The organism is Arthrobacter sp. P1_D4, from assembly GCF_056406115.1.
Window position 1 is genome coordinate 621,465 of record NZ_JBFUAU010000002.1, and the last position, 57,671, is coordinate 679,135.

General features: G+C 67.9%; 51 protein-coding genes (2 of these 51 cut by a window edge). 15 read left to right on the plus strand and 36 right to left on the minus strand.

Going from position 1 to position 57,671, the window contains the following annotated elements; translation table 11 throughout:
* From glpK to AC1D0A_RS03895, 3 genes are all read right to left on the minus strand, one after another.
* Nucleotides 1–701 carry the start of a glycerol kinase GlpK gene (gene glpK / locus AC1D0A_RS03885; RefSeq protein WP_243177386.1) on the minus strand. Its footprint begins 814 nt before the window's first position, so the window shows 701 of its 1,515 coding nt (coding positions 1–701); the start codon lies at nt 699–701; its stop codon lies beyond the left edge, outside the window.
* Nucleotides 702–755: 54 nt separating this feature from the next.
* A complete protein-coding gene (locus AC1D0A_RS03890) occupies nt 756–1,508 on the minus strand; it encodes an MIP/aquaporin family protein (protein WP_028276452.1) in 753 nt (250 codons plus the stop codon).
* 156 nt (nt 1,509–1,664) lie between these two features.
* Nucleotides 1,665–3,488, minus strand: coding sequence for a glycerol-3-phosphate dehydrogenase/oxidase (locus AC1D0A_RS03895; RefSeq protein ID WP_476945222.1), 1,824 nt, complete (start codon nt 3,486–3,488; stop codon nt 1,665–1,667).
* 123 nt (nt 3,489–3,611) lie between these two features.
* On the opposite strand from AC1D0A_RS03895, the gene AC1D0A_RS03900 reads away from it, so the two are divergent.
* The 4 genes from AC1D0A_RS03900 (at nt 3,612) to AC1D0A_RS03915 (ending at nt 7,553) form a co-directional block, all read left to right on the plus strand.
* Nucleotides 3,612–4,574 (plus strand): sugar-binding transcriptional regulator, encoded by a 963-nt coding sequence (locus tag AC1D0A_RS03900; protein ID WP_028276454.1) that lies wholly within the window; start codon nt 3,612–3,614, stop codon nt 4,572–4,574.
* 83 nt (nt 4,575–4,657) lie between these two features.
* A complete protein-coding gene (locus AC1D0A_RS03905) occupies nt 4,658–5,527 on the plus strand; it encodes an aldo/keto reductase (protein WP_243177385.1) in 870 nt (289 codons plus the stop codon).
* Between the two features lie 11 nt (nt 5,528–5,538).
* Complete coding sequence (locus AC1D0A_RS03910) at nt 5,539–6,465, plus strand: alpha/beta fold hydrolase (RefSeq protein WP_243177384.1); 927 nt, start codon at nt 5,539–5,541, stop codon at nt 6,463–6,465.
* Nucleotides 6,462–7,553, plus strand: a complete 1,092-nt coding sequence (locus AC1D0A_RS03915) for a glycosyltransferase family 4 protein (protein ID WP_243177383.1) — start codon at nt 6,462–6,464, stop codon at nt 7,551–7,553. The genes AC1D0A_RS03910 and AC1D0A_RS03915 overlap by 4 nt, the downstream gene beginning before the upstream one ends.
* 232 nt (nt 7,554–7,785) lie before the next feature.
* Here the strand turns inward: AC1D0A_RS03915 and AC1D0A_RS03920 are convergent, their stop codons facing one another.
* From AC1D0A_RS03920 to pyrR, 13 genes are all read right to left on the minus strand, one after another.
* Nucleotides 7,786–9,975: a primosomal protein N' gene (locus tag AC1D0A_RS03920; protein WP_476945223.1), complete on the minus strand. Its 2,190-nt coding sequence runs from the start codon at nt 9,973–9,975 to the stop codon at nt 7,786–7,788.
* A 178-nt stretch (nt 9,976–10,153) separates the two neighbouring features.
* Nucleotides 10,154–11,389: a methionine adenosyltransferase gene (metK, locus tag AC1D0A_RS03925; protein ID WP_243177381.1), complete on the minus strand. Its 1,236-nt coding sequence runs from the start codon at nt 11,387–11,389 to the stop codon at nt 10,154–10,156.
* A 77-nt stretch (nt 11,390–11,466) separates the two neighbouring features.
* Nucleotides 11,467–12,780 (minus strand): bifunctional phosphopantothenoylcysteine decarboxylase/phosphopantothenate synthase, encoded by a 1,314-nt coding sequence (locus AC1D0A_RS03930; protein ID WP_476945224.1) that lies wholly within the window; start codon nt 12,778–12,780, stop codon nt 11,467–11,469.
* Nucleotides 12,781–12,834: 54 nt separating this feature from the next.
* Nucleotides 12,835–13,095 carry a DNA-directed RNA polymerase subunit omega gene (rpoZ, locus tag AC1D0A_RS03935; protein ID WP_018773134.1) on the minus strand — a complete coding sequence of 87 codons (261 nt, stop codon included), beginning with the start codon at nt 13,093–13,095 and terminating at the stop codon, nt 12,835–12,837.
* Between the two features lie 39 nt (nt 13,096–13,134).
* Nucleotides 13,135–13,707: a guanylate kinase gene (gene gmk, locus AC1D0A_RS03940; protein ID WP_028276459.1), complete on the minus strand. Its 573-nt coding sequence runs from the start codon at nt 13,705–13,707 to the stop codon at nt 13,135–13,137.
* A gap of 40 nt (nt 13,708–13,747) precedes the next feature.
* Nucleotides 13,748–14,065 (minus strand): integration host factor, actinobacterial type, encoded by a 318-nt coding sequence (mihF, locus tag AC1D0A_RS03945; RefSeq protein WP_028276460.1) that lies wholly within the window; start codon nt 14,063–14,065, stop codon nt 13,748–13,750.
* 189 nt (nt 14,066–14,254) lie between these two features.
* On the minus strand, nt 14,255–15,121 hold the full coding sequence (gene pyrF / locus AC1D0A_RS03950) for an orotidine-5'-phosphate decarboxylase (protein ID WP_243177379.1): 867 nt from the start codon (nt 15,119–15,121) through the stop codon (nt 14,255–14,257).
* The gene (gene carB, locus AC1D0A_RS03955; RefSeq protein ID WP_243177378.1) at nt 15,114–18,413 is read right to left on the minus strand and encodes a carbamoyl-phosphate synthase large subunit; all 3,300 of its coding nucleotides are present in this window, start codon (nt 18,411–18,413) and stop codon (nt 15,114–15,116) included. Before carB ends, pyrF begins: the two co-directional genes overlap by 8 nt.
* Nucleotides 18,413–19,651 carry a glutamine-hydrolyzing carbamoyl-phosphate synthase small subunit gene (gene carA / locus AC1D0A_RS03960; protein ID WP_243177377.1) on the minus strand — a complete coding sequence of 413 codons (1,239 nt, stop codon included), beginning with the start codon at nt 19,649–19,651 and terminating at the stop codon, nt 18,413–18,415. Before carA ends, carB begins: the two co-directional genes overlap by 1 nt.
* 52 nt (nt 19,652–19,703) lie before the next feature.
* Nucleotides 19,704–20,225: a PH-like domain-containing protein gene (locus AC1D0A_RS03965; RefSeq protein WP_243177376.1), complete on the minus strand. Its 522-nt coding sequence runs from the start codon at nt 20,223–20,225 to the stop codon at nt 19,704–19,706.
* The gene (locus AC1D0A_RS03970; protein WP_243177375.1) at nt 20,222–21,610 is read right to left on the minus strand and encodes a dihydroorotase; all 1,389 of its coding nucleotides are present in this window, start codon (nt 21,608–21,610) and stop codon (nt 20,222–20,224) included. Before AC1D0A_RS03970 ends, AC1D0A_RS03965 begins: the two co-directional genes overlap by 4 nt.
* Nucleotides 21,610–22,680, minus strand: coding sequence for an aspartate carbamoyltransferase catalytic subunit (locus tag AC1D0A_RS03975; protein ID WP_243177374.1), 1,071 nt, complete (start codon nt 22,678–22,680; stop codon nt 21,610–21,612). The genes AC1D0A_RS03970 and AC1D0A_RS03975 overlap by 1 nt, the downstream gene beginning before the upstream one ends.
* Complete coding sequence (gene pyrR / locus AC1D0A_RS03980; protein ID WP_243177373.1) at nt 22,677–23,303, minus strand: bifunctional pyr operon transcriptional regulator/uracil phosphoribosyltransferase PyrR; 627 nt, start codon at nt 23,301–23,303, stop codon at nt 22,677–22,679. The genes AC1D0A_RS03975 and pyrR overlap by 4 nt, the downstream gene beginning before the upstream one ends.
* A 136-nt stretch (nt 23,304–23,439) precedes the next feature.
* Between pyrR and AC1D0A_RS03985 the strand changes: the two genes are divergently transcribed.
* Nucleotides 23,440–24,714: a PrsW family intramembrane metalloprotease gene (locus tag AC1D0A_RS03985; RefSeq protein WP_243177372.1), complete on the plus strand. Its 1,275-nt coding sequence runs from the start codon at nt 23,440–23,442 to the stop codon at nt 24,712–24,714.
* A gap of 75 nt (nt 24,715–24,789) precedes the next feature.
* Here the strand turns inward: AC1D0A_RS03985 and nusB are convergent, their stop codons facing one another.
* From nusB to AC1D0A_RS04060, 15 genes are all read right to left on the minus strand, one after another.
* Complete coding sequence (gene nusB / locus AC1D0A_RS03990) at nt 24,790–25,200, minus strand: transcription antitermination factor NusB (RefSeq protein ID WP_018773145.1); 411 nt, start codon at nt 25,198–25,200, stop codon at nt 24,790–24,792.
* Nucleotides 25,200–25,763 carry an elongation factor P gene (efp, locus tag AC1D0A_RS03995; protein ID WP_018773146.1) on the minus strand — a complete coding sequence of 188 codons (564 nt, stop codon included), beginning with the start codon at nt 25,761–25,763 and terminating at the stop codon, nt 25,200–25,202. The genes nusB and efp overlap by 1 nt, the downstream gene beginning before the upstream one ends.
* 153 nt (nt 25,764–25,916) lie before the next feature.
* Complete coding sequence (locus AC1D0A_RS04000) at nt 25,917–26,435, minus strand: tetratricopeptide repeat protein (protein WP_243177371.1); 519 nt, start codon at nt 26,433–26,435, stop codon at nt 25,917–25,919.
* On the minus strand, nt 26,435–27,526 hold the full coding sequence (aroB, locus tag AC1D0A_RS04005) for a 3-dehydroquinate synthase (RefSeq protein ID WP_079554549.1): 1,092 nt from the start codon (nt 27,524–27,526) through the stop codon (nt 26,435–26,437). Before aroB ends, AC1D0A_RS04000 begins: the two co-directional genes overlap by 1 nt.
* A complete protein-coding gene (locus AC1D0A_RS04010) occupies nt 27,526–28,092 on the minus strand; it encodes a shikimate kinase (RefSeq protein ID WP_308197220.1) in 567 nt (188 codons plus the stop codon). The genes aroB and AC1D0A_RS04010 overlap by 1 nt, the downstream gene beginning before the upstream one ends.
* Before the next feature lie 53 nt (nt 28,093–28,145).
* Complete coding sequence (gene aroC / locus AC1D0A_RS04015) at nt 28,146–29,345, minus strand: chorismate synthase (RefSeq protein ID WP_028276469.1); 1,200 nt, start codon at nt 29,343–29,345, stop codon at nt 28,146–28,148.
* A 26-nt stretch (nt 29,346–29,371) separates the two neighbouring features.
* Nucleotides 29,372–30,283, minus strand: coding sequence for a shikimate dehydrogenase (locus tag AC1D0A_RS04020; protein ID WP_476945225.1), 912 nt, complete (start codon nt 30,281–30,283; stop codon nt 29,372–29,374).
* Nucleotides 30,280–32,034 (minus strand): endolytic transglycosylase MltG, encoded by a 1,755-nt coding sequence (gene mltG / locus AC1D0A_RS04025; RefSeq protein WP_476945226.1) that lies wholly within the window; start codon nt 32,032–32,034, stop codon nt 30,280–30,282. Before mltG ends, AC1D0A_RS04020 begins: the two co-directional genes overlap by 4 nt.
* Nucleotides 32,031–32,615, minus strand: a complete 585-nt coding sequence (gene ruvX / locus AC1D0A_RS04030) for a Holliday junction resolvase RuvX (RefSeq protein WP_243177367.1) — start codon at nt 32,613–32,615, stop codon at nt 32,031–32,033. Before ruvX ends, mltG begins: the two co-directional genes overlap by 4 nt.
* Nucleotides 32,616–32,625: 10 nt before the next feature.
* Complete coding sequence (alaS, locus tag AC1D0A_RS04035; RefSeq protein ID WP_476943658.1) at nt 32,626–35,304, minus strand: alanine--tRNA ligase; 2,679 nt, start codon at nt 35,302–35,304, stop codon at nt 32,626–32,628.
* Nucleotides 35,305–35,479: 175 nt separating this feature from the next.
* Nucleotides 35,480–35,746: a DUF6167 family protein gene (locus AC1D0A_RS04040; RefSeq protein ID WP_223916699.1), complete on the minus strand. Its 267-nt coding sequence runs from the start codon at nt 35,744–35,746 to the stop codon at nt 35,480–35,482.
* Between the two features lie 20 nt (nt 35,747–35,766).
* A complete protein-coding gene (locus tag AC1D0A_RS04045; protein WP_018773156.1) occupies nt 35,767–36,141 on the minus strand; it encodes a DUF948 domain-containing protein in 375 nt (124 codons plus the stop codon).
* 167 nt (nt 36,142–36,308) lie between these two features.
* Nucleotides 36,309–36,935, minus strand: coding sequence for a 30S ribosomal protein S4 (rpsD, locus tag AC1D0A_RS04050; protein ID WP_018773157.1), 627 nt, complete (start codon nt 36,933–36,935; stop codon nt 36,309–36,311).
* Nucleotides 36,936–37,121: 186 nt separating this feature from the next.
* On the minus strand, nt 37,122–37,520 hold the full coding sequence (locus AC1D0A_RS04055) for a cupin domain-containing protein (protein ID WP_028276474.1): 399 nt from the start codon (nt 37,518–37,520) through the stop codon (nt 37,122–37,124).
* 265 nt (nt 37,521–37,785) lie between these two features.
* Entirely contained in the window at nt 37,786–39,114 is a 1,329-nt protein-coding gene (locus AC1D0A_RS04060; protein ID WP_439954081.1) for a replication-associated recombination protein A, read from the minus strand.
* 177 nt (nt 39,115–39,291) lie between these two features.
* On the opposite strand from AC1D0A_RS04060, the gene AC1D0A_RS04065 reads away from it, so the two are divergent.
* Nucleotides 39,292–39,939, plus strand: coding sequence for an acVLRF1 family peptidyl-tRNA hydrolase (locus AC1D0A_RS04065; RefSeq protein ID WP_476945227.1), 648 nt, complete (start codon nt 39,292–39,294; stop codon nt 39,937–39,939).
* Nucleotides 39,940–40,095: 156 nt separating this feature from the next.
* Here the strand turns inward: AC1D0A_RS04065 and chcC2 are convergent, their stop codons facing one another.
* On the minus strand, nt 40,096–41,814 hold the full coding sequence (chcC2, locus tag AC1D0A_RS04070; protein WP_243177363.1) for a 4-oxocyclohex-2-ene-1-carboxylate 5-dehydrogenase: 1,719 nt from the start codon (nt 41,812–41,814) through the stop codon (nt 40,096–40,098).
* Between the two features lie 139 nt (nt 41,815–41,953).
* On the opposite strand from chcC2, the gene AC1D0A_RS04075 reads away from it, so the two are divergent.
* The 5 genes from AC1D0A_RS04075 (at nt 41,954) to AC1D0A_RS04095 (ending at nt 47,111) form a co-directional block, all read left to right on the plus strand.
* Complete coding sequence (locus AC1D0A_RS04075) at nt 41,954–42,739, plus strand: IclR family transcriptional regulator (protein ID WP_243177362.1); 786 nt, start codon at nt 41,954–41,956, stop codon at nt 42,737–42,739.
* Between the two features lie 106 nt (nt 42,740–42,845).
* Nucleotides 42,846–43,607 carry an SDR family NAD(P)-dependent oxidoreductase gene (locus tag AC1D0A_RS04080; protein ID WP_243177361.1) on the plus strand — a complete coding sequence of 254 codons (762 nt, stop codon included), beginning with the start codon at nt 42,846–42,848 and terminating at the stop codon, nt 43,605–43,607.
* Between the two features lie 94 nt (nt 43,608–43,701).
* Complete coding sequence (gene chcC1 / locus AC1D0A_RS04085; RefSeq protein WP_243177360.1) at nt 43,702–45,372, plus strand: 4-oxocyclohexanecarboxylate 2-dehydrogenase; 1,671 nt, start codon at nt 43,702–43,704, stop codon at nt 45,370–45,372.
* A gap of 1 nt (nt 45,373) precedes the next feature.
* The gene (locus AC1D0A_RS04090) at nt 45,374–45,703 is read left to right on the plus strand and encodes a Dabb family protein (protein ID WP_243177359.1); all 330 of its coding nucleotides are present in this window, start codon (nt 45,374–45,376) and stop codon (nt 45,701–45,703) included.
* 10 nt (nt 45,704–45,713) lie between these two features.
* Nucleotides 45,714–47,111 carry an MFS transporter gene (locus AC1D0A_RS04095; RefSeq protein ID WP_476945228.1) on the plus strand — a complete coding sequence of 466 codons (1,398 nt, stop codon included), beginning with the start codon at nt 45,714–45,716 and terminating at the stop codon, nt 47,109–47,111.
* Nucleotides 47,112–47,431: 320 nt separating this feature from the next.
* Here the strand turns inward: AC1D0A_RS04095 and AC1D0A_RS04100 are convergent, their stop codons facing one another.
* Nucleotides 47,432–48,274 (minus strand): GNAT family N-acetyltransferase, encoded by an 843-nt coding sequence (locus AC1D0A_RS04100; RefSeq protein ID WP_476945229.1) that lies wholly within the window; start codon nt 48,272–48,274, stop codon nt 47,432–47,434.
* Nucleotides 48,275–48,369: 95 nt separating this feature from the next.
* Complete coding sequence (gene aspS / locus AC1D0A_RS04105) at nt 48,370–50,154, minus strand: aspartate--tRNA ligase (protein WP_028277684.1); 1,785 nt, start codon at nt 50,152–50,154, stop codon at nt 48,370–48,372.
* Between the two features lie 123 nt (nt 50,155–50,277).
* On the opposite strand from aspS, the gene AC1D0A_RS04110 reads away from it, so the two are divergent.
* Nucleotides 50,278–51,657 carry an APC family permease gene (locus AC1D0A_RS04110; RefSeq protein ID WP_476945230.1) on the plus strand — a complete coding sequence of 460 codons (1,380 nt, stop codon included), beginning with the start codon at nt 50,278–50,280 and terminating at the stop codon, nt 51,655–51,657.
* On the opposite strand, the gene hisS is transcribed toward AC1D0A_RS04110, so the two are convergent.
* Entirely contained in the window at nt 51,654–52,994 is a 1,341-nt protein-coding gene (gene hisS, locus AC1D0A_RS04115) for a histidine--tRNA ligase (protein WP_476945231.1), read from the minus strand. The two genes, AC1D0A_RS04110 and hisS, sit on opposite strands and share 4 nt — an antisense overlap.
* Nucleotides 52,995–53,274: 280 nt before the next feature.
* Here hisS and AC1D0A_RS04120 point away from each other — a divergent pair, with 280 nt between their 5' ends.
* The 3 genes from AC1D0A_RS04120 to AC1D0A_RS04130 all read left to right on the plus strand — a co-directional run bounded on the left by AC1D0A_RS04120 (nt 53,275) and on the right by AC1D0A_RS04130 (nt 56,601).
* Nucleotides 53,275–54,081 carry a peptidylprolyl isomerase gene (locus AC1D0A_RS04120; RefSeq protein WP_243177354.1) on the plus strand — a complete coding sequence of 269 codons (807 nt, stop codon included), beginning with the start codon at nt 53,275–53,277 and terminating at the stop codon, nt 54,079–54,081.
* Between the two features lie 61 nt (nt 54,082–54,142).
* The gene (locus tag AC1D0A_RS04125; RefSeq protein ID WP_476943649.1) at nt 54,143–55,804 is read left to right on the plus strand and encodes a DUF349 domain-containing protein; all 1,662 of its coding nucleotides are present in this window, start codon (nt 54,143–54,145) and stop codon (nt 55,802–55,804) included.
* Between the two features lie 116 nt (nt 55,805–55,920).
* Entirely contained in the window at nt 55,921–56,601 is a 681-nt protein-coding gene (locus AC1D0A_RS04130) for a hypothetical protein (protein ID WP_476945232.1), read from the plus strand.
* Nucleotides 56,602–56,642: 41 nt separating this feature from the next.
* On the opposite strand, the gene AC1D0A_RS04135 is transcribed toward AC1D0A_RS04130, so the two are convergent.
* A protein-coding gene (locus tag AC1D0A_RS04135) for a RelA/SpoT family protein (protein WP_439954080.1) crosses the window boundary here: on the minus strand, nt 56,643–57,671 show its end. Its footprint extends 1,290 nt past the window's final position; 1,029 of the gene's 2,319 nt are visible here — the last part of the coding sequence; its start codon lies beyond the right edge, outside the window — the gene reads right to left on this strand; its stop codon occupies nt 56,643–56,645.

The window sequence follows — 57,671 nt, forward strand, 5'->3', positions numbered from 1 at the left end:
AGCTGCGAGGTGTGGACTGTGCCGTAGACCTCGGAGGAGGACTTGATGGTCGGCATCATGGAGGCCGGGACGCCGAACGCGTCCAGAATCTCCTGGTCCCACGACAGCGTCTCAAGGTCCATGAACATGGTCCGTGAGGCGTTGGTCACGTCGGTGACGTGCACTCCGCCGTCGGTCCCGCCGGTCAGGTTCCAGAGCACCCAGCAGTCGGTGTTGCCGAAGACGAGGTCGCCGGCCTCCGCCTTGGCCCGGGCGCCCTCGACGTTGTCCAGGATCCACTTGATCTTGGTGCCCGAGAAGTAGGTCGCCAGCGGCAGGCCCACCTTCTGCTTGAAGCGTTCTACGCCGCCGTCCTTGGCGAGTTCGTCCACGATCGGCTGAGTACGGGTGTCCTGCCACACGATGGCGTTGTAGATCGCCTCGCCGGTGGTCTTGTCCCACACCACCGCTGTTTCGCGCTGGTTGGTGATGCCGACGGCGGCGATGTCGTGCCGGGTCAGGTTCGCCTTGGACAGGGCCGAGCCGATCACTTCGCGGGTGTTGTTCCAGATTTCAGCGGGGTTGTGCTCCACCCAGCCGGGCTGGGGGAAGATCTGCTCATGCTCCATCTGGCCGGAGGAGACGATGCTGCCGCTGTGGTCAAACACGATGGCTCGGGTGCTCGTGGTGCCCTGGTCGATTGCAACTACGTACTGGTTCATATTGACGTCCTTGTCTGTTTGGCGTGGCAGTTGTACTGACGGTTGAACGGGCGGTTAGTGAGGGATGACGGGGATGATGATCGGCACGACAGCTGCCACGAGGCCGCCCAGGGCGCCCCCGATGAGGGGACCGACGACCGGGATCCAGGAGTAGCTCCAGTCGCTGGAGCCCTTGCCCTTGATGGGGAGCAATGCGTGCGCGATGCGGGGGCCCAGGTCACGGGCGGGGTTGATGGCGTAGCCGGTGGGGCCGCCGAGCGAAACACCGATGCCGACGACCAGCAGGGCCACAGACAGCGGGCCGAGTCCGGATGGCGTCCCGCCGAAGGTCAGGATGACGAACACGAGGACAAAGGTGCCGATGATCTCGGTGATCAGGTTCCACTGGTTGGAGCGGATCGCCGGGCCGGTGGAGAAGACGGCCAGCTGGCTGGCGGGCTCCTGCTCGAGATCAAAGTGCTGCTTGTGGGCCAGCCACATCACGACGGCGCCGAGGAAGGCACCGGTCAGTTCACCGCCGAAGTAGGTCAGGGTTGAGGCGAAGTCGACCGGAACGCCGGGAGCGTACAACTTCTTGCCGTTGACCAGCAGGCCAAAAGTCACGGCAGGGTTCAGGTGCGCACCTGAGATGGCGGCAACATAGACACCGGAGAAGACGGCAATGCCCCATCCCCAGGTCACCATCAGGAACCCGCCGTTGTTGCCCTTGGTGCCTTTGAGCGCAACGTTGGCCACCACGCCGCAACCCAGCAGGGTCAGCATGGCGGTACCGAATAATTCGGATAGGAAAACTATTCCAAGAGACATCTTTGACTCCTCTATTTTCTGTTGTCGGCGTCCGCGAGTTTGGAAGCCGTGGGGCCGGCAGCATGTTCGTGCTGCCGGCCAGCCACTGCGCCGGCCGCCAGGGCGGACCGCGCAGTGCTTGCACCCGGGCTTCCCTGCCCGGGCACGCAAGCAATATCAGGCGACCAGGCTGTGGACCCGGACACCGTGGAACCGCTGTAGCACCTCCTGTGCGTGGCTGATCTCTGAGGCCCGGCGCGCCGCGTCCCAGCCGAGCGGTCCGGAAAGGATGTCCGCGACTTCGTTGAGCAGTTCCCCGGTCACCAGGCCGCGAAAGGCCAGGGACGTGCGGCGGATGAGTACGTCCACGAGGTGGCCGATCTGCTCATGGGCGGCCATGAACTCCAGTTCCCGGGTGCTCAGCTCGCGGGTGGAATGCAGCAGCCTGTCCTGCTCGCCGGCCGCGGCCCCGTCCAGGAAGCGGATGACTTCTTCGGCGCGGGTCCCGTAGCGGGTCAGCAGCCCGGTGACGCGGGCGGCGTCGCGGCCGGCCGACATGTGGGCCTTGATCCAGCGCTGGACGCCGTCCTCGCTGTCCGGGAAGCCGGCGCCGCCGCCGATGGCGAGCTTCGCCGTCGAAACCTTCCGTTCCATACCGAGTTCGGCCAGGACGTCGTTGCTCAGGTGCTCGGCGAGGGCCCGGAACGTGGTCCACTTGCCGCCCACGAGGCTGAGGACGGCGCCGTCCGCCGCCGCACGGCGTTCGATCCGATAGTCCCTGCTGACGAAGCCGGGCTGGGTCGCGTCGTGCTTCGGAAGCGGGCGAACACCGGAGAACGAGTAGACAATCTGGTCGCGGCCCACCGGGATGTCCGGGAACACGTGGCCGATCAGGTCAAAGAAGTAATCGATTTCTGCCTCAGTGCACACGGCGTCCTGGGCCATGTCGGCGTCGACGTCGGTGGTGCCGACCAGGACGCGGTCCCCCATCGGGTAGATCAGCACGATCCGGCCGTCGGTGTGCTCGAAGAAGATTTCGCGGCCGTTGCACGCCGCGAGCAGCTCCGGATGGTCCAGCACGATGTGCGAACCCTTGGTTCCGCCCATGAACGACGACGCCGCCCCCATCGCCTCGTTGGTCAGGTCGACCCAGGCGCCGGTGGTGTTCACGACGACGTCGGCAGTGAAGTCGAACACCTCGCCGGTCAGTTCATCGCGCAGCTGGACAGTAGTTCCTGGAGTGCCGGGGGTTCCTGGGGTGCCGGGGGTTCCGGGGGTGCCGGGGGTTCCGGGGGTGCCGGGGGTTCCGGAGCCGCCCAGCGAGACCAGGGAGACGTAATTGCTGGCGCGGGCGTGGCTGTCCGCGCCGCCGGCCTTCTCGCCGTCCTGGAGCACGTCGAGGGTGAGGCGCTCGGGGTTGTGGACGGAGGCGTCGAAGTAAGTGGCCGCGTACTTGATCCCGGGGTGCAGGCGGGGCAGCTCGGCCAGCGCGCGCTTGCGTCCGCGGAACTGGTGGCGCGGAACCGTGCCGCCGTCGCGGGAGAAGAAGTCGTACATGCTCAGGCCGAGCTTGATCAGGAACGCCCCGCGTTCGGTGTGCTTGCCCTGCTTGTGGGTCAGGAAGCGCATGGGGGCGGCCAGGACCCCGGAGAAGGTGCTGAAGATCGGGATCGTGGTCTGCAGCGGCTTGACGTAGTGCGGCGCGATCCGCAGAAGCCTGTTGCGTTCGGTCACCGACTCCTGGACAAGGCGGAACTCGCCGTTTTCGAGGTACCGGATGCCGCCGTGGATCATGTGGGAAGAGGCGCCGCTGGCACCCTGGCAGTAATCGCCGCGCTCAACGAGCGCCACATCCACGCCCTGCAGCGCAAGGTCACGGAACGTTCCGACCCCGTTGATTCCCCCTCCGATGATCAGAACCTGCGCGTGCCGCCGCGTCCGAAGCTTCTGCACCGAGGCGCGATCGTTCGCCGGTGCGCCGACTGAGTCCTTCTGTCCCAAAATTGCTCCCTTGGGTTTGATTCTGTGCGGCGCGCCCGTGGCGCGGCGCCGTTCAACACTATTCTTTGGACTAATGGAAAATGGAGTCAAGCACTATGCACAAACGTGCAGATGGGAAAAGTCATGATGCAATCACGCCAGTCCGACGCCCTCCGCGCGGCCCAGCTGTATTACCTGCAGGACCTGACCATGGACGCCATCGCCCGCGAGCTCCGGACGTCCCGGTCCACGGTTTCCCGGCTGTTGTCCGCGGCGCGCGATTCGGGTCTGGTGCAGATCCAGATCCGCAGCCCGCTGGACACCGGGCCCGAACTCGAGGGCATGATCCGCGCCGAATACAAGGTGGATGTCCATGTCGTTCCGGTGGTGGACACCCTCAATGAGGCGGAAACACTGGACCGCGTGGCCATGCAGGCAGCCCGGACGATCGGACCGCTGGTGGACTCCAACGCCATCATCGGCGTCGCATGGGGCTCCACCCTGAGCGCCGTGAGCCGGCACCTGACGCGCAAGATCACCCACGACAGCGTGATCGTCCAGCTCAACGGCGCCGGGAATATGCAGACCACCGGTATCACCTATGCCTCGGACATCATGCGGCGGTTCGGCAGCGCCTACGGAGCACGGGTGGAACAGTTTCCCGTGCCGGCCTTCTTCGACCACGCCGCGACCAAAAAGGCCATGTGGAATGAGCGGAGTGTTCAGCGGATCCTGGAGCTGCAGGCCCGGATGAGCATCGCGATCTTTGGTGTCGGATCGGTCGACGCCGACTACCCCAGCCACGTCTACGCCGGCGGCTACCTCGATGAAGACGACTTGAACGTCCTGGCGAACTCCGATGTGGTGGGCGATGTTGCCACGGTGTTCTTCCGCGCCGACGGGTCCTCGGACGGCATCACTCTCAACGCGCGCTCCACCGGCCCGGACCTGGCCCAGCTCCGCCAGGTCCGGCGCCGCATCTGCGTGGTGTCCGGTGCTTCCAAAATCAACGGGCTCAGGGGCGCGCTGGCGGCAGGACTGGCCACCGACCTGATCCTGGACGAGGCCAGCGCCCGCAGGCTCGTCCGGTTCGACGGACTGGGCTGAGCGGCTGCGGGGCAGCATGACCGGTGCGGCTGGCGGCAACGGCGGTCCGGCACTCTCCAGCGCCAGTGGGTAAAGTCTTTGTCATGAGACTCTCCCCCCGGCTGACCCTGAACAACGGAGTATTGATCGACCGGCTGGGGTTCGGGCTGTACAAGGTCCCCCCGGGCGACGCCGCCAGCCTGGTGACCATGGCGGTCGAGACCGGCTACCGGCACTTCGACACCGCCGCCATGTACGGCAACGAGACCGGCGTCGGCAAGGGAATCGGTGCCCTGTCCGGATTTGAGGGCACCGGAGGCGGGCCCGGGGAAACCGCACCCTACGTCTCCCGCGAGGACCTCTTCATCACCACCAAGGTCTGGAATGACGACCACGGCTACGACGCCACCATGCGTGCGTTCGACACCTCCATGTCCAACCTCGGCCTGGAATACATCGACCTCTACCTGATCCATTGGCCGTGCGCGCGCCGTGGCCTGTTCCCGGAAACGTACCGGGCCTTGGAGACGCTGTACCGCGAGGGCAAGGTCCGCGCAATCGGCGTCTCCAACTTCCAGCCGCAGCACCTGGACCGGCTCCTGGAAACGGCGGAGGTGGTGCCCGCCGTGAACCAGATCGAACTTCATCCCTGGCTGCAGCAGGATGAACTGCGGGAAAAGCATGAGCTGCTGGGCATCCGCACCGAGGCGTGGAGTCCTTTGGGCCGCGGCCAGGTCCTGAAGGACCCGGTGATCCTGGCCCTGGCGGCCGAACACGACCGCACACCGGCACAGATCATCCTGCGCTGGCACCTGCAGCTGGGCAATATCGCCATCCCCAAGGCCAGCTCGTCCGGCCGGATCCGCGAGAACTTCGAGGTCTTCGACTTTGAGCTCTCCCCGCTGGATATGACGGAGGTCGGCGGCCTCGAACGCGGCTTCCGGACCGGCTCCCACCCCGACAACGTCGCATAGGATTCGAACAAATGGAACAAGTGGATACCGGGTCCTCACGCACGCCCCTCTTCAGCGGCGGACTCGACGCCCGCACCCGGGCCGCGTCCGTTGAGGTTGACGGGGCCCGGATCGCGTACTGGGTCTACGAACCCGCCGAGGTCACCACCGAAACGCGCACCATCCTGGTGGTGCACGGGTTCCGCGGCGACCACCACGGCCTGCTCCGGGTAGCCGACCAGCTGACGGACATGCGCCTGATCATGCCGGACCTGCCGGGCTTCGGCAGCTCGGCCGCCTTCGCGGGAACCGGGCACAGCGTTGCCGGCTACAGCCAGTTCCTTGGCGGTTTCATGGCTGCTCTGGGACTGGGCGCGGACACGGTCCTGCTGGGGCATTCGTTCGGTTCGATCATCGCCAGCCATTTCGTGGCGGCCAACCCGGGTGCCGTGGCCGAGCTGATCCTGGTCAATCCCATCGCGGCGCCCGCCCTCGAAGGGCCCAAGGGCCTGATGACGAAGCTTGCGGTGCTCTACTACGAGGCCGCCGCATGCCTTCCCCAGCGGCTCGGGCTGGCTCTGCTGCGCAGCCAGGCGATCGTGCGGGTGATGAGCGTGACCATGGCCAAGACCGGGGACAAGGACATCCGCCGGTTCGTGCACGCCCAGCACAGTGCCTATTTTTCCTCCTTCGCGGACCGGGAGAGCCTGCTTCAGGCCTTCAAGGCCTCGGTGGGCAGCAACGTCACCGAGGTGGCCGGCGACCTGACGCTGCCGGTGCTGCTGATCGCGGGAGAGAAGGACGAGATCGCCATGCTGGCGGACCAGTACAAACTCGCGGCGCGGCTGCCGGACGGGAAGCTGGAGGTCATTCCCGGCGTCGGGCACCTGATCCACTACGAAACCCCCGAGCCCGCTGCCCGCTACATCCGACGCTTCCTAAAGGACCACGCCGCGTGAAAATTCTTATTGATGCCCGCTTCACCCGGTTGGACCACCACGACGGCATCAGCCGCTACGGCGCCAGCCTGATCGCGGCGGCCGCCAGGATCGCCGACGTCTCGATGCTGATCAGCGACACCCGCCAGCTCGCGCTCCTGCCCGACGTTCCGTACACCCTGATCAACAGCCCGCTCTCCCCGGCCGAACTCTTCGTGGCGGCCAAGGTCAACAAGCTGGGCGCCGACGTGGTGGTATGCCCCATGCAGACCATGGGCAGCTGGGGCCGGAAGTACGCCCTTGTGCTGACCCTGCACGACCTCATCTACTACGAGCACCCCACCCCTCCCGGATTCCTGCCGGCCCCCGTCAGGGTCCTGTGGCGCCTGTACCACAAGGCCTTCTGGCCCCAGCGGCTCCTGCTGAACCGGGCGGACATCGTGGCGACGATCAGCTCCACCACGGCGGCCCTGATGGCGAAGTACCGGCTCACCCGGCGTCCGGTCAGGATTGTCGGCAACGCCCCCCAGCACGGCCACACCCCGCGCGATCCCGGGGCGGGGGCCGACAAGACGCTGCTCTACATGGGTTCATTCATGCCCTACAAGAACGTGGAGACCATGGTCCGCGGCATGGCGGAACTCCCCGACATGACCCTGCATCTGCTCAGCCGCATCACGCCCGAGCGGCGGGCCGAACTCGAGGCCCTGGCTCCGGAGGGCGCAAGCATCGTTTTCCACAACGGGGTGACCGACGCCGAGTATGAGGCCCTTTTGGCACGCACCACCGCCCTGGTCAGCCTGTCCCGGGCCGAGGGCTACGGACTGCCGCTCGTCGAGGCCATGTCCCACGGCACGCCGGTGATTGCCAGCGACATCCCGATCTTCCGGGAGGTTGGTGACGACGCCGTCAGCTACGTGCATCCGGACTCCCCGGCGGAGTTTGCCGAGGCGGTGCGCACGCTCGAGGACCCCGCCCTGTGGAAGGCACGGTCCCGCCGTTCAGTGGAGCGGGCCGCAGACTTCAGCTGGGATGAGTCGGCGCGGCGGCTCGTGGCCGTCGCCGAAGAGGCCGTCGCGCTCCGGAACCGGCCCCGCGACCGGAAATAGCCGGAACGGCTGTAAGTGGCCGTCGCGGAGATCCACTCCGCGCCCCACCCGCAGCGAGGCCGGGATGACGCCGGTGTTGCGGGCCCCGACCACCCATTTGCCGCAGAGGGCCGCAATACGGACCCTCATTCTGGCCGTCTGTGGCGAATGGCCGCCGGCAGGCGCGCCCGTTGTACAGAGGGACCGCCGTGCCGGTGGGGCCACGTGAGCCGCGGGGACGCAATGGAATGTCCTACAGGACGTCGACGCCGTCCAGGCGCAGTTGCACCGGGTCGTCGCTGCGCTTGGCTGCGGCCGCCGCCTTGACGGCCCGCATGACGGCCGTGGCAGCCGCGGCCTGGGCGTAGGGGATGAACAGCAGGGTCCGGACCTCCTCGCCGGAGTCCCGGGGCACAGCATCTCGGGGCACAGCATCCCGCGGCGGCGTGCGGCCTGCCCCCGCGGCCGCCGGCAGAATGACGGGCGCGGGCCCGGCGGTCCGGAGGACGGTTCCCTGCGCCGCCAGCCGCTGCTGAATGGCATCCGTGAAATGGCCGACGGCGGTCCTGCCGCCGGTGACGGAGGCGACCCGCACGGCGGGCGGCAGCTGCAGCTCCTGCCGCAGTGCCAGTTCCCGGCTGGCGTATCCGGCGGGATCCCAGCGCAGCAGGGCGCCAACCCCGGCGGCGTCGTCGGCCGTGATGACTACCAGGCCGCCCTCGGAAGCGGGCCGCACCAGGGCCGCGGCGTTGAACCAGCGGCGGACCGCGTCCTCCCCCGCCCTCAGGTTTTCCCGGCGCAGCAGCGAGTCGCCGTCGAGCAGCAGGGCTGCGGCGTACCCGCCGAAGGCCACCGGTTCGGCACCGACGGTGGCCACCACGAGAGCCGCGGTCCCCGCAACAGTGGCCTTGATCTGGTCCCCGGAGGAGGTGACGACCGGTTTCCCCGGAAACGCACGGCCCAGCTCCTCCGCGGTGCGGAGGGCTCCCGTGGCGCCGCGCCTTAGCCTGGCGCCGTTGCACGTGCCGCAGCGCCAGGCCGGGGCAGGGGCCGAGCACCAGCGGCATTGCGGCACGGCGCTGCTCCCGGCCGGGCCGGCGATCGCCAGGGGGCCGCTGCAGGCGGTGCAGCGGGCCGGTTCACGACAGGTGTCGCACACCAGCGAGGGGGCGTAGCCGGCGCGGGCCACCTGGACCAGGACCGGACCCCGTTCCAGGCCCTCCTTGGCGGCCCGCCAGGCCGCACCGGGGAGCCTGGCGATCCGGGCGAGCGGGTCATGCTCGAGTTCGTAGCTGTCGGCTGTGTTCAGGACCCGCGGGACCGTCCGCCGCACGACGGCCCGGTCAGCTTCCACGGCCTGGGCCCAGCCGGAGGCGACCAGCCGCTCCGTTTCGGTGCTGCGCGAATGGGCCGCGAGCAGGCACGCGGCCCCTTCCTGGCCGGCCCGGAGCAGGAGGACTTCGCGGGTGTGCGCGTACGGGGAGCGCTGCTCGATGTGGAGGTCGTCGCCGTCGTCCCAGCAGATGACGAGCCCGAGGTTCGGCACCGGTGCGTAGGCCGCGGACCGCGTGCCCACGGCGACCCCGGCGGCGCCGCTGAGCACGCGCAGGAAGCTGCGGTAGCGCGGCGTCTGGCCGTCGTCCGCGGTGAGCCGGGCGACGTCGCCGGCGGGAAGCAGTTCCAGCAGGGCAGATTCCACGCGGTCAAGGTCCCGGTAGTCGGGCACCACCACGACGGCGCCGCGGCCGGAGATCCGTACCGCGGCCACCGCTTCGGCGATCATCCGCGGCCAGCCGGCGGGCCCGTACCCCTGCAGGGCGGTCAGCACGGCCCGGGGCGACTCCCCCGCGGCGAGGTGGGCGAGGAATGCCGCACCGTTGCGGTACCGGGTCCAGACGCTGCCGGCAGCCGGCGACGGAAGCGACACGTAGGTCGCCAGACCGAACGTTTCGGTGCCGAACAGCGCGGGATCGAGCCGGCCGTCCGGGGCGAATTCCTTTTCCAGCTTGGCCATGCGCGGCGGCACGGCAACGCGCAGGACATCGCTGACCGTTCCGGCGTAGCGCGAGGCGATCCGGCCGGCGAGCTCGGCTACAGCGGGGGTCAGGACCGGGACAGCGGAGAGCACCTTGTGCAGCGGCACCAGGGGGTGGCCGGCGTCGGATCCGGCGGTGCGCTCCAGCAGGTATCCGGCCAGTTCCTGCCCGTTGAATTTGACCTTGACCCGGACTCCGGGCATGGCGTCGGCGTCGAGGGCGGCGGGGACGCTGTAGTCGAAAGGCCTGTCCAGGTGGGGCAGCGAGGACTCGATCAGCACCCGCGCCACCGGCAGGTGGGCCGCAAGGGCAGGCCCGGACGCTTCCGCGGCGGAGGCGGGAAAACCCTGGAGCAGGGACAGCTGCTGGGGTTCACCGGGCGCGCCGCCGGCAGGATTGGGACTCACGGCTCGCACCTCCCCTCCGGATTGTTTCGACAACGACCTTCTGACCGGGTACTCAAATTCAGGCCCTAAAAGCAGTGCACTCAAAAAGCGTGTAGCCAGGCCACCGGGAGGCGGCCTGGCTACAGCAGATCACGAGGCACTGACAAAACGCCCCAGAACGCCGGTGCGGTCCCGGGCCTTAGGCGTTAAAGAACGCCTTCAGCTCGTCCACCCGGTCCAGGCGTTCCCACGTGAAGTCCGGGTCTTCGCGGCCGAAGTGTCCGTGGGCGGCGGTCTTGGCGTAGATCGGGCGCTTGAGGTCGAGGGCGTCGATGATGGCCCGCGGGCGCAGGTCGAAGATCTCGGCGATCGCGGCGCTGATGCGGGCCGGGTCCACGGTTTCGGTTCCGAACGTCTCAACGTAGGTTCCCACCGGGCGGGCCTGGCCGATCGCGTAGGCGATCTGGATTTCGGCACGCTTGGCGAGGCCGGCGGCCACCACGTTCTTGGCGACCCAGCGCATTGCGTAGGCGGCCGAGCGGTCCACCTTCGACGGGTCCTTGCCGGAGAACGCGCCGCCGCCGTGGCGGGCCATGCCGCCGTAGGTGTCGACGATGATCTTGCGGCCGGTGAGGCCGGCGTCCCCCACCGGGCCGCCAATCACAAAGGCGCCTGCGGGGTTGAGGATGTTGCGGGTCCGTGAGGTGTCCAGGTTGGACAGTGCCATGACCGGTCCCACCACGAGCTCGGCGAGGTCGGCCCGGAGCTGGTCCAGGCTGGTGCCTTCGGCGTGCTGGCTGGAGATGACGACGGTTTCGACCGAGACCGGGCGGTCGCCGTCGTAGCCTACGGTGACCTGGGTCTTGCCGTCCGGGCGCAGGTAGGCGAGTTCGCCGTTCTTGCGGACCTCGGTCAGGCGCTCGGAGAGACGGTGCGCGAGCCAGATCGGCACGGGCATGTAGGACGGCGTTTCGTCGCTGGCGTAGCCGAACATGAGTCCCTGGTCGCCGGCGCCCTGGAGGTCGTAGTCGTCCTCCTGGCGGCCCTCACGCGCTTCGAGGGAGTTGAACACGCCGCCGGCGATGTCGTTGGACTGCTGGCCGATGGATACCGAGACGCCGCACCGGGCGCCGTCGAAGCCGTTGGCCGAAGAATCGTACCCGATGCCCAGGATGGTCTCCCGGACAATCTGGGGGATCTCGACGTAGGCGTCTGTGGTGACCTCGCCCGCGACGTGGACCAGCCCGGTGGTGGCCAGCGTCTCCACGGCTACCCGGGACTCGGGGTCTTTGTCGAGCAGGGCGTCGAGGATCGCATCGCTGATCTGGTCACAGATCTTATCGGGGTGGCCCTCCGTCACGGACTCGGACGTGAAGAGCCGGAGCGCGGCGGGCGTGGACCCGTGGAAGGCGGGGATGTGCAGCGGTAAAGTCACTCAACTACCTTACTGGTTGGATAACGGACGTCCGGCGGCGTGTGTCCCCGTGCTAAGGAGATGTTGGTTACGCCGGGCTACGCCGGCGGTACAGCCCGGCTCAGCTCGGCGCTGATCCGGTCGATCACGGCAGCCGCGACGTCGGATTTGGAACCCGACGCCTCTTGGGGTTCGGAGCCGTCACGGGAAAGGATGACTACTGTGTTCGTGTCCTCGCCAAAGACCAAGTCCCGGCCCACCTGGTTGACGACCAGCAGGTCGCAGGCTTTCCGGTGCAGCTTGGCCCGGGCATAGTCCAGGACATCACCGTCGGCATCGCCCGTCTCGGCGGCGAAGCCGACGATCAGCTGATTCCGGGACGCGGCGTCGCGGACCTCGACGAGTTCGCGCAGGATGTCGGGGTTGCGCACCAGGTTGATCACGGGATCGGCGACGTCGTCGCGTTTCTTGATCTTGGTCCCGGCGACGTCCGCCGGCCGGAAGTCCGCGACCGCGGCAGCCATGATGACGACGTCGGAGTCGGCGGCCGCGTGCAGCGCCGCCTCCCGCAGTTCCAGGGCAGTTTCGACCGGGACGAGTTCGACGCCGGCGGGCGCCGGGACTTCCATGTGGGCGGCCAGCAGGCGGACGCGGGCGCCGGCTGCGCGGGCGGCCGCGGCCAGGGCCACGCCCTGCTTGCCGGAGGAGCGGTTGCCGAGGAACCGTACGGGGTCCAGCGGTTCCCGGGTGCCGCCGGCACTGATGGTCACCGTCAGTCCGGCCAACGGCGTCACCGCCGGCTGCGCCGCTGCCGGCGCGGCGGCCAGGTCAGTGGTCGCGTCCGCGTCAACGGCCGGCCTCGCCTCAAAAGCGGCAGCCGTGCCGGCGCCGGCGAGGGCCATGGCGGCGGTGAAGATCGCCTCGGGCTCGGGCAGGCGGCCGGGCCCGGAGTCGGCGCCGGTCAGCCGCCCGCTCGCGGGTTCCAGCACCGTGACGCCGCGGCTGCGCAGGGTTTCGACGTTGGCTTCGGTGGCGGGGTGTTGCCACATTTCGGTGTGCATGGCCGGGGCCATGAGCACAGGGCAGTCGCCGGCCATCAGCAGGGTATTGGTGAGGAGGTCATCGGCCTGGCCGCTGGCCGCACGGGCCAGGAGATCGGCCGTGGCCGGGGCAACGACGATCAGTTCGGCCTCGTGGCCGAGCCGGACATGGTTGACCGTGTGGACGGCGTCGAACACGCTGTTGCTCACCGGGTGCCCGGACAGGGCCTCCCACGTGGCGACGCCGACGAAGCGGGTGGCCGCCTCGGTGGGGATGACCGTGACGTCATGCCCGGCTTCAGTAAAAAGCCGGAGGAGCGATGCCACCTTGTAGGCGGCAATCCCTCCCCCGACTCCGAGGACTATGCGCACATGATCTCCGTCAACAGGCAGTCTGTTTACTTGGCTCTTCCCGCGGGGGGGGAATTACTCTGCGGTTTCGATCGGCGTGGAGACGAGCTTGCCTTCGTTGATCTCGCGCAGGGCGATCGACAGGGACTTCTCGTTCAGCTTGGTGTCGACCAGCGGGCCAACGTACTCAAACAGGCCCTCATGCAGCTGGGCGTAGTACGCGTTGATCTGGCGTGCGCGCTTGGCACCAAAAATCACCAGTCCGTACTTCGAGTCGGCGGCCTTCAGCAGCTCGTCGATCGGCGGGTTGATGATGCCTTCAAGGTTCGTGGACACGAATTCTCCAAATTCTAACGGGCCGGTACGTCCCGGCGCCTAGCGCGGGTTCGGGGTCAGCCCCATGAGTGAAACAAGCTCGTCCGCTGCCCGACGAACGTCATCATTGATGACGGTGTGGTCGAACTCCGGTTCAGCGGCAAGTTCTAGTTTAGCGGTTTCCAGCCTCTGCTGCTGTTCTTCGGCGCTTTCCGTGCCGCGGCCGACCAGCCGGCGGACCATTTCGTCCCAGCTCGGGGGCGCCAGGAACACAAACTGGGCATCCGGGACGGCCTGCTTGACCTGCCGGGCGCCCTGCAGATCGATCTCCAGCAGCACCGAGCGGCCCTCGGCAATGGCGGCGTCAACCGTGCTCCGCAGCGTGCCGTAGCGGTTCCGGCCATGGACGACGGCCCACTCGAGCAGTTCGCCGTTTTCGACCAGGGAATCGAATTCCTCGGCCGATTTGAAGAAGTAGTGGATCCCGTCCTGCTCCCCCGGCCGCGGCGGACGCGTAGTGGCCGACACGGAGAGCCAGACGCCGGGGTAGTTGTCCCGGATGTAGGTGGACACGGTGCCTTTGCCAACAGCCGTCGGGCCGGCGAGGACTGTCAGTCCCGGTTTCTTGCTCACATATTCCTTTGGGCGGTGGTGGGCAGCTCGGCGGACCGGGCTACTTGTCGTCAATAAAATCTACCAGCGCCCGGCGCTGGTGGATTCCCAGGCCGCGGACCCGTCGGGATTGTGCGATGCCGAGCTGGTCCATGATGGCCGCCGCCCGGACCCGGCCGATCCCGGGCAGGGCCTCGAGCAGCTCCACGATTCTCATGCGGGCAATGGCGTCGTCGGATTCGCCTGCACTGATGACATTGGCGATGGTCAGCTCGCCCGTCTTGAGCCGCTCCTTTGCCTCGGCCCTGGTGGCTCTTGCGGCAGCGGCCTTGCGAAGGGCGTCGGAACGCTCCTGAGGAGTGAGTGGTCTCAAACTCACGGAAGGCCTCCCTGCATGGCGGGACGGGGCACTCATGCCCTTGCCCCGAACCTACCGTCAGGCGGCGGCAGAAATCAATGGAAATCTGCGCGCCGGCCAGTTCGGGAACGGGAAAAGCGCAATCCCGAACGGGACAGCCCCCGGCCCGGGTCCGGCAGCKCSGGCCCSGGSCCGGCGAGGCGGCTGCCGCTAAGCCGCGAGGAGTTCGTCGAGGGTGCGCCGCGCGGCATCCCGGAGGGACTGCAGCTGCGGTCCGGCGCCGAGGATGTCCCGGCTCGAGGTGCCCAGGACCTGGGGATAGGCCGCACCGAACGTGCGGCGCAGGTCCGCGGCGGTGGCGCCCTGAGCGCCCAGCCCCGGGGCCAGGATGGGCCCGCGGACCGCCGCCAGATCGATATCGAGTGCGGAGAGGGCCGAGCCCACTGTCGCACCGACCACCAGGCCCACGGAACCGAGCGAACCGTCATAGCGCTGGTTCTCCACCGCGGCCGCTTCGGTGATCCGCCGTGCGACGGAATCCGCCCCGCCGACGTGCTGGACCGAGGCGCCCTCCGGGTTCGAGGTCAGCGCGAGGACGAACACCCCGCGCCCGGTCCCGGCCGCCAGGTCCAGGGCGGGCCGGAGCGACTCAAAGCCCAGGTACGGGCTCAACGTCACCGAATCCGCGGCCAGGGCCGAGCCGTCCCGCAGCCAGGCATCCGCGTAGGCGGCCATGGTGGAGCCGATGTCGCCGCGTTTGGCGTCCGCGATGGTCAGCACGGACGCTTCCGCCGCCGCGGCCAGGGTGCGTTCGAGCACGGCGATTCCAGCCGATCCGTGGCGCTCGTACAGGGCCACCTGCGGTTTCACCGCGGCAGCGAGGGAGCCCACTGCCTCCAGCACGGTCAGCGAGAAGCGTTCCAGCCCGGCGGCGTCGTCAGTGAGCCCCCAGCGCTGCAGCAGCGCCGGGTGCGGGTCGATGCCGACGCACAGCGGGCCGCGGTCCGCCATGGCCCGCCCCAGCCGGGAGCCGAAGGTTTCCCGGCCGGCCGCCGGGGCGGTGGATGCCTCAGGCATCCTGGAGCGCCTTCAGGTTCGCGGCGTGTTCCTGCAGGCTCGTGACCGACCATTCGTAGGTGCGCAGCGCCTCGATGGCCTGGACGGCGGCGTTGAACTCGGCCACGGTGGTGATGCACGGGATCCCGATCGAGGTCGCGGCGGCACGGAGTTCGTAGCCGTCGCTGCGGGCCTCGCCGCCGGAGGGGGTGTTGAAGACCATGTCGATCTCGCCGGCGATGATGAGGTCGGCGATGGTGCCTTCGCCTTCGGCGCTGGAGCCTTCGGCGACCTTCCGGACCGGGGTGGCCTGGATCCCGTTGCGGCGGAGCACGTCGGCCGTGCCGCCGGTGGAGACGATCTCGAAGCCGAGGTCCGAGAGCCGCTTGACGCCCATGATGACCGAGCGCTTGTCCCGGTTGGCCACCGAGACGAAGATCTTGCCCTCGGTGGGCAGGGCGTTGTTCGCGGCCGCCTGGCTCTTGGCGAAGGCCGTGTCGAAGTGCTTGTCGATGCCCATGACCTCGCCCGTGGAGCGCATTTCCGGGCCGAGCAGGGAGTCGACCACTTTGCCCTCCGGGGTGCGGAAGCGGCTGAACGGCAGCACGGCTTCCTTGACCGAGACCGGCGCGTCCAGCGGCAGGGTGGAGCCGTCGCCGCTCTCCGGCAGCATCTTGTAGGCGCTGCGGAGCTGGTTGATGGTGACGCCGGTGCCGATCAGGGCCGCGGCTTTCGCCATCTGGACACCCGTGGCCTTGGAGACGAACGGGACGGTGCGGGACGCGCGCGGGTTGGCTTCGAGGACGTAGAGCACGTCGGAGGCCAGGGCGAACTGGATGTTGATCAGGCCGCGGACGCCCACGCCCTCGGCGATCGCCAGGGTGGCGGTCCGCACCCGTTCCAGCACGTTGCCGCCCAGGGTGATGGGCGGCAGGACGCAGGCCGAGTCGCCGGAGTGGATGCCGGCCTCCTCGATGTGTTCCATGATGCCGCCGAGGTACATCTCCGTGCCGTCGTAGAGGGCATCGACGTCGATCTCGACGGCGTCCTCGAGGAAGCGGTCGATCAGCACCGGGTGGTCGGGGGTGATCTCGGTGGCGTTGGCGATGTAGCGGGAGAGGTTGGGCTCGTCGTAGACGATCTCCATGCCACGTCCGCCGAGGACGTAGGAGGGCCGGACCAGGACCGGGTAGCCGATCTCGTCGGCGATCTTCTTGGCGTCCTCGAAGGACACGGCGGTGCCGTTCTTCGGCGAGACGAGCCCGGCCTTGTCGAGGACGCGTGAGAAGGCGCCGCGGTGTTCGGCGAGGTCGATTGCCTCCGGCGAGGTGCCGAGGATCGGCACGCCGGCGTCTGCGAGCTGCTGGGCGAGCTTGAGCGGGGTCTGGCCGCCGAGCTGGACGAAGACGCCCATGACGCCGCCGGTGCGCTCCTCGGCCGCGATGACCTCAAGGACGTCCTCCAGGGTGAGCGGTTCGAAGTAGAGCCGGGTGGAGACGTCGTAGTCGGTGGAGACGGTCTCCGGGTTGCAGTTGACCATCACGGTCTCGTAGCCGGCCTTGCGCAGCGCCATCGAGGCGTGCACGCAGGAGTAGTCGAACTCGATACCCTGGCCGATCCGGTTGGGGCCGGACCCGAGGATGATGATGGACGGCTTGGCGTGCAGCGCAACCTCGTCCTCCTCGTCATAGGAGGAGTAGTGGTACGGGGTATAGGCGGCGAACTCGGCCGCGCAGGTGTCCACGGTCTTGTAGACGGGACGGATGCCCAGGGCCTGCCGGACCCCGCGGACGACGTCCTCGGAGTTGTGGGTCAGCGCACCGATCTGTTCGTCGGAGAAGCCGTGGCGCTTGGCGCGGGTCAGCATCTCCGGCGTCAGCGCCGCGGCCTGGCGGATTTCGAGCGAGATCTCGTTCAGCAGCTGGAGCTGGTCCAGGTACCAGGGGTCGATCTTGGTCGCCTCGAAGAGCTGTTCCGCGGTGGCGCCGCCGAGCAAGGCCCGCTGCACCTGGTGCAGGCGCTCGGTGGTGGGACGCTTGGCCTTCTCGATCAGCTCCGCGACTTCCCATTCCGGGACGTGGCTGAAGTCCAGCTGGGAGCCCTTCTGCTCCAGGGAGCGCAAGGCCTTCTGCAGCGCCTCGGTGAAGTTCCGGCCCATGGCCATGGCCTCGCCCACCGACTTCATGGTGGTGGTCAGGGTGGGGTCCGCCGCCGGGAACTTCTCGAACGCGAAGCGCGGGACCTTCACCACCACGTAGTCCAGGGTCGGTTCGAAGGACGCCGGGGTCTTCTGGGTGATGTCGTTCGGGATCTCGTCCAGGGTGTAGCCAAGGGACAGCTTCGTGGCGATCTTGGCGATCGCGAAGCCGGTGGCCTTGGACGCGAGGGCGGAGGAACGGGAGACGCGGGGGTTCATTTCGATCACGACGACGCGGCCGGTGTCCGGCTCGACGGCAAACTGGATGTTGCAGCCGCCGGTGTCGACGCCGACCTCGCGGATGACCGCGATGGAGATGTCGCGCAGCCGCTGGTATTCGCGGTCCGTCAGGGTCAGGGCCGGGGCGACAGTGATCGAGTCGCCCGTGTGCACGCCGACCGGGTCGAAGTTCTCGATGGAGCAGACCACCACGACGTTGTCGTTCTTGTCCCGCATCATCTCGAGCTCGTACTCCTTCCAGCCGAGGATGCTCTCTTCGAGCAGCACCTCGGACGTGGGGCTGTACTGCAGGCCCTGGCCGACAATCCGGCGCAGGTCCCCCTCGTCGTAGGCCAGCCCGGAGCCCAGGCCGCCCATGGTGAAGGAGGGCCGGACGACCATCGGGTAACCGAGGTCACCGGCCGCGGCGAGTGCCTCGTCCATGGTGTGGATGATGTGGCTGCGGGCCGACTCGGCGCCGCAGCGCTCGACGACGCCCTTGAACTTCTCGCGGTCCTCGCCCAGCTCAATCGCGGCAATGTTGGCGCCGATCAGCTCGACGTTGTACTTCTCCAGGACGCCGTTCTTGTCCAGCGCGATGGCCGTGTTGAGGGCCGTCTGGCCGCCGAGGGTCGGCAGGAGCGCGTCGGGGCGCTCCTTGGCGATGATTTTCTCCACCACTTCGGGGGTGATCGGCTCGATGTAGGTCGCGTCCGCGAACTCGGGGTCCGTCATGATCGTGGCCGGGTTGGAGTTGACGAGGATGACCCGCAGGCCTTCCTCCTTGAGGACGCGCAGAGCCTGGGTGCCGGAGTAATCGAATTCGGCCGCCTGGCCGATCACGATCGGGCCGGACCCGATGACCATGACGCTCTTGAGGTCAGTTCTCTTGGGCATTACTTCGTGTCCTCAGTCTTGGAATCGGTGGCAGTCTTTGTGCCGGTCTCTGTCTTTGAAGAAGCGTCCGCCATCAGTTCGATGAAGCGGTCGAAGAGGTAGGCGGCGTCGTGCGGGCCGGCGGCCGCTTCGGGGTGGTACTGCACGGAGAAGGCCGGAATGTCTAGGCAGGACAGTCCTTCGACGACGTCGTCGTTGAGGCTCACGTGGCTGACCTCGACGCGGCCGAAGCGTTCCTCGGGGGCCTGGGTGGCGCCGTTGAGCGGGGCGTCGACGGCGAAGCCGTGGTTCTGCGAAGTAATTTCGACCTTGCCGGTGCGGCGGTCCATCACGGGCTGGTTCAGGCCGCGGTGGCCGTAGCGGAGCTTGTAGGTGCCGAACCCGAGGGCCCGGCCGAGGATCTGGTTGCCGAAGCAGATACCGAAGTACGGGATCTTCTCATCGAGCACGGAGCGCAGCAGCGCCACCTGGTTGTCCGCGGTGGCGGGGTCGCCGGGGCCGTTGGACATGAAGAAGCCGTCCGGGTTGACGGCCTGGACGTCGGCGAGGGTTGCCGTGGCGGGCAGCACGTGCACCCGCACCCCGCGCTCGGCGAACCGGACGGGGGTCATGCGCTTGATGCCCAAGTCGATAGCGGCAATGCTGAACCGCGGCTCGCCGTCCCAGCCGAAGTCCTTGGGCTCCACCGTGTAGGCGGCGTCCACGCTGACTTCCTCGGCGAGCCGTGAGCCTTCCATCGGCGCGCTGGCCAGGACGGCGTCGATGAGTTCCTTGTCCGTGGCGCGGGCGGCGTCGCCGGAGAAGATGCCGGCGCGCATGGTCTTGTGTTCGCGCAGGTGGCGGGTGATGGCGCGGGTGTCGACGCCCTGGATGCCGACGATCCCCTGCTCGACGAGCTCGTCGTCGAGGGGGCGTTCGGAACGCCAGTTGGAGGGCCGGCGCGCGGCGTCGCGGACGATGTAGCCGGCCACCCAGATGCGGCGGGACTCGGCGTCGTCGGTGTTGACGCCGGTGTTGCCAATGTGCGGCGCGGTCTGGACCACGAGCTGGCGTGCGTAGGAGGGGTCGGTGATGGTCTCCTGGTAGCCGGTCATGCCGGTCGCGAAGACTGCTTCGCCGAGGGCCGTTCCGGTGGCGCCGTAGCTGGTGCCGCGGAAAATCCGGCCGTCCTCGAGCACGAGGACCGCGGGGGTGGATGCTGCAGCGGCGGCCTTTGCTGGCTCTGCAGCTTCTGTCACTGATTTTTCTGACACTGCTGTTGCTGTCACTTCGTTGGGGTCCGTCACGTCGTTACTTTCCACTATCGGCTTCTGCCTGAGGGGCTGCGGAGATCAAATCTTGGAGGGTGGTGAGGAGCACGGCTTTGTCCTCGGCGCGGCGCGTCCGGTAGCCGGTGTCGAGTTCGTGGGAACCGAGCATCCAGCTGAGCACCAGCAGGCCGTCCTTTTCCACGAACTTTCCGGCCATGCCGCTTTCCTGCCGCACACCGGTCAGGCGTCCGGCCGGGATGAACACCGGGCCGGCGCCCGCGCGCTCGAACAGCACGCCTTCCGGGTGCACGGAGAGCTTGGCGTTGGTGCGGATGCCCAGATTGTGCACGGCGATCCGGTCCAGCCAGTCGCCGGCGGTGGTGGAGGCGACGTACTGGCCGTCGGCGGCGGCCAGCGGGGCGCCGAGTTCGGCGGGAACCTCGGGGAGGGGCTCGACGTCGGACTGGCGGCGCAGGCGGTTACGCCAGCCGACGGCGATGAGGGCAAGCGCGACGCCAATCAGGACGAGCGTGAAGAGCAGCGAGAGGTCCTTGACACTCACGGGCGGCGGCCCGCCGGTCCTGCGTCGAGCGCTTCGGCCGGCCACCGGTACGGGGTGTTGAGTTTTCCGTCGAGAACGGTCGGGTGGCCCTTGAAGAACGTCGCCACTACCTTCCCCGGCAGTTCCCGGCCGGCAAACGGAGAGTTACGGCCCATGGTTGCCATCTTAGAAGGGTCCACGGTCCAGCGCGCAGCCGGGTCCACGAGTATGACGTTGGCAGGCTCCCCGGCCTCGAGCGGGCGGCCCTGGTCCTGGACCCGACCAATGGCGGCCGGCGCCGTGGAGGTCACGCGGGCAAAATCCTCCCAGCCCATCAGGCCTGTTTCGATCATGGTGTGCTGGACCACGGAGAGCGCGGTTTCCAGCCCGGTCATGCCCATGGCTGCCTGCGCCCACTCGCATTCCTTGTGTTCGCTCGGGTGCGGTGCATGGTCGGTGCCGACGACGTCGATCGTGCCGTCGGCCAGGGCGGCCCGGAGGGCCTGGACATCGGCGTCCGTGCGCAGCGGCGGGTTGACCTTGTAGACGGGGTCGTAGCTGCGGGCGAGCTCATCCGTGAGCCAGAGGTGGTGCGGGGTGACCTCGGCCGTGACGTTGACGCCGCGGGACTTGGCCCAGCGGATGATCTCCACGGACCCGGCCGTGGAGACGTGGCAGACGTGCAGGCGGGACCCGACGTGCTGGGCCAGCAGCACGTCCCGGGCGATGATGCTCTCTTCGGCGACGGCCGGCCAGCCGGCCAGGCCGAGGACGGCGGAGACCTCCCCCTCGTTCATCTGGGCGCCGGCGGTGAGGCGGGGTTCCTGCGCGTGCTGGGCCACGACGCCGTCGAATGCCTTGACGTATTCGAGCGCGCGGCGCATCAGCACCGGATCGTGGACGCAGATGCCGTCGTCGGAGAACACCCGCACGTGGGCGCGGGAGTCGGCCATGGCGCCGAGCTCGGCGAGCTGCTCCCCCGCGAGGCCCACGGTGACTGCTCCCACCGGGCGGACGTCCACCCAGCCGGCGGTTCGGCCAAGGGTGAGGACTTGCTCCACGACGCCGGCGGTGTCCGCCACCGGGGTGCTGTTGGCCATGGCGTGCACGGCCGTGTAGCCGCCCAGGGCGGCGGCCCGGGTGCCGGTTTCGACGGTTTCGGCGTCTTCGCGGCCGGGTTCGCGCAGGTGGGTGTGGATGTCCACCATGCCCGGGAGCGCGACAAGGCCCGCGGCGTCAATTACTGTTGCGTCCCGCACCCCGGCGCCGTCGGCGTCCAGCTGACGGCCGCGGGCGGCGATCACGCCGTCCCGGATCAGGATGTCCCCGGCTGCTCCGCCCAGGATCGAGGCCCCCCGGATGAGGTAGGCGCCGCTGTTGTCTGCGTTCTGGTGCTGATCGGCCATCAGTGGCTCTCCTGGTGGGAATAAGTGAGGTTCGGAATGGCGGCGTGCGCCGCGGACGCGGCCGCAGAGGCAGAGGCAGGGGCAGAAACTGGTGCGACGGCGGGCTCGCGGTTTTCCCCGGACAGCAGCAGGTACAGAGCCGCCATCCGGACAGAGACGCCGTTGCGCACCTGCGCCAGCACGGTGGAGCGGGGCGAGTCGGCCGCGGCCGCGGAGATTTCCAGGCCGCGGTTCATGGGGCCGGGGTGCATGATGATGGTGTCCTTGAGCCCCAGGCTGTCGAGGGCACGGAGCCGGTTGTCGTCGAAGCCCCAGCGCCGCGAGTATTCGCGCGTGGTGGGGAAGAACGAGGCATTCATCCGTTCGCCCTGGACGCGGAGCATCATCATGGCGTCCACGCCTTGCGCGAGGGTCTCGTCGAGGTCAAAGCTGACGGCGCACGGCCATTTTTCGACGCCGATGGGGAGCAGCGTGGGCGGCGCGACGAGGGTGACCTCGGCGCCGAGGGTGCGCAGCAGCCAGACGTTGGAGCGGGCAACGCGCGAGTGCAGGACGTCACCGGCGATGGCGACGCGCATGCCTTTGAGGTCGGCGCCGGCAGACGGCGTGCCGGCGAGCTTCGACCAGTGCCGGCGCATCGTGAACGCGTCCAGCAACGCCTGGGTGGGGTGTTCGTGGGTGCCGTCGCCGGCGTTGATGACGGCGGCGTCGATCCAGTCGGTCGCGGCGAGCCGGTGCGGGGCGCCGGAGGCCCAGTGCCGGATGACCACGGCGTCGGCGCCCATCGCGGCGAGGGTCTGGGCGGTGTCCTTCAGCGACTCGCCCTTGGAGACGGACGAGCCCTTCGCGGCGAAGTTGATGACGTCGGCGGAGAGCCGCTTGGCGGCGGCTTCGAAGGAGATCCGGGTGCGGGTGGAGTCCTCGAAGAAGAGGTTGACCACGGTGCGCCCCCGCAGGGCGGGGAGCTTTTTGACCTCGCGCTCCCCCACCGCAGCCATTTCCTCGGCGGTGTCCAGGATGCGGATGGCGTTGTGCAGGCTCAGGTCTTCGGTGGAGAGCAGGTGCCTCATGCGGTGGCCTCGATGACGACTTCATTGACGGGGGCGCCGTCGGGGGCGCCGTCTGTTGCCCCGCCTCCGGCAGAATCGGTTTCCTCGAGCCGGACCCGGACCTTCTCCGATGAGGAGGTGGGCAGGTTCTTGCCGACATGGTCGGCGCGGATGGGCAGTTCCCGGTGGCCGCGGTCGATCAGCACCGCGAGGCGGACAATCCGCGGCCGGCCGAGATCGATGAGGGCGTCCAGTGCTGCCCGGATGGTGCGCCCGGAATAGAGCACGTCGTCGATCAGCACCACAACTTTGTTGTCGATGCCGGTGCGCGGCAGCTGGGTGGGGTACGGCGGCCTGGTGGGCTGGTGCGAGAGGTCGTCGCGGAACATCGTGACGTCGAGTTGACCGACGATGGCGGCGGCGTCCACGGTGGGATCCGCGGCGGCGATCTTGGCGGCGAGGCGGACGGCGAGGGGATAGCCCCGGCGCGGGATGCCCAGCAGGACGAGGTCCTGGGAGCCCTTGTTGGCCTCAAGAATTTCATGGGCGATACGAGTGAGCGCGCGGTCGATGTCAGCCTGGTTGAGGACAACCCGGGTGAGCACCACCTGCGCCGGACCCGGTGCTGAAGGCACGGAAGTCAAAGCTCGTCTCCCCTTTCCCCGCCTCACGGGACGGAATTAAAAAAGGATTATTTGCTCTTTCAAATTACCACAACGGCACCGTCGCCCCGTCGCCGCCGGAATGCGTTTAACCTCACACGGACATAGGCTCGGTTCCATGACGATGAACGGACCGCGGCCGGGGCATGAACACCCCGGCGGCCCGCGCCAGGGGCCGCTGCCCCGGCAGGCCAACCCGACGTGGCTGGGGCGTGTCCAGCCGGCGAACTACCAGCAGGCTCCTGCCAACGACGGCGGCCAGTTGCGGCCGGCGCTGCCTCCCGCCGGGCCGGCGGGAGGCAGACCGGGCTGGAAGAACGGCCGCGGTTCCGGTGTTTTTGGCCTGGTGATGGCCGGCGGATTCCTGGCGGTCCTCTGCCTCTTCCTGGTGGTGCCCTTCCTGCTGGAAAGGACCGGAATCACCGGCTTTGCCATTGGTTTCGTGGCCTCGCTGGTTCCCCTGGGGACCGTGTTGCTGACGGTGCGCTTCATCGACCGCTGGGAACCCGAGCCGAAACCCCTGCTGCTTTTCGCGTTTGCCTGGGGAGCCGTCGTCTCGATCGCGGTGACGATGCTGATCCAGCCCTATTTCTCACTGGTGGCCGGGCCTGCCTCGGGACTGGACTATACGACGTTCGCCGTGACGGTCCAGGCACCGGTGGTGGAGGAATTCGCCAAGTCCCTGGGGCTGCTGTTGCTCGTGCTCTTTGCCCCGAAACACTTCAACGGACCGGTCGACGGTGTGGTGTTCGCCTTCACCATCGCGGCGGGCTTCGCATTTACCGAGAACATCCTCTACTTCGGCCGCGCCATCGCCGAATCCAGCGACCCCGGCACGGACCTCGCGGTGGTCTTCTTTCTCCGCGGGGTCCTCTCACCCTTCGCCCACGCCATCTTCACGGGTACGACCGGTCTGGTGATGGGCTTCGCCGCCGGCCGCGGGAGCACCGGGCTGTCCGTGCTGGCGTTCTTCGCCGGCCTCGTCCCCGCGATGCTGCTGCACAGCGCCTGGAACAGCATGGGCCGGGACTTCCTGGGCCGGTATGTGATGGTGCAGGTGCCGATCTTCCTGCTGGCGGTGCTGGTGATCGTGCTGCTGCGGGTGGCTGAGCGCAGGCTCACGCGCCAGCGGCTGACCGAATACGCGGCCGCGGGCTGGTTTACCGCGGCCGAGGTGGACATGCTGTCCACTGCCGCCGGCCGCCGTTCCGCGCTGCGCTGGGCCAGGTCCACCGGGCGGGGCGTGCAGATGAAGGCGCTGCTCGATGCAGCCACCCAGCTCGCCCTCACCCGGCAACGGATTCTCAGCGGCCGGGACGTGCCGGCACACCAGCGCGATGAGCAGCACCAGCTCGCCGAGATCGCCGCGCTCCGGGCCGCCGTCGTCGGTTAGGGACCGGGGCAACCGGGGAAAAGAAAGAACCCCGGCCAGGATGTCCTGGCCGGGGTTCTTCGGGGCGCTGAGAGCTTACGCCAGCAGCGAGGGCTTGAGCTGCTGCAGCCGGCCCAGCAGGCCGTTGATGAACGACGGCGACTCGTCCGTGGAGAGCGTCTTGGCCAAGGCCACGGCCTCGCTGACCGCCACGCCGTCCGGGACGTCGTCGTTGTAGAGCAGTTCCCACGTGCCGATCCGCAGGATGATGCGGTCCACGGAGGGCATGCGCTCCAGGGTCCAGCCCTGCGAATAGGTCTCCAGGAATTCGTCGATGGCCACCTGGTGCGAGACCACGCCTTCGACGATTTCGAGGGTGTAGGGGTTGACGATCTGGTCTGTCTGCTCGCGGCGGGACTTCAGCACGTCGAACGCGGAGGCTGAGCGCTGCTCGGCCTCAAAGAGCACATCGAGGGCCCGGTTCCGGGCCTTACCGCGCGCACTCACTAGTCGTTGACCCGGCCGAGGTAGCTGCCGTCGCGGGTGTCGACCTTGACCTTGGTGTTGTTCTCGACGAACAGCGGCACCTGGATCTCGTATCCGGTTTCGAGGGTGGCGGGCTTGGTGCCGGCCGAGGAGCGGTCGCCCTGCAGGCCCGGCTCGGTGTAGGTGATTTCGAGGACGACGCTCGGGGGCAGCTCGATGTAGAGCGGGTTGCCCTCGTGGATGGCGATGTTGACCATCTGGTTCTCGAGCATGAAGTTGGTGGCGTCGCCGACGGTGGCGGCGGAAACGGTGAGCTGGTCGAAGTCCGAGGTGTCCATGAAGACGAAGTCGGCGCCGTCCTGGTACAGGTACTGGTAGTCGCGGCGGTCCACCGTGGCGGTCTCAATCTTCAGTCCGGCGTTGAAGGTCTTGTCGACCACCTTGCCGGACATCACGTTGCGCATCTTGGTGCGCACGAACGCGCCACCCTTGCCGGGCTTGACGTGCTGGAACTCGATGATGTTCCAAAGCTGGCCCTCAAGCTTAAGGACGGTTCCGTTCTTGATGTCGTTAGTGGTTGCCACAGTATCCTCTTAGTTTCTCGATGGTTCCATTCGACCGGTGCTAGCGGTCGGACGCTTATGCCGGGCCGGCATGCCAAGTGGCCGCCAACGCGTGTTTGTCAAAAATCCAAGTTCTATTCTACCGGTTCCGGCGGACAGCTGGCTGACGCGGGCTCAGGACTGCTGTTCCAGCACGTCCCGGGCGCGCTGCAGCGCCACCGTGGAGGCGTAGATGAGGGCCGCGTCGGCGGACCCGGCGACGCGCAGATCCAGTGCCTTGGCGAAGGATTCGACGGCGGCGCCAATGTTCCCGCCGGCGAAGTAGGCCCTGCCGAGGTGCTGGCGGACGGCGGCCTCCTCCAGGGTGCCCTGGGTCTCGGCGAGGAGTTGGCGGAACACCTCCACCGCCCGGTCGAACCGGTTCGAGACCCGGAGCACGTCCGCCTCGAAGATCCGCAGCCGGAGCGAGCCGGGGTCCTTGTAGCGGGCCTCGGCGAGGAGCTCGGCGGCTTCGGCCGCGTGCCCTTCGACGAGCCGGACCAGGATCAGGTCCCCGGGGTCTGTCGAGGCCGCCAGGGCCTCGGCCATGACATCGTCATTGACGATCTGGGGCATCAGGGACTGCGGGTTGATCCGGATCCCGGGAAATCCCGCGTCCGGCCACTCGCTCGTTCCGCCCTTGACCATGTGCATCAGGAGGCAATCTCCTGGTAGGCGGCAAACAGCAGGGACGTGTCCGGGACATCGAGGATGCCGGGCCGGCCGACGCCGTCGAGCACCACGAACCGCAGCAGGTCACCGCGGGATTTCTTGTCCCGGCGCATGCCGTCCAGGAGGGCCTGCCAGCGGTCGCGGCGGTAGGTGATGGGAAGCCCGAGGCTTTCCAGGATGCTGCGGTGCCTGTCGGCGTCGGCGTCGCTGAGCCGGCCGACGCTGCGGGCGAGCTCGGCGGCGAACATCATGCCCACGGAGACGGCGGCGCCGTGCCGCCAGGAGTAACGCTCGGCGAGTTCGATCGCGTGGCCCAGGGTGTGGCCGTAGTTCAGGATCTCGCGCTGGCCGGTTTCCTTCAGGTCCTCGGACACCACCCGGGCCTTGACGCTGATGGCGCGTTCGATCAGTTCGCGCAGGATGTCCGAGCGCGGATCGGAGACAGCGGACGGGTCCTTCTCGATCAGGTCCAGGATGGCCGGGTCGGCGATGAAGCCACACTTGATGACCTCGGCCATGCCGGAGATGATCTCGTTCTTCGGCAGCGTCTCCAGCGTGTCGAGGTCCGCGAGGACACCGGCCGGCGGGTGGAACGCGCCCACCAGGTTCTTGCCCTCGGCGGTGTTGATGCCGGTCTTGCCGCCGACCGAGGCATCCACCATGCCCAGCAGGCTCGTGGGCATGTGGATGACCTTCACGCCGCGCAGCCAGGTCGCGGCGACAAAGCCGGCCAGGTCGGTGACGGCGCCGCCGCCGACGGCGACGATGGCATCGGAGCGGGTGAAGTCGTTCTGCCCCAGCACCTGCCAGCAGAACGAGGCGACCTCGATGTGTTTGCCCTCTTCGGCGTCGGGGATTTCTGCGGTCAGCGCGGTGAACCCGGCGGCGGCCAGCTCTTCCCGGACGGTGTCCCCGGTCAACCGCAGCGCACGGGGGTGGATGACCAGCACGCGCTTGACGCGCTCACCCAGCAGGCCCGGCAGGCTTGCCAAGAGGCCGCGGCCCACTACGACGTCGTAGTTCTCACCCGGCGTTTGTCCGGTGACTTTGATGACGGTTGATTCGGTACTCACTATTCAACTTCCTTTGTCGACGCCGGAGTGGGCACCGCCGCGGCCTTAGCCGCGGCGCGCTCCCCCAGCGCATCTTCCAGCCGGTGAGCCAGCTCCGGAACGCTGCCGCGCCGGACATCGAGGACGAGGTCGGCGAGCCGTTCGTAGACCGGCTGCCGGGTGGCGAACAAGGTCCGCCACCGGCCCATGGCGTCGCCGGCCAGGAGCGGCCGGCCCGAATTTCTGGCGATGCGTTCCGCTACAGTCTCGGCGTCGCATTCGAGGTAAACAACGGTACAGCGGCCCAGGAGCTGCTGGGTACCGGAATCAAGGACGGCCCCGCCGCCGAGCGAAATGACGGCGGTGCCGCCCTGTGCCTCTTCGATGGCCTGGGCCACGGCCCGGGCCTCCATTTCGCGGAAGGCGTGCTCGCCGCGGCTGGCGAAGATCTCGGCGATCGTCCCGTGCTGGGCCACCACGAGGGCGTCGGTGTCCATGAAGGCGCACCCCAAGTGCTCGGCGAGCTGCTGTCCGATCGCCGATTTGCCCACGGCCATCGGTCCGATCAGGACCACCGGGCCAACGATATTTGCCGCGGGCGCCGCCGCGACGGAGGGCCCGTCGGTTTTCCCGGCCGGCACTAGTGGCCGATCGAGTCCAGGGACGCCGGAATGCTGTCCAGGTAACCCTTGATGTTGCGGGCGGTCTCCTGCACGGAGTCACCGCCGAATTTTTCCGCGACCGCTTCGGCGATCACGAGGGCCACCATGGCCTCGGCCACCACACCGGCGGCCGGCACGGCACAGACGTCGGAGCGCTGGTGGTGGGCCTTGGCGGCCTCCCCCGTGCTGACGTCGACCGTCCTGAGCGCGCGGGGCACGGTGGCGATCGGTTTCATGGCGGCACGGACGCGCAGGACATCGCCAATGCTCATGCCGCCCTCGATCCCGCCTGCGCGGTTGGAGGTACGGATGATCTTGCCGTCCGCGTCTTTGACGATCTCGTCGTGGGCGGCGGAGCCGCGGCGCGCGGCGGTCAGGAAGCCGTCGCCGACTTCAACGCCCTTGATGGCCTGGATGCCCATGAGGGCGGCCGCCAGACGCGAGTCGAGGCGCCGGTCCCAGTGCACGTAGCTGCCGAGTCCCGGGGGGAGTCCGTAGGCAAGCACTTCGACGACGCCGCCGAGGGTTTCGCCTTCCTTGTGCGCGACGTCGACCTCGGCCACCATGGCGTCCGAGGTTTCGCGGTCGAAGCAGCGCAGCGGGTCGGCATCCAGGGCGAGCACGTTGCCCGGCACCGGCAGCGGCCGGCCCTCCGGCACGGCGACGCTGGCGATGGATACGGTGTGGGAGACGAGCTCGATGCCGAGCTGCTTGAGGAAGGCCGCGGCGACCGTGCCGAGTGCCACCCTCGTGGCCGTCTCGCGGGCGCTGGCGCGCTCCAGGACCGGGCGGGCCTCGTCGAAGCCGTATTTCTGCATGCCGGTGAAGTCTGCGTGGCCGGGCCGCGGGCGCGTCAGCGGGGCGTTCCGGGCCTGGTCGGCCAGGATTTCGGGCTCCACGGGATCGGAGGACATGATCTGTTCCCACTTGGGCCATTCGGTGTTGCCGACCTGGATGGCGACGGGGCCGCCCTGGGTCAGGCCGTGGCGGACTCCGCCGAGGATCGTGACCACGTCCTGCTCGAATTTCATCCGGGCGCCGCGGCCATAGCCGAGCCGGCGGCGGGCCAGCGCCTCGCTGATGTGGGCGCTGGTGAGTTCCACACCGGCGGGCACGCCTTCAATTATTCCGACCAGTGCCGGGCCATGGGATTCTCCGGCAGTCAACCAACGCAACATACATTCCATCCTGCCATGTCGGGCGGTTAGAACACCCGTCGGGGCGCCCCGACTGCGTCACACATCACATCTGTGACACCGGCAGGGAGGGCCCCGCCCAGCCCGGTGAAGTGCCGTACCTGCTCCACCGCCTGGTAGATCAGCATTTCCAGGCCGGGGACCACCGTTCCGCCGGCTTCCTGCCAGACCGCGGCGATCCGGCTGGGCCATGGATCATAGGCGACGTCCAGGAGGACGCCCGGGCTGCCATGCGGAGGCAGTTCTCCTGGACGTTTCGCCGCCAGCTCTCCGGCCAGTTCACCGGCCAGTGCGTCTGCAGCGCGGGGCGGCAGCGTGGAGATGACCACGTCGGCCGCGGCGACGGCGGCTGCCGCCCCGGCGAGGGGAAGCACCCGGACGGGGACGCCGACGGCGGCGGAGGCCGCGCGGGCCTCCGCCGCGCGGCTGACATCGCGGACGAACACTTCGGCGGACACCGCCCCCAGTTCCTTGAGCGCCGCGATGGCTGCTGCCGCGGTCCCGCCCCCGCCGAGGATCACGGCGGTGGGCGCCGAGGCTGCCCCCGCGTGCCGGAGCGCGTTGACGATCCCGGTGACGTCGGTGTTGTACGCGACCAGTCGCGTGTGGCCGGCACTGCCGCCGTCTGATTCGAACGCAACCGTGTTGACGACCCCGAGTGCGCGCCCCACGCCCCGGACCTCGTCCACTTCCGCCACCATGGCCGATTTGAGCGGCATGGTGACCGACAGGCCGCGCCAGGAACCGTCAGCGCGCACCTCGTCCCTGACCTGCCTCATAAAATCGGGCAGGGCGGCCTCGGTCACGTCAATGGCGGAGTAGGCGATATCCACGCCCAGGTGGGCGTACGCGGCCCGGTGCAGCGCGGGCGACTTCGAATGGCTGATGGGATGCCCGAGGACGGCCGCCCGCAGCGTCATACGCAGCGTCCCGGGTTGGCCTCGCACCAGGCGTTGTACTGCGCCACGTAGCCGTTGTGTTCCGCGAGCGTCTTGGAGAACTTGGTCTCCTTGGTGTCCAGGTTGATGGTGACCCAGTAGAGGAAGCTGTTGGACTTGGGCTTGGCGGCGGCGTCAATGGCCGTCTTGCCGGGGGAACCGATGGGGCCGGCGGGCAGCCCCTGGTTGGCGTAGGTGTTGTACGGGTTCGACTTGTCAGCCTTCTGGGCCTCGTCGATGTGGAAGCTGCGGATGCCCAGGCCGTAGGTGACGGTGGCATCGGACTGGATGAGCCCGTTGGTCTCGGTGTTGTTGGGCTTGAGGCGGTTGTAGATGGCGCCGGCGACGTCACCATATTCGGCTTGGCCGCCTTCGGCCTGGACGATGCTGGCCACGGTCACGACGTCGTACTGTTTCGCGGGATCGGTAACGCCCTGGGCCTTGAGTTCATCCTGGGTGCTGCCGACGAGCTTCTGCAAAATGTCTTTGGCGGAGGAGCCCAACGGGAAGCGGTACTCCCCCGGCGCCAGGTAGCCCTCGAGGTTCTTGGCTTTGGCCGGGACGCCGAACTGCGCGGGCGCATCGCTGAGCGCTTTCAGATCCTGAACAGGAATCCCGGTGCCCTCGGAAATCGCCTGCAGGGATTCGCCGATCCGCAGCCCGGCGCTGAGCGCAAAGTACATGACCTTGCTCTGGCCCTTGTTGAGCAGGACATCCACGGCATCGGAGTTCTTCATTTCCTGGCGCATCGAGAACGTGCCGGGGTTCAGGGCACCGCCGGATGCGGTGAACTCCTTGAGGAAGGTGTCCGCGTTGGCCACGACCTTTTTCGACTGAAGTTCGGTGGCCACGGACCGCGTTCCGGCGCCGGGTTCGACCGTGATGGTGACCTCACCGGTTCCGGGGCCTGGGTAGTCGGCCATGGTGTCCCCGCCCAGGAGGGGCTTGAGGAACTGTGCGCCGACGGCGATTGCGACGACGAAGACCGTCAGGGTCAGCACCAGTGCCAGGAAGCGGCGCCGCCGGCGGACCTTCTTGGACGGTCCCTTGTCGTAGCGGACCGCTCCGGCCATCAACTCCTCGCCCGGGTCGCCGTGGTACTCGGCCTCCGGGTGCGGCTGTGCCTGGGGGTCAACGGAGCTGTCGTAGAGATGGTGGGCCGCGTCGTGGGGGTGCGGAGCGTAGCCATCGTGGACGCCGGCGTCATGGGCAGCCGCATCGTGGCTGGCCCCGTGGCCGAGCCGGCCCGCTGACGCATAGACGACGTCCTCGTGGCCAGCGTCTTCGCGGACGGGCTCGTCGCGGGAAGGTACTTCGTGGACTGGTACATCACGGACAGGGATCAGCTGCGTGAAGTCTTCGTGCACGCCTTCTTCGCGCACGGACTCTTCACGCACGGCTTCTTCACGCACGGCTTCTTCGCGCACGGGCTCTTCACGCACGGCTTCTTCGTGCACGGGCTCTTCACGAATGGCTTCTTCGTGCACTGTCGGTGCCGCGTCGGGAAGTTCCGGTGCGGCCTGCGGCAGTTCGCTGTCTTGTGCCTGTTCCTGTGCCGGTGCCGTTGCCGGCGTCGGAACGTCCGGTCCCGTCTCAAAAGCCTGCGGCGGGATCACGTTGTGGCCCTGGGTGGCCAGAAGCTTTTCCCGGGCCCGGATTTCTTTGCGCGTCAGCGGTCGGCCGGCGCCACCAAGGGCGTCACCGGAGGAGTCATCACTGTTGACCGGGCTCACTGTAGCCTTCCATTTTCTGAAGAGTGCGTCTGTACTGCCGGGCCGGTCTGTGCGCCGCCTCCGGTCGGCCCCGGCGCAGACTCCGCGTACACGCGGTTTCCGACCTCCGTTCCCCTGGCCTTTTGCATATCAATCGCATGTTGCAGAATACCTGCCGCCGCAACCTGATCAACAACTGTACGGTGATTCCTGCTGCTCATGCCAGCTTCGTGCAGGTTGCGGTGGGCGCTCACGGTGCTGAGCCGCTCGTCAACCAGGCGCACGGGCACCTCGGATCCGGCGTCCTGCAGGGCCAGTACCAGCAGCTGTGCGTACTCGGTCGCCATCCTGGCGGAGGCGTGCTCTTCGCCCTTCATGGTGCGCGGCAGTCCCACGAAAATCTCCACGGCGTCCAGCTCCGCGGCCAGGGCAGCCAGGATTCGCACGTCAGTGTTCTTCTTCACGTTCCGCGCCAGCGTGCGCAGCGGCGTCGCCAGGATTCCGTCGGGGTCGCAGACGGCCACCCCCACACGGACGGTGCCGACGTCCACCCCGAGCTTCACGCCCCGGGGGTAGACGCCGGCCACAGCAGCTTCAGACACGTGGGATCCGCTATCGCCTGGTAATGGCGTCCACGACGGCGCCGAGGGCAGCACCGACCTTGGCTGCGTCGGTCCCGCCGCCCTGGGCGACGTCGTCCTTGCCGCCACCGCCGCCGCCGAGGATGCCTGCGGCGAGGCGCACCAGGGCACCGGCCTTGACTCCGGCTGCCCGGGCGGCTTCGTTGGTGGCGACCAGGATCACGGGACGGTCGTTGCTGACTCCGGCCACCGCGACGGCGGCGGCCTCGGACCCGAGACGCGTCCGCAGGTCCAGGGCCAGGCCGCGCAGGTCGTCCGCGCCGCTGACCTGGCCGGCGTCGTGCGCGATGACCTTGACGCCGGCGGCATCCTGGGCGGTGCCGACCAGCTGGGCTGCGGCGGCAGTGAGCTGCTCTTTGCGCAGCCGCTCAAGTTCCTTCTCGGCCGTCTTGAGCTTGGTCAGGGTGTTGGAAATCCGGTCCGCGAGCAGCCCGGAGGGAACCTTCAGCATTTCCGTGAGCTCGGTGACGAGCGCCCGCTCCGCGGCCAGGTGCCGGAACGCGTCCATGCCCACGAAGGCTTCGACACGGCGGTTTCCTGAGCCGACCGACTGTTCGCCGAGCAGGGACAGGCTGCCGATCAGCGAGGTGTTCTCGACGTGGGTGCCGCCGCAGAGTTCCCGGGACCAGGCGCCGTCGATTTCCACAACGCGGACCTCGTTGCCGTAGTTCTCGCCGAACAATGCCATGGCGCCGAGCGCCTTGGCCTCGGCAAGCCCCATGATCTTGGTCTCCACCCGGAAGTTGTTGCGGATGGCGATGTTGGAGACTTCCTCGATCTCGGACCGGGTGGCGGCGCTCAGGCCCTCACCCCAGGCGAAGTCGAATCGCAGGTAGCCGGCCTTGTTGAAGGAGCCGCGCTGCAGGGCTTCCGGGCCGAGGATCTGGTGCAGGGCAGCGTGCACAATGTGCGTGCCGGTGTGGGCCTGCTCCGCGGCGTGGCGGCGTTCCCGGTCCACGGCGGCCTGAACCAGCGAGTCGGCACCGATTTCGCCTTCGCGGACGATTGCCTTGTGGACACTGAGGCCCTTGACGGGGCGCTGGACATCCAGGACCTCGACGACGAAGCCGTCGCCGGTGATCAGCCCGGTGTCGGCAGCCTGGCCGCCGGCTTCGGCGTAGAACGGCGTCTCGGCCAGGACCAGTTCGATTTCATCGCCGGTGGAGGCCTGGGCGACCTTCCGGCCGCCGGAGAGGATGCCGCGGACCTTGGACTCGCCCTGGAGCTCGGTGTAGCCGGTGAAGACTGTCTCGCCGGCGGACAGCAGCTCCTGGAACGCGCTGAGGTCAGCGTGCGACCCCTTCTTGCCCTTGGCGTCGGCCTGGGCGCGCTGGCGCTGCTCGAGCATGAGCTTGCGGAACTCGGGCTCGTCGACTTTCAGCCCGGCCTCTTCGGCCATTTCCAGGGTCAGGTCGATCGGGAAGCCGTAGGTGTCATGCAGGGCAAAGGCGTCGGCGCCGGAGAGCGGCTGGTTGGCGGCCTTGGATTCCTTGACGGCGTCCTCGAGGCGGGCGGTGCCGGAGGCGATGGTGCGCAGGAACGCCTTCTCTTCGGCGTAGGCAATCCGGCTGATGCGTTCGAAGTCGGTCTCTACGATCGGGTAGACACCCTTCATGGCGTCCCGCGAGGCGGGCAGCAGTTCCGGCAGGCACGCCTTTTCGACGCCGAGCAGGCGCATGGAGCGGACGGCCCGGCGGATCAGGCGGCGCAGCACGTAGCCGCGGCCCTCGTTGGAGGGGGTCACGCCGTCGGCGATCAGCATGAGGGCCGAGCGGATGTGGTCGGCAACGACGCGCATGCGGACGTCGTCCGTGTGGTGCGGGTCCTCGGCGGACTCCGCGGAGGTGTACTCCCGGCCGGAGAGTGCCGCGGCCCGGTCGATCACGGGGCGGACCTGGTCCGTTTCGTACATGTTCTCGACGTCCTGGAGGATCATCGCGAGGCGCTCCATGCCCAGGCCCGTGTCGATGTTCTTCTTGGGCAGCTCTCCGGTGATGTCGAAATCCACCTTCGAGCGGACGTTGTCGATCTGGTACTGCATGAACACGAGGTTCCAGATCTCGACGTAGCGGTTTTCATCGGCGATGGGGCCGCCCTCGACGCCGTAGGACGGGCCGCGGTCGTAGTAGATCTCCGAGCAGGGACCGGCGGGGCCGGGCTGGCCGGTGGACCAGTAGTTGTCGGACTTGCCCATGCGCTGGATCCGCTCGGCCGGCATGCCGGTGTTCTTCAGCCACAGCTGCTCGGCCTCGTCGTCCTCTTCATAGACGGTGACCCAGAGCCGCTCCGGCGGCAGTCCGTACCCGCCGTCGTCCACGCTGGTGGTCAGGAGCTCCCACGCGAACTTGATGGCGTCTTCCTTGAAGTAGTCGCCAAAGGAGAAGTTGCCGCACATCTGGAAGAACGTGCCGTGGCGGGCGGTTTTGCCCACTTCCTCGATGTCACCGGTCCGGATGCACTTCTGCACACTGGTGGCCCGCTGGTAGGGGGCCTCCTCACGGGCGGTCAGGTACGGGATGAACGGGACCATGCCGGCCACCGTAAACAGCAGGGACGGGTCGCTGGAGACCAGGGAGGCGGAGGGCACGGCGGTGTGCCCCTTGCTGACAAAAAAGTCGATCCAGCGCTTGGTGATCTCCTGCGACTTCATGAGCTGTTTTCTTACCCTTCAATATTCACTGCGTTAGGTGGCCCGCGTCTGTGCTGCGCGGGACAAGCTGAGGACCGGCATTGATCCGGGCCCGTCAATCTGGTGCCCGTCACCGGGGGCGTCGGCGCACCGTCGCCCCCGGTGACGGGCACCTTACTTACTAATTCTCTCCCGGCTAGCGCCGGACCGCATCCCGGCGGGCGACAGTGCCGCCGGCAGCGAGGTCCGTTGCCGTCTCGATCCCGAGGGCCGTGCGGAGTTCTGACTCCCGCTCGCCCATGCCATCGCGGACGGCATCGGCGAAGTCGAGCAGGCCGTCCGCCAGCCGTCCGACGGCCCGGTTCAGGCCTTCGGGGCCGAGGGCGGACTGCGCTTCGGTGACTTTGCGGAAGGCGATGACGCCGATCGCGACGCCGATTCCCATCCAGATGATTCTGTTCATGTCAGGTGCTCCCGGAGGGTTTAGCGGCTGCGGCGGCCGGTGGCGGGCTTTTTGCGGGTGCTGAAGGCGGAGCGCACGCCGTAGCTGAAGGCTGCCACCTTGATCAGCGGCGAGCCCACGGTGGCGGCCATGAGCGAGGACAACGCCGAGATGTTGGCGGAGGCGTCCGAGACGTTCGAGGAGATGCCGTCAACCTTCTTCAGCTGCTCGTTAGTGGTGGTCACCGTGGCGGTGACCTCGTCCATGAGCGGGGTGGCGCCGTCGCTGATGGAGCGGATGGTGGTCCGCATTTCGTCGAACACTCCCCCGAGCTTCAGGATCGGCACGGCGAGCAGCAGGACCAGCAGTGCAAACACTCCAGCCGCGATCAGGCCGGCAATATCGCCACCAGACATAGACACTCATCTCCTTGAACTGCAGTGGATACCTGCTTGTTGCGTCGGGCTCCGACGGTTTCGACCGCCGGGCGGAACCGGCTCCCGGGGAACTCCCCCAAGTACCTTACATACAAAGAAGCCCGCGGCGCTTGCCACGGGCTTCTTTGTAGGTGATGCCTTTTGAATTAGCGTGCGTAGAATTCCACGACGAGCTGCTCTTCGCAGGTCACGGGGATCTCGGAGCGCTTGGGGCGACGCACCAGGCGGGCCTGCAGGGCGTCAAGCTTGACGTCCAGGTAAGCCGGAACGATCGGCAGGACGTCGCGGTGAGCGCCGGCTGCTGCAACTTGGAACGGAGGCATGGTCTCGCTGCGGCTGTGAACGTGGACCAGCTGGCCCTCGCCGACGCGGAAAGACGGGCGGTCAACGCGGATGCCGTCAACGAGGATGTGGCGGTGCACAACCAGCTGGCGGGCCTGGGCGATGGTGCGGGCGAAGCCGGCACGCAGCACGAGGGCGTCGAGACGCATTTCGAGCAGTTCGATCAGGTTTTCACCGGTCAGACCCTTGGTGCGGCGTGCTTCTTCGAAGGCACGGGTCATCTGGGCTTCGCGGATGCCGTACTGGGCGCGCAGACGCTGCTTTTCGCGCAGACGTACGGCGTAGTCGGAGTCCTGCTTCTTGCGGGCACGGCCATGCTCACCGGGGCCGTACGGGCGGCGCTCCATGTACTTGGCGGCCTTGGGGGTCAGAGCGATGCCGAGTGCACGCGAAAGGCGTGCGGTACGGCGAGCACGAGTGTTGTTAGCCACTTGTGTCCTTCCAATATCTGCGGTGTGTCAGTGTTACTGGCCTCCACGATGGAGAGCATCGGCCAACCGCTGCCTTTTGCTACTGGGCACAGGGCAACCCTCATCGAACCGAAGTTTCCATGGATTGTGCGTCCGTGCCTTGCCAGACAACGGTCCAGCCTACCAGATCCGGCCGGCGGACCGAAGTCAGATTCTGGCGTGCGCTCCCCGGACACCGCTGCGCCCGAAGGACGCCGCGCCCAGGAATTCCACGGCCACGAACGGTTTCGGGCCCACCACCCATTCGTCGTGTCCCGGCGGAATCGCGTAGGTGTCGTTGGCGTGGATCGTGGAGCGCAGCCCTTCGGCCGTTTCGACTTCCATTTCACCGGAGATGCAGAAGCCGAGATGGTGGTGCAGGCAGACGTCGGTCCGCTCGTAGGGTCTGGTGTTCTCCGACCACCGCCAGCCCGGGCCCAGGATCAGCCGGGCCACCGAGTAGTCGTTCACTGTGCAGAGGTCGAATTCGGCCTTGTCCGGGCACCGTTTCTTGTCCGGCACATCGAAGGACTTCACTGCCATGGCTGTAACGAAGTTGATACTCATGGGACACCTGCCGGGGACGGGACGGGAACGCTCGCGCTGGATGAGCTGGGATGGAGCGAAGCCAGCTGCCGTTCCGGGGTCCGGAACGAGGGAGCCAGCGATGTGACCGCGCTGTCCCCTGCGCCGCACGGACGGTCAGCAGATCCATGCCGCCGTAATTCCACGTTAGACCTCTTGGCCCCTATGTCAACGGCGGATTCCGGCGCCACCGGGCGCCGCCGACCAGCCGCAGGTCACGGGCGTTCACTTGCCGCCCACGTGCCTTTCAGGTGCCGCGGATGATCCTCCGAAGCCGCTCGAGCCGGGTGGCGATGTCGCGTTCGGCCCCGTTGCCGGTGGGTTCGTAGTAGTTGCGCCCGACGAGGTCGTCCGGCGGGTATTGCTGCGTGGCGACGGCGTGCGGGGCATCGTGGGCGTATTTGTAGCCCTTGCCGTGGCCGAGCTGTTTCGAGCCCGGGTAGTGGGCGTCGCGAAGGTGGGCGGGGATGCCGTTCCCGAGCCCGGCGCGGACGTCGGCGATCGCCTGGTTAATGCCCATGTACGCGGCGTTGGACTTCGGCGCGGTGGCCAGATGCACCACAGCTTCGGCGAGGATGATGCGGCCTTCCGGCATGCCGATCAGCTGTACGGCCTGGGCCGCCGCGACGGCGGTCTGCAGCGCAGTCGGGTCAGCCATGCCGACGTCCTCAGCCGCCGAGATCACGATCCTGCGGGCCACGAACCGGGGGTCCTCGCCCGCCTCCAGCATCCGGGCCAGGTAGTGCAGCGCGGCGTCGACGTCGGAACCCCGGATCGACTTGATGAACGCGCTGGCGACGTCGTAATGCTGGTCCCCGGCCCGGTCGTAGCGGACGGAAGCAACATCCAGGGCGCGTTCGGTGTGTTTGAGCTCGATCTTCACCGGGGCCGCCTCGGGCGCCCCGCTGGCTGTGCCGGCTACGACTGCGTCGGCGTCGTCCGCGTCCCCGAACGCGACGCCGGCCGCCGCCTCAAGCGCGGTCAGCGCACGGCGGGCATCCCCGCCGGAGAGCCGGACGAGGTGTGCCAGGGCCTCGTCGCTGAGTTCCACTTTGCCGCCGAGCCCGCGGTCATCCGTTGCGGCCCGCAGGAGAAGGCCCTCGACATCGGCGTCGGTGAGCGGTTTGAGCGTCAACAGCAGGGAGCGCGATAGCAGCGGGGAAACGACGGAGAAGGAGGGGTTTTCGGTGGTCGCGGCGACCAGGACCACCCAGCGGTTTTCGACGCCGGGCAATAGGGCGTCCTGCTGGGCCTTGTTGAAGCGGTGGATCTCATCCAGGAACAACACAGTGGTGGTTTTGAACAGGTCACGGGCGGTGAGGGCTTCGTCCATGACGCGGCGGACGTCCTTGACGCCGGCAGTGATGGCGGAGAGCTCGACGAACTTCCGCCCTGGGCCCTTGGCGATGACGTGCGCGAGCGTGGTTTTGCCGGTACCCGGAGGGCCCCAGAGGATCAGCGAACTGGGACCCGCGGGGCCGGTGGCGTCCGTGCCTGCGGCGAGCTGGCGCAGCGGCGAGCCGTGGCCGAGGAGGTGCTGCTGGCCCACCACGTCATCAAGTGTCCGAGGCCGCATCCGGACGGCGAGCGGGCTGCGCGGGGAGACCCGGCGGCTCTCGCCGGTCTGGTCAGCGTCGCCCTCATCCTCGATAGCGGCGCCGCCGTCCCGCCCTGCGCCAAAGAGATCATCCACATAGATAGGCTACTTCTAGTTCCCGCCTGCCCAGACAACCTCGTAACGGAGACCCGCGCCATGACAACACCCGACACCCGTGTGGCGTTCGTCTCCGGGGCGCGGCTGCCGGGCTGGGTGGACCGCTTCGCCGCGAGCCACGGCGCACTGGTGGAGGAGGAGCTCGACGCCGGTCTGCAGCTGCGCGCCGCCGACGGCGCCGTAGCCCTGCTCCAGGCGCCGTGGCCGGCGGACGGCCGTCCTGGGCGCGGCCGCGACGCCGTCGCCCGCCTCGCTTCCCTGGCGTCCCAGTCGCGGAGCATCGGCACCGTGCTGGTCCGCCGCGGCGGATATTCGGTGGCTGTGGTCAGCGCCGGCACCGTGCTGGCGTCCAAGACCGGCACGCGCCACGTCCAGTCGCGGACGGCTGCCGGCGGCTGGTCCCAGCAACGTTTTGCCCGGCGGCGCGCCAACCAGGCCGATGCCCTGGTGGAGGCCGTCGCCGAGCACGCCGGGCGGATTTTCGCGGAGCACCCGATCGAGTATCTGGCTCCCGGCGGCGACCGGACCCTTGCCGAGCAGGTCCTCGCCGAACCGGTTCTGAAGCAGTACGCGGCACGGCCGAGGCTGGCGGTCCTCGACGTCCCGGATCCGCGCGCCGCAGTGCTGAAGAAGGCGGCCGCGGACCTGTGCGCGGTGCGGATCCTGGTGACGGATCCGCAGGCGTAGGATAATCCGCCGTTCCATCCCCCAATGTATACAGATGGAATGACGGCCTCTTCGCTATCCGGCTACCGGACGCCGCGGCTACTCTTCCGGCGCCAGAGTGACGGTGACGCCGTCGAGGGCGAATTCGCCATGATGGACTCCCCCGGCCGTTCGGCGTCAGACGCCGGCCGCGCGGGTTACACCGCGATCGGCGGCGAGTTTGGCGACGTCGCGTCCCGCCCGGTAGCCGAACACCAGGGCCGGGCCGATGTGGGAGCCGTAGCCAGGGTAGCCGCCGCCGAAGACGCTGACCGCTGCCGCACCGACGGCGATCAGGCCGGGAACGGCGGTTCCCTCCTCGGTAACTACCTCGGAGCGTTCGTTGACGCCGATGCCGGCGAATGTGCCCAGGTCGCCAATCTGGATCTTGGCCGCATAGTACGGGCCCCTGCCGACAGGGGCCAGATTGGGGTTCGGCTTGTGTTCCATATCGCCGCGGAAGTGGTTGTACAGGGTGGAGCCACGGCCGAACGCCGGGTCCTCGCCGCGTTCCGCTGCCGGATTGAACCCGGCCACAGTCTCCTTCAAACCCGCGGCGTCGATGCCGAGCTTGCCTGCCAGCTCCGCCAGGGTGTCCCCCTTGACCAGGTAGGCCGTTTTGTAGAAGTAGCCGCGCGGCATCGGCCAGGGCTTGGCATAGCCGATGCCGTACTTGTGCATCGTCCTGGCGTCACCAATCACATACCCGAACGTCTTGTCCTCGTCCTTGTTGTGCTCGATCATGGCCCCGCCGAAGTCGTGATAGCTCAGGGCTTCGTTCCCGAAGCGCTTGCCGTGACGGTCGACGGCGATCAGTCCCGGCAGCCCGATGGCCCGCAGGTGCGGGAAGAGGCGCTCTTTACCGCTGAGGTACTTGAAGACAGTTACCGGCGCCCAGGACCCCACACTGAACACCGAGTTGTCGATGTGCCCGCCCACGCTGATTGCCAGGGTGGCAGCGTCACCGCCGTGGCCCACGGTCGGGGTGAAGTGGTCGTCACCGTCGGCGTCGTGCGGGAAGTACCGCTTCCGCAGTTCCTTGTTGCCGGAGAAACCACCGGCAGCGAGGATAACGCCGAGCCGTGCGGCCACAGTCGCGGCGTGGTCTCCCCCAATGACCGCTCCGGTGATAGTGCCGGCGTCGTCCCTGGTCAGGGAGAGGACAGGAGATGAATTCCAGAGTCGCACTCCCAAGTCATCGGCGCTCTTGACCATGCGGGTCATCAGCGCGTTGCCGTTGGAACGCAGGACCGGCCGCTTATAGCGGGCGGCATCGGCCCAGGTGCGCAACAACTTCTTCGCCACGTAGACGAACGACTTGACCGACTGGTTGACGTGGAAGAACTCGTTGATGTCCGGACCCACCTGTGGCATGTAGCCAAAGACAGTGTAGGAACTCATGTAGGGCTGCATCAGGAGCCGCTTGTCCCCCAGCACGCGTGCGTCGACATCCTGCGGCAGTATTGCCCGCCCTGAGAGTTTCGCGCCGGGCAGGTCCATCTTGTAGTCCGGCGACTTCTCCGGGTAGGTGAACTTCACGTCGGTCTCGTTCTCGAAGAAGGCGATGGCCTCCGGCACGGTATCCAGGAAGTCACGGACGCCGGTCTGGTTGAACGTCTCCGGCGCCAGGCTTCGCAAGTAGGTCTCCGCTGCCTCGCGGGTATCGCCCTGCTCTACGCCCTGCTTGTTGCCGGGGACCCACGCCCAGCCCGCGGAGATCGCCGTCGTGCCGCCGAAATACTGCTCCTTCTCGGCCACAATCACGTTCAGGCCTTGCGAGGCGGCCTTCAACGCTGCGGCCATTCCGGCCGCACCGGAGCCGATGACGAGGACATCACAGAGGACGGGTATATTCATGGTTTTGCTCCGTTCAGTCGGCCGCGCGCTTCGCTGCGGCAGCCGGGGTTGAATGCTAGTCCCCCAGTAGAGCCGGTGACGGCCAGCCCCGTGAGCAGGATTACCATTGAGCGGGAATATGGTTCCCTGAGGAGGGCGTGTGGCGAATTCCCCATCGGGCGAGTCGATCATCGGACGATTCGTCAGAATCGTCAGCGCCTTCGACGACAGCCACACCTCCATGAGCGTCGCCGAACTGGGTCGCCGCACCGGACTGCCGGTGACCACCACCTACCGCCTCGTTAACGAACTCCTCCTCGAGCGGCTTCTTGAGCGCGAACCTGGAGGTGACATCCATATCGGAACGCGGATGTGGGAACTCGTTTCCCGAGGGTCCAAGATGCTGGGGCTGCGGGAGGCCGCCTTGCCGTTCATGGAGGACGTCCAGGCCGTGGTGCAGCACTCCACCACCCTGGGCATCCTTGATTCAGACGAGGTCCTGTATATCGAGCGGCTGGGCTCCGACAAGACCATTGTGGACATCACCAAGATCGCCGGCCGCCTCCCCGTCCATGCGACGTCCTCCGGACTGGTCCTGCTGGCCCACTCCCCCGCCGCCTACCAGGACCGCATCCTTGCCCGGCCCCTGACGAAGTTCACCGAAACCACCCTGACCGATCCCGCTTTGCTGCGCCGGCACCTGGCCGAGATCAGGCAACGCGGCTTCGCTGCCATGCCCGGCGTGATCGTGCCGGAGTCCAGCGGCATCGCGGTCCCCGTCTTCGGCCCGGACAACACCATCCGCGCCGCACTCAGCGTGGTGGTGCCGCGCAACGAGGAGAACGCGGCCGCCCGCGTACCCGTCCTGATGGCTGCCGCGCGGGGCATTTCGCGGGCCCTCGGCTGGCAGGGAGAACTCAAGGGAACCCTCCGCCAAAGCCACTAAGGCATTCCATTTCCGTTCATCGGGAATCGCGTGGTTGCCGTCACAGACTCACTGTCACTCTGGCTTAGTCGCAGCGAAGATGCTGCAGGAGCACGAGGAGCACCACATGAACCCCACACAGAGCCGCGTGGCCGGAAAGACCGCCATCGTCACCGGCGGCCGCGGAGATCTGGGCGGCGCCACCGCCGCCCTGCTGGCCGAGCACGGCGCGAAGGTCGCCAGCCTCGACGTTGCCGGCATCCCGGCCGGCGCCACTCACGAAAACATCAGCGAGTACGACGTCGACGTCACCAGCGAGGACAGCGTCGCCGAGACGATCCGCCGCGTCACCGACGACCTCGGCGCCCCCGACATCCTGGTCAACGCCGCCGGCATCATCGGCCCGGCCGGCGCGTCCCACACCGCCACCGTCTCTGACTTCGACACGATCTTCGACGTCAACGTCAAGGGCGTCTGGCTGATGACCAAGCACGTGGTCCCGGGAATGATCGAGAAGGGCGCCGGCAGCATCATCAACTTTTCGTCCATCCATGGCATCACGGGCGGCCGGAACGTGCCGCTCTACCACGCCACGAAGGGCGCCGTCCGGCTGCTGAGCAAGTCCGATGCGGCAGCCTACGGCAGCCACGGCATCCGGGTGAACTCCATCCATCCAGGTTCCATGAACACCCGGATGAGCCGCCGCTCCGCCGAACAGTCCGAGATCGGCGCGGAACAGTATTACAAGCAGCTCGTCGGCTCCAATCCGCTGCCCCGGCAGGGCGAACCGGACGAAATCGCCTACGGCGTCCTGTACCTGGCCTCGGACGAATCCCGCTTCACTACGGGTTCGGAACTCGTGATCGACGGCGGCTACACCGCCGTCTGACCTCTCCACCCCTGACCTGCCGCCCTTGCCCCAGTTTCCCGGAGCGGCTTACCGGCCGCGCAGGAACTTCTTCATTCCCTGAAAGGCATCACCTATGAAATTCGTCCATGGAACCGACCTGGACCGCTACGACGTCGTCGTCGTCGGCTCCGGCGCCGGCGCCCTCACCGCGGCTGCCACCGCCGCACGTGCCGGCAAGTCCGTCGTCGTCCTGGAAAAGAGCGCCCTGCTGGGCGGCACCTCTGCCGTCTCCGGCGGCATGCTCTGGGTCGCCGACAACCACTACGCCCGGGAAGCCGGGATCGCCGATTCGAAGGAAGCGGCCGCCGAGTATGTCCGCGCCGTGGCGCGGGGCCGTGGGCGGGAAGAGCTCCTGGACGCCGCCCTGAACTACGGCGGCACGATGCTCCGCTTCGTCGAAGAGGAATGCGGCGTCCGCTTCATTTTCCTCAACAACTTCCCGGACTACCGCCAGGACCTGCCCGGCGCAATGGAGGGTGGCCGCACGGTGGAGCCCGAACTGTTCAACAGCAAGGAAGCCCTCGGCGCGCTCACCTCCCATGTCCGCACCGACGGCCGCGCCCCGTTCACGATGCAGGAATATGAAAACTGGGGAGCGTTCACCAAGTTCCCCTGGGATGACCTCGGCCAGCGCCAGGCCGACGGGCTCGTGGCCAAGGGCCAGGCCCTCGTGTCCATGCTCCTGGCTAGTCTGGTCCGCGACGGCGCCGCACTCGTCACGGGTGCCCGCGGCCACCGGCTGCTCACGGACGGCGGCCGGGTGACCGGGGTCGAACTCGAATCCGGCGACATCTTCCAGGCGAACGACGGCGTGGTGCTGGCCACCGGCGGCTTCGAATGGGACAAGGCACTGGCCGACTCCATGCTTGCCTCACGGCTGTACACAATGTGCTCGCCGCCCTCGAACACCGGCGACGGCCTGCGGATGTCACAGCGGATCGGCGGCCAGACCCGCGGCACCCGTGAAGCCTGGTGGGCGCCAATGTCCATTACCGGCGACACCCGCGACGGGCAGCCGATCGGGACCCTGCTCCGCTTCGAACGCCAGGGCCCGGGCTCGCTCATGGTCAACCGCCACGGCCGTCGCTTCGCCAACGAATCCCAAAACTACAACGACCTCGCCCGCAGCCTGCAGTCCTGGGATTCCGCCAGGAACCAGAGCCTCAACACCCCCGCGCATGTGATCGTGGACCACGCCTACATGGAGCGCTACGGCATCTTGGCACACCGCGCAGGCCAGCCCACCCCCGCCTACCTGATCGAGGCTCCGACGCTGGAGGAGCTCGCGGCGAAAATCGGCGTCCCGGCCGAAAGCCTGGCCGCCACGATGGCCAGGTTCAACGAGTTCGCCGTCAAGGGCGAGGACCCCGATTTCGGCCGGGGCGAAAGCGCGTACGACAAATACTGGGGCGACGACGAGAACCCCTACCCGAACCCGTCCCTCGGTCCGCTGCAGACCGGACCGTTCTACGCCATGGAAGTGGTCAACGGCGCGTTCGGCACGAACGGCGGCGTCGCCACCGATGGCCGGGCCCGGGTCCTGGACGTGGACAACCGCCCCATCGAGGGCCTCTATGCCGCCGGCAACACCACCGAAAACGCCTACGCCGCAGGGTACCCGGGTGCCGGCGCGACGCTCGGCCCGATCATGACCATGGGCTACCTCGCCGGCCGCACCATCGCCGGACAGGACCCCGAGTTCGTCTCCGGTTCCTCGGTCCCCGCCGAACTGATAGAAGCCTGAGATGATCCGCCACACCGTCCTCTTCAAGTTCAAACCGGACTTCCCGCCCGCCGACAAGCAGGCATGGATCACAGGACTCAACAGGATGACCGGGAACATTCCCGGAATGCTCAGCCTGACCCACGGCCCGGACCTGCTCAGCACCGAGCGCTCCTTCGACTACGCCATCGTGGCGGACTTCGAAAAGGTCGAGGACATCGCGGTATACAACACGCATCCGCTTCACGAGCCGCTCAAGGCGTACTCGTTTCCCAACAGCCAGCAGATCCTCGCGGTGGACTTCCATCTTGAGGCTACGAAGCCGGCGTCCACTGAGACATCGTCGTCTTAAGGAGATCACCATGCACACTGCATCCGCCCCACGCCTGGCCGCTCGCAAAACTCCGCGGAAGGCTGCCCTGGCATCCTTCCTGGGCAGCACCCTGGAGTACTACGACTTCTTCATCTACGGGACTGCCGCTGCGCTGGTGTTCCCGCACCTGTTCTTCCCGTCCGCCGACCCTGCCATCGGACTGATCGGCGCCTTCGCCACGTTCGGCGTCGCCTACGTGGCACGGCCGGTGGGCGGGCTGGTCATGGGCCATTTCGGCGACAAGCTGGGACGCAAGAAGATCCTGCTGCTCACCCTGGGCATCATGGGCCTGGCCTCGCTCGGCATCGGCTTCCTGCCGACGTATGAACAGGTCGGCGTCTTGGCCCCGATCCTGCTCGTGGCGGGCCGGCTCGCCCAGGGCTTCTCCGCGGGTGCCGAGTCGGCGGGCGCGTCCACGCTCACGCTTGAACACTCCCCGGACGGCAAACGCGGCTTCTTCACCAGCTTCGTGATGACCGGCTACGCCTCCGGCATGGTCCTAGCCACGCTCGTCTTCATTCCAGTCACGTCCATGCCGCAGGAAGCCATGATGAGCTGGGGCTGGCGCGTCCCGTTCTGGTTCTCGATCGTGGTCCTGGGCATCGCCTACTGGGTGCGGACCCACCTGGACGAAACTCCGGTCTTCGAGGAGGCCCAGGAGCACCGGCATGTCGCCCCGATGCCGGTCAAGGACGTCCTCAAGTTCCAGGGCGCCGATGTCCTGCGTGTGATGGGAATGTCCATCATGTCCGTCATGCAGACCATCTTCACGGTCTTCGGCCTGGCGTACGCCACCTCCACGGCCGGTTTTGACCGGGCCTCCATCCTGACCGTCAACGCCGTGGCCATCGGCTTGTCGATGTTCGCCATGCCGCTGGCCGCGAAGCTCTCGGACCGAATCGGCCGGCGCCCGGTGCTGCTGACCGCCGGGATCGGCTGCTCCCTCACGATTTTCCTGTACTTCCTGGCCCTGTCCTCGGGCAACATTGTGCTGGTCTTCCTAGCCGCGTTCCTGAACATGACGGTGCTCTACTCCGGCTTCAACGGCATCTGGCCCTCGTTCTTCGCCGAGCAGTTCGCCGCCCCGGTGCGCTATACGGGCATGGCGATGGGCAATCAGCTGGGTCTGGTCCTGGCCGGCTTCGGCCCAATGATCGCTGGCATGCTCCTGACCCCGGGCATCGCCGGCTGGGTTCCCGTGGCCGTCTTCGGCACGGTCTGCATGCTGATCGCCGCCGTTTCGGTGTACTTCTGCCGTGAGACGTACAAGACCCCGATTCAGGATCTGGGCGGCCCCTACCTGGCCGGGACCGCCCGGCGCCGAGAACTGCTTGCCGGGGAAAATCTCGCCGGGCAGCAGGCTCTGCCGGCCATGCGGCTTCCCTGAACCGCCCCGACCCTGAGGAGACCCTCATGTCCAGAACCAGCCCCCGCAGCGCATTCCCGCACCGCTGGCCCATTCACGTGACCGGGCCCCGGACCTTGGGACTGCAGGGATCCACCACACAGAGACCCATGCCGTGCGTAGCCCCGGCTGCACACGGCGAGGTACCGCCGGCCGCACCTCGGACCTCCAATGGTCAACTGACTGCCTCGCCGTGGCTCGGCCTGCACTTCGAAACCGAAGACATGTAGAGTCCCGTGCTTCGCCTAAAGGCCCGTCGGCGTCTGCGGTGCCCGATTCGCTCGGGTGCCGCAGAGGCCGTTTTAGCAGCCGGTCAAATGCCGCTTGGGCCTGTCCTGACGGTAGAGGTAGCGGCCGGCTTCGCGGAAGCCGGCGCCGGCGTAAAGCCCGCGGGCACCGGCGTTGGAGGCCATGACCAGCAGCCAGTACCCCGCCAGGCCGCGGGCCCGGCCCTCGTGCAGCAGCGCCCGGACCACCCGGCCGCCATAGCCCCTACGCCGCGCATCCGGACGCGTTGCCATGCAGTACAGCCCGCCCCATCCGGGCCCGGACGGGCCGGTGTTGGGCAAGGCGAGGCGTGCGACGGCGGCCGGCGCGCCGCCGTCGTCCCGCACCAGAGCGTACAGCGAGGGGCACCCTTCGAGAATGCCGCGGGCCACGGCGAGCTCGTCCGCTCCCCCGTGGCCGTCGACGCTCCACCACAGTTCCAGCCATTCCGCCGACGGCTGGGCCGAAATTTCCACGGCAGGTTCGGGGCCGCCGGAGCCCGCGCCGGACTCCGGTCCGGACTCAGCACCCGGAACGTGGACGAGCACCAGGGTTTCGGACTGCCGGGTGAACCCTTCGGCGTCGAGCACCGCGTTGAGCGCCGCACGGCGTGGGTCCTCAAAAATTTGGAAGATGAGCGGAAGCCGCCGGCTGCGGTACCAAAGCCGGGCGTCGCGGACTGCGGCGAGCTGCCGGTGCGGATCCTCGCCGGGGTCCCTCGGCCAGACCGAGTTCGCCCGCTGGGTCACCCCTGACGCCGCCCGCAGCACCCACCCGCCGGATTCCTCGCGCTCCGCGGCAGGCCACGCTGCATCCATCAGCGTCTCCAGCCCGGGGATGGATCCAGGAATCATCCCGGGGCGCGGGTCCAGGTTCATCGAGCTACTCCGTCCGGGACGAATGCGGGCTACAAATGACAGACGGCAGGGGCTCCCCGGTTGCCCGGGGRGCCCCTGCCGCTGAAGTTCGCAGGCTAGTCCCTACCGTCCTCAGGTTTCTTGGGCTGCGGCTTGAAGTCGACGCCGGCTTCCTTGCGCTGCTGCGCCGTGATGGGAGCGGGAGCCTGGGTCAGCGGATCGAAGCCGCCGCCGGACTTCGGGAACGCGATGACATCGCGGATGGACTCCACGCCGGCCAGCAGGGCAACCACGCGGTCCCAGCCGAAGGCGATGCCGCCATGCGGAGGGGCTCCAAACTTGAAGCCCTCCAGCAGGAAGCCGAACTTGGTCTGGGCGTCTTCCTTGTCCAGGCCCATGAGCTCGAAGACGCGTTCCTGGACGTCGCGCTCGTGGATACGGATCGAGCCGCCGCCAATTTCGTTGCCGTTGCAGACGATGTCGTAGGCGTAGGACAGCGCCGATTCGGGATCGGTGTCGAAGGAGTCCATGAACTCGGGCTTGGGCGAGGTGAACGCGTGGTGGACGGCGGTCCACTTGCCTGCGCCGACGGCGACGTCGCCGGAGGCGACGGCGGCGGCGGCCGGCTCGAACATCGGCGCGTCCACGACCCAGCAGAACGCCCAGTCAGCGGGGTTGATGAGCCCCGTGCGGTGGCCGATCTCGACGCGGGCAGCGCCGAGGAGCGCGCGGGACGGGGTCTTCTCGCCGGCTGCGAAGAAGATGCAGTCACCGGGCTTGGCGCCGACGGCGTCGGCGAGGCCCGCCCGCTCGGTCTCGGTGAGGTTCTTGGCGACGGGACCGGCGAGTTCGCCGTCCTCCTTGTACAGGACGTACGCCAGGCCCTTGGCGCCGCGCTGCTTGGCCCACTCCTGCCAGGCGTCGAGGGCCCGGCGGGCCTGGGAGGCGCCGCCGGGCATGACGACGGCGCCGACGTAGGGCGCCTTGAAGACACCGAAGTTGGTGTCCTTGAAGAATTCGGTCAGCTCGGTGAGTTCCTGGCCGAAGCGCAGGTCCGGCTTGTCCGAGCCGTAGCGGGCCATGGCGTCGTGGTAGGTGATGCGCTGGATCGGCGTCGGGATCTCGACGTCGATCAGCTTCCACAGGGCCTTGACGATGTTCTCGCCCAGACGGATGATGTCGTCCTGTTCCACGAAGCTGGCCTCGATGTCCAGCTGGGTGAATTCCGGCTGGCGGTCCGCGCGGAAGTCTTCATCGCGGTAGCAACGGGCGATCTGGTAGTACTTTTCGAAGCCGCCCACCTGAAGGAGCTGCTTGAACAGCTGCGGGGACTGCGGCAGCGCGTACCAGGAACCCGGCGCCAGGCGTGCGGGGACCACAAAGTCGCGGGCGCCTTCCGGCGTCGAACGGGTCAGCGTGGGGGTTTCGATCTCCACGTAGCCGTCCTGGTGGAGCAGTTCGCGGGCCACCCGGTTGGCTTCCGAACGCAGGCGCAGGTTACGGGCGGGGCCGGGGCGGCGCAGGTCCAGGTAGCGGTGCTTCAGGCGTGCTTCCTCGCCCACCTCAACGTGTTCGTCGATCTGGAACGGCAGCGGGTCCGAGGTGTTGAGGATCGTGACCTTCTCGGCCATGACCTCGATCTCGCCGGTGGGAAGCGCCGGGTTCTCGTTGCCTTCGGGACGCTGGGAGACGGTGCCGACGATCTGCAGCACATACTCGTTGCGCAGTCCGTGGAAGACCTCTTCTTCGCGGACCACAACCTGGGCGACGCCGGACGCGTCGCGCAGGTCAACGAATGCGACACCACCGTGGTCACGACGCCGGCCGACCCAGCCGGCGAGGGTTACGGTTTGTCCAATGTGCTCGGAGCGAAGTGATCCGAGGTCATGTGTGCGCAGCACAGCACGCCTTTCTGAAGAAGACAGAGGGAAAATCAAAAGCGATATCAAAACAATGACGTTCTAATAGGATCGCTACGGGAACGATCCCGTTCGAGTTTACCCGTTGGAAAGGCCCCTTTTGCCATGGCAACCCGGCACAACGGAAGCCAGCCCGGTGACCAGCCCCCGCGTCAGCCCCGCGATCAGCCCGGCGGCCGGCCTGGCCCGCAGCGGCCACCTCAGCGGCTGCAGCGCCGCCTCGGCGTGTTCGATTCCACGGCAATTGGCCTGGGTTCGATGCTGGGCGCCGGCGTGTTCGTCGTGTTCTCCCCCGCCGCAGCCCTGGCCGGGCCGCTGCTGACACTTGCCGTGGCCGTGGCCGGCGTCATCGCCTACTGCAATGCCGTCGCGTCGGCGCAGTTGGCGGCGAGGTACCCCGACAGCGGGGGAACTTACGTGTACGGGCGCCGGCAGCTCGGCCAGTGGCCGGGCTTCATTGCGGGCTGGGGTTTCATCACGGGCAAGACGGCGTCCTGCGCGGCGATGGCGCTGACGTTCGGACACTACGTGGCGCCGGCCTATGCCACGCCGCTGGCGGTCGCCGGCGTCGTCGTCCTCACGGGAGTTAATCTGCTCGGCATCACGCGGACCGCACTGCTGACCAGGATCCTGCTGGCCGTCGTGTTGGCCACGCTCGTCTTCGTCGCCGTGGCCTCCCTGCTCGGTCCGCACCCGAAGGGCGCCCCCGCCGTGTCGGCGGCGCCGGCCTATCCCGCGCCGCCCTCCGGCGGCTGGGGCGTCCTTCCCGCGGCGGGGCTGATGTTCTTCGCCTTCGCGGGTTATGCGCGGATCGCCACCCTCGGCGAGGAGGTCAAGGATCCCGCCCGTACCATCCCGCGGGCCATCCTGGCCGCACTGGCCGGGGCCTTCGTGATCTACCTTGGCCTGGCCGCGCTGCTGCAGTGGCACCTGCCCCCGCAGCAGCTGGCGGGTTCGACGGCGCCGCTGTTGGACGCGGTGGCGGTCTCCCGCCTCGGCGCCGGCGTCCCGTTCGTCCAGGCCGGAGCGGCGGCGGCCTGCCTCGGCGCGCTGCTGGCTCTGATCACCGGGGTCGGCCGGACCACGTTGGCGATGGCGCGGGAACGGGACCTGCCCGCCCCGCTGGCCAGTGTGGGCCGCGCCCGCACCGTCCCGTTCACGGCGGAACTGGCCGTCGCGGCCGCCGTCGTTGTCCTGCTGCTGAGCACTGACGTGATGACCGTGGTCGGATTTTCCAGCTTCGGCGTGCTGGTCTATTACGCCGTGACGAACGCCGCGGCTTTCACACTGGCCGGACGCCCCTGGCATGCGCCGCGCTGGCTCAACGTGCTGGGTTTCCTCGGCTGCCTGGTCCTGGCCGTCACCCTGCCGCCAGCCTCCGTGCTGTTCATGGCGGCGGTGCTGGCGGCAGGGGTGGCCGGGCGGTTCCTCGTCCTGCTGGTGCGCAGGACGCGGGACGCTAGCGGGCCTGCCCGGAAGTCCTAGCTCGCGGCGATTACGCGCACGTGCAGGTCCTCCTCGGAGGGCGTCCACGAGTCCGGGTCGGCGTCGTACTGCTCGCCCGTGCGGATGTCTTTGACCTGGTGCTTGCCGTCGTCGTCAGTGAACCAGACAAACGGAATGCCGCGACGGTCGGCGAACTTGATCTGCTTGCCGAACTTCTCGGCCTTCGCGGCGACCTCAGTGGCGATGCCCCGGCTGCGCAGCTGCGCGGCGACATCCTGTGCGGCGGCCCAGCTGTCGTCGTTGTTCAGCGTCACCAGCACGGCGGTCGGCACGGAGCGCGTGGCCTTGGCCAGGTCCTGGCTCAGGATCCGCGACACCAGCCGGGTGACGCCGATGGAGAGTCCGACGCCGGGGAATTTGCGGTTGCCCTTGCTCGCCAGGGCGTCGTAGCGGCCGCCGGAGCAGATCGAGCCCAGCTGCTCGTGCCCCACCAGGACGGTTTCCACCACGGTGCCGGTGTAGTAATCGAGGCCGCGGGCGATGCTGAGATCGGCGACGACCCGACCCGGCGCGTGCTGGACAGCGGCCGCAATGACCTGCTCCAGCTCGTTCAGGCCTTCCTCCAACAGCTCGTTGGTGACGCCCAGCGCCCGGACCTGCTCCACAAAGGACGTGTCCTTGGTGCGGATGCCCGCGAGCTTCAGGGCAGCCTGCGCCTGATCGTCAGTGGCGCCGAGTTCCTCCTTGAGCAACTCGGCCACCTTCGCCGGCCCGACTTTCTCGAGTTTGTCGATGCTGCGCAGGACGCCCGCGGTGTCCGTGAGGCCGATCCCTGTGTAGAAGCCCTCGGCCAGCTTGCGGTTGTTGATCCGCAGCAGGAAATCGGGGATGGGCAGCGCGTTGAGCGCCTCCGCAATCACCAACGCGATTTCGACGTCGTACCGGAACGGCAGTTCGCCATCGCCGACGACGTCGATGTCCGCCTGGGTGAACTCCCGGGCCCGTCCCTCCTGGGGACGTTCGCCGCGCCAGACCTTCTGGATCTGGTAGCGGCGGAACGGGAACGCCAGGTAGCCGGCGTTTTCCACGACGTACCGGGCGAAGGGCACGGTGAGGTCGAAGTGCAGGGCAAGGGCGTGCGGGTCGAACTTGGCCGCGGAGTCCTCATCGTCCTGGAGCCGGCTGAGGCCATAGACCTCTTTGTCGATTTCCCCCTTGCGCAGCAACTGGCCCACCGTCTCCACGGCGCGGGTCTCGATCGAGGAGAAACCATGGAGTTCGAAGGTCCGGCGCAGCGTGTCCAGCACATGGAGTTCCACCAGCCGCTCCTCGGGAAGCCACTCGGGGAATCCTGACAGGGAGGCTGTGCGTGCCATGGTGAAATTTTCTCCTCTGGGTTACCACTGCGGTATCTCGTTGCTACTGCAGTATCTTCGGGCGCGGGCGTCAGGCGGCATTCTCTCTGTCGAAACGTAACGAAGATAAGCGGCAGACCGGCCAGTCGTGCATAAACTGTGTGCGGCAGTCAGTTTATGCGTTCGGCGCCTGCTTCTTCCAACGGAGCCGGACCCGGCGGGACTGCCGGCAGCTTGCTGCTGCTACCGCGACGGCGCCTACGGCCCCGTCATGGTGGCGGCCATACAACCAGGAGGACCTTTGGCGGCCAGTTCACGCAGCGCACGCGAGGCGAAGCGGCGCGTCCAGCAGATGGAGGCCAGGCGCGGCCTGCGCCGGGACCAGGACAAGCGCCGCAAGCGCGACAACGTCTTCGCCATCAGCGCCGGCACGGCAGCGATTGGCCTGGCTTTGGTGCTTCAGCTGACCGCCTTCGCCTCAAACCCGACCGAAGAGGAATTCGCGGCCGCGCAGGAGGGTCTGAACAGCCCGTCGGCATCCGCCTCACCCACAGCGGCCCCGACGAACGGCGCGAACATCCCCAAGCCGGAGACCGCCGCGGGCAAGACGTTCACGGGCGAGCTCAAGCTGAACCGCGGCACGCTCGGCGTCGAACTCGACGGCACGAAGGCCCCCCAGGCCGCGGCGGTCTTCAAATCCCTTGCTGACCAAAAGTTCTACGACGGCGTCAGCTGCCACCGGCTGACCACGGCCGAGAACTTCGGCGTCCTCCAGTGCGGTTCCAAGGCCGGCGACGGCAGCAGCGACCCGGGCTACACCTGGGGCCCGCTGGAAAACACCCCGCAGGACAACAAGTATCCCGCCGGAACCATCGCAGTGGCCCGGACCGGCGGGAACGCCAACGGCAACGGCACCCAATTCTTCATTGTGTACAAGGACACCGTCATTCCAGCGGATGCCGCCGGGGGCTATACGGTGGTGGGCAAGGTGACCTCTGGACTCGACGTGGTGGGCGGTATTGCCGCCGCCGGACTGAAGCCCGGCGACAACGCCACCGACGGCGCACCTGTGGAACCAGTCACGATAGACTCGTTCTCACTGAAGTAACCAGCCGCGGCCCTCAAGGCCCTGGTCCCGGTATTTCCCTCCAAGCGAAAGACTTCTAGCGGTGACAGACAGTCAGAAATCCGACGAAACATTGGCAACAGCAGCTGCCAACGAAACCGAAACCGAGGCAACCCCCGCCGAGAGTGCAGGCACTGCCGTAGACTCCGACGGCGAGACTGCGGCACCCGAGGCACCAGCCGCGGCCGGCGAGGAACCCGCCGCAGCCGGCGAGGAACTTACCGAGGCATCCGAGCCCACTGTGCCCGCCGTTCCGGCAGAACCCGCCGAGCCGGCGGAGACGGCCGAGCCTGTTGACCAAGCCGAAGCCACCGCCGCCCCGGTTCCGACGCCGGGTCCCGCGCCGGCCGCGCGTCCCGCACCGAGCCCGGCAGCATTTGCCGGCCGGCCGAAGGCCAAGCCGTCTGCGGCCGCACCGGCTCCGGCCCCGGCGGCCGTGTCCTCCGCAGCCTCACTGGCCGAAGCGGCCCGCTGGGGCCGTGTTGAAGGCGACGGCCACGTCTTCCTGACCGTTGACGGCACGGAATACCCCGTAGGCCAGTACCCGGGGGTCAGCGAGGACGAGGCCCTGGGCTACTTCGCCCGGAAGTTCGAGGACGTCGTGGCCCAGATCGTCCTGCTGGAACAGCGGGTGAGTTCCAAGGCGCCCACCGCGGACATGCAGAAGACCGTCACGCACCTGCGCGAGCAGCTCGCCGAGCGGAACATGGTGGGCGACATCCGCTCCGCCGAGGCCCGGCTGGACGCTCTGGTGACACAGATCGGCGAGCTGGAAAAGGCTGAGAAGGCCGAGCACGACGCTGTCCGCGCCGCTGAGCTTGCCGCCCGCGAGGCGATCGTGGCCGAGGCCGAGGAAATTGCCGGCCACGATCCCGCGCAGATCCAGTGGAAGACCTCCAGCGCGCGGATGAACGAACTCTTCGAGAGCTGGAAGACGGCCCAGAAGAGCGGCGTCCGGCTCGGCCGCAGCAATGAGGACGCACTGTGGAAGCGGTTCCGCGCCGCCCGCACGGTGTTTGACCGGCACCGCCGCGCGTACTTCTCCCAGCTGGACAGCAACAATTCGGCGGCCAAGGCCGCAAAGGAGAAGCTCATCACCGAGGCCGAGGCCCTTTCGTCCTCGACCGACTGGGGTTTTGCCGCCGGCGAATACCGCCGCCTGATGGATGAGTGGAAAGCCTCTCCCCGCGCCAGCCGCAAGGACGACGACGCGCTGTGGGCCCGCTTCCGCGCCGCACAGGACGTCTTCTTCACCAACCGCCAGGCAGCCAACGACGAGATCGACCAGGAGTACGGTGCGAACCTGGTGGTAAAGGAAGCGCTCCTGGTGGAAGCCAACGAGCTCCTGCCGATCAAGGATCTCGCGGCAGCCAAGAAGGCACTGCAGTCCATCCGGGACCGCTGGGAAGAAGCCGGCAAGGTGCCGCGTGCCGACATGGGCCGCATCGAAGCCGGCCTGCGGAAGGTGGAGGACGCTGTCCGCCACGCCGAGGACGAAAACTGGAAGCGCTCCAACCCGGAGACGAAGGCGCGCACCAACAGCGCCCTCACCCAGCTCGAGGCCGCCATTGCCGGCCTCAAGGAAGATCTGGCCAAGGCGGAGAAGGCCGGCGATGAGCGCAAGATCAAGGCCGCCCGGGAAGCCCTCGAGGCACGCCAGGCCTGGCTGGAGCAGCTCGAGCGCTCAGCGAGCGAACTCTCCTAGGCACGCGGCACCTCAGTACGAAGTACACCAGCAGGTCAGTCCAGGCCCCGTTTCGGTTATCCACATGACCGGCACGGGGCCTGTTCTATGTCCGGGGAACCGGGAACGATGGCGGAATGGTAATCATGCCCCGCGCTCCCACCGCTCCGCCGGTTCCGGGCCGGCACGCCCTGGTGCCGGGACCTCCGGTACCGGGGACTCCAAGTCCAGGTGCGGGGCCGGAACACTGCGAGCTCTACTCCCCCGGCGCGCTGTTCTCCTGGCCGGAGCTGCAGGCCATGGCCGCCGACGGCGTGCTGACGCAGCTGTATCAGCGCGGCTACCTACCGCCCGGCTCCCATGCCAGTCCGCAGCTTCGCGCGCGGGCCGCGTCCCTGGTGGTGGCCCCGGCGATCCGGCAGCGGGTCGTGGCTGGCCGGATGACCGCGGCATGGATCTATGGGTGTGCCACGGAGCCGGACCGCCTGGCGCTGCTGGTTGACGCCAACCGGCGGATCTCAAGTCTGCGGTCCGTGCGCGGCTGCACCTTCCACGAAGTTCGGCTGGGGCCGTTCGACGTCGTGAGCATGGGAGGCCTGATGGTGTCCAGCCCGCTGCGCACGGCCGTGGACGTGGCGATGCACGTGGACGCGGAGCGGGCCGTGCCGGCCCTCAGGGCGCTGTTGGCTCGTCCCGGGCTGGGCGTCCGCCTGCGGCTGCTCAGGCTCGCCGTGGAGGCGAGTCCGCGCGTTCCGCATAAGAGGGCGGCCCTGGCGAAGCTCGCCGCCCTCGCGGCAGAGCCGGCGGCGCCAGATTGATCCCGTGCAGAAAGCGGTGGACCGCGGCCTGAACTGCCGGGTCAGCTGCGGCGGCGGTTTCCGGTGGTGCGGTACACGTCGAAGACGCCGTCGATTCTGCGGACCGCGCTGAGCACGTGGCTGAGGTACTTCGGGTCGCCCATCTCGAAGGCAAACTTGGAGATTGCCACCCGGTCAGTGGACGTGTGCACGCTCGCCGCCAGGATGTTGACGTGGTTTTCCGAGAGCACCCGGGTGACGTCGGAGAGCAACGATTTGCGGTCCAGCGCCTCGACCTGGATTTCCACCAGGAACACGCTGGACTGTGTGGGGGCCCAGTCCACCTCCACGATCCTGTCCGGCTGGTCCATCAGGCCGCTCACGTTGGTGCAGTCGGTCCGGTGCACGGAGACCCCGGAGCCACGCGTGACGAAGCCCAGGATCGGATCCGGCGGGACCGGCGTGCAGCACCGGGCGAGCTTGACCCAGACGTCGTCCACGCCGCGGACAACGACGCCGGAATCGGAGAACCGGGCCTTGCTGACCTGGGTGGGGATGGAGACCTCGGTGAGGGCATCGTCCGGGTGCTCGTTCCCGCCCAGGCTCTCCACCAGGCGTTCCATCACGGACTGGGCGGAGGTGTGGCCGTCGCCCACGCCAGCGTAGAGCCCGGAGATGTCAGCGTATTTGAAGTCCTCGGCGATCGCCGCGAGGGCGTCGTGGGTCATGAGCCGCTGCAGCGGCAGGTTTTGCTTCCGCATCGCTTTGGTCAGCAGGTCCTTGCCGCGGTCAATCGCTTCCTCGCGGCGTTCCTTGCTGAACCATTGCCTGATCTTGTTCCGGGCCCGGGCACTCTTGACGAAGTGCTGCCAGTCCTGGCTGGGGCCGGCTCCTTCGGCCTTCGAGGTGAAGATCTCGACCCAGTCGCCGTGGTTCAGTTCGCTGTTGAGCGGAACGAGCTTGCCGTTGACGCGTGCGCCGATAGTCCGGTGGCCCACCTCGGTGTGCACGGCGTACGCGAAGTCGACGGGTGTGGACCCGGCGGGGAGGGCCATGACCTCGCCCTTGGGGGTGAAGACGAACACTTCCCG

Coding starts and splice junctions, on each gene's coding strand:
- AC1D0A_RS03910 (WP_243177384.1), top strand. CDS start 5,539: ATGGAACAAGTGGATACCGGGTCCTCACGCACGCCCCTCTTCAGCGGC.
- hisS (WP_476945231.1), bottom strand. CDS start 52,994: ATGGCACGCACAGCCTCCCTGTCAGGATTCCCCGAGTGGCTTCCCGAG.
- AC1D0A_RS04110 (WP_476945230.1), top strand. CDS start 50,278: ATGGCAACCCGGCACAACGGAAGCCAGCCCGGTGACCAGCCCCCGCGT.
- AC1D0A_RS04045 (WP_018773156.1), bottom strand. CDS start 36,141: ATGTCTGGTGGCGATATTGCCGGCCTGATCGCGGCTGGAGTGTTTGCA.
- AC1D0A_RS04000 (WP_243177371.1), bottom strand. CDS start 26,435: ATGCACATGGTCAAGGGCGGAACGAGCGAGTGGCCGGACGCGGGATTT.
- carB (WP_243177378.1), bottom strand. CDS start 18,413: ATGCCCAAGAGAACTGACCTCAAGAGCGTCATGGTCATCGGGTCCGGC.
- AC1D0A_RS04055 (WP_028276474.1), bottom strand. CDS start 37,520: ATGAGTATCAACTTCGTTACAGCCATGGCAGTGAAGTCCTTCGATGTG.
- aroC (WP_028276469.1), bottom strand. CDS start 29,345: ATGTTGCGTTGGTTGACTGCCGGAGAATCCCATGGCCCGGCACTGGTC.
- AC1D0A_RS04090 (WP_243177359.1), top strand. CDS start 45,374: ATGATCCGCCACACCGTCCTCTTCAAGTTCAAACCGGACTTCCCGCCC.
- AC1D0A_RS03905 (WP_243177385.1), top strand. CDS start 4,658: ATGAGACTCTCCCCCCGGCTGACCCTGAACAACGGAGTATTGATCGAC.
- AC1D0A_RS03890 (WP_028276452.1), bottom strand. CDS start 1,508: ATGTCTCTTGGAATAGTTTTCCTATCCGAATTATTCGGTACCGCCATG.
- AC1D0A_RS03985 (WP_243177372.1), top strand. CDS start 23,440: ATGACGATGAACGGACCGCGGCCGGGGCATGAACACCCCGGCGGCCCG.
- AC1D0A_RS03970 (WP_243177375.1), bottom strand. CDS start 21,610: ATGGCCGATCAGCACCAGAACGCAGACAACAGCGGCGCCTACCTCATC.
- AC1D0A_RS04040 (WP_223916699.1), bottom strand. CDS start 35,746: ATGAACAGAATCATCTGGATGGGAATCGGCGTCGCGATCGGCGTCATC.
- AC1D0A_RS03975 (WP_243177374.1), bottom strand. CDS start 22,680: ATGAGGCACCTGCTCTCCACCGAAGACCTGAGCCTGCACAACGCCATC.
- AC1D0A_RS04020 (WP_476945225.1), bottom strand. CDS start 30,283: ATGACGCTGCGGGCGGCCGTCCTCGGGCATCCCATCAGCCATTCGAAG.
- AC1D0A_RS04100 (WP_476945229.1), bottom strand. CDS start 48,274: ATGAACCTGGACCCGCGCCCCGGGATGATTCCTGGATCCATCCCCGGG.
- AC1D0A_RS04080 (WP_243177361.1), top strand. CDS start 42,846: ATGAACCCCACACAGAGCCGCGTGGCCGGAAAGACCGCCATCGTCACC.
- alaS (WP_476943658.1), bottom strand. CDS start 35,304: ATGAAGTCGCAGGAGATCACCAAGCGCTGGATCGACTTTTTTGTCAGC.
- AC1D0A_RS04065 (WP_476945227.1), top strand. CDS start 39,292: ATGACAACACCCGACACCCGTGTGGCGTTCGTCTCCGGGGCGCGGCTG.
- AC1D0A_RS04130 (WP_476945232.1), top strand. CDS start 55,921: ATGGTAATCATGCCCCGCGCTCCCACCGCTCCGCCGGTTCCGGGCCGG.
- AC1D0A_RS04095 (WP_476945228.1), top strand. CDS start 45,714: ATGCACACTGCATCCGCCCCACGCCTGGCCGCTCGCAAAACTCCGCGG.
- chcC2 (WP_243177363.1), bottom strand. CDS start 41,814: ATGAATATACCCGTCCTCTGTGATGTCCTCGTCATCGGCTCCGGTGCG.
- chcC1 (WP_243177360.1), top strand. CDS start 43,702: ATGAAATTCGTCCATGGAACCGACCTGGACCGCTACGACGTCGTCGTC.
- pyrF (WP_243177379.1), bottom strand. CDS start 15,121: ATGCCTGAGGCATCCACCGCCCCGGCGGCCGGCCGGGAAACCTTCGGC.
- AC1D0A_RS04060 (WP_439954081.1), bottom strand. CDS start 39,114: ATGCGGCCTCGGACACTTGATGACGTGGTGGGCCAGCAGCACCTCCTC.
- AC1D0A_RS03900 (WP_028276454.1), top strand. CDS start 3,612: ATGATGCAATCACGCCAGTCCGACGCCCTCCGCGCGGCCCAGCTGTAT.